The 57,671-nt window shown below is 48.0% G+C and carries 52 protein-coding genes, 1 pseudogene and 1 other annotated feature (1 of these 54 running past the window's edge); of the genes and pseudogenes, 6 read left to right on the top strand and 47 right to left on the bottom strand.

Going from position 1 to position 57,671, the window contains the following annotated elements:
• The 10 genes from BBG47_RS03070 to hrcA form a co-directional block, all read right to left on the bottom strand.
• A protein-coding gene (locus BBG47_RS03070; protein WP_065290518.1) for a 16S rRNA (uracil(1498)-N(3))-methyltransferase crosses the window boundary here: on the bottom strand, positions 1-391 show its 5' portion. 389 nt of this gene lie to the left of the window's left edge; only the first 391 of its 780 coding nucleotides appear in the window; the start codon lies at positions 389-391; its stop codon lies beyond the left edge, outside the window.
• Positions 392-510: 119 nt separating this feature from the next.
• Complete coding sequence (locus BBG47_RS03065; RefSeq protein ID WP_065290475.1) at positions 511-1,194, bottom strand: site-2 protease family protein; 684 nt, start codon at positions 1,192-1,194, stop codon at positions 511-513.
• A 17-nt stretch (positions 1,195-1,211) separates the two neighbouring features.
• On the bottom strand, positions 1,212-2,192 hold the full coding sequence (gene prmA, locus BBG47_RS03060) for a 50S ribosomal protein L11 methyltransferase (RefSeq protein ID WP_021256821.1): 981 nt from the start codon (positions 2,190-2,192) through the stop codon (positions 1,212-1,214).
• A 160-nt stretch (positions 2,193-2,352) separates the two neighbouring features.
• Positions 2,353-2,550 carry a hypothetical protein gene (locus BBG47_RS03055; protein ID WP_021256822.1) on the bottom strand — a complete coding sequence of 66 codons (198 nt, stop codon included), beginning with the start codon at positions 2,548-2,550 and terminating at the stop codon, positions 2,353-2,355.
• The gene (locus BBG47_RS03050; RefSeq protein ID WP_021256823.1) at positions 2,547-2,744 is read right to left on the bottom strand and encodes a YfhD family protein; all 198 of its coding nucleotides are present in this window, start codon (positions 2,742-2,744) and stop codon (positions 2,547-2,549) included. The genes BBG47_RS03055 and BBG47_RS03050 overlap by 4 nt, the downstream gene beginning before the upstream one ends.
• 256 nt (positions 2,745-3,000) lie before the next feature.
• Complete coding sequence (gene dnaJ / locus BBG47_RS03045; protein WP_036592446.1) at positions 3,001-4,122, bottom strand: molecular chaperone DnaJ; 1,122 nt, start codon at positions 4,120-4,122, stop codon at positions 3,001-3,003.
• Between the two features lie 110 nt (positions 4,123-4,232).
• Positions 4,233-6,071 carry a molecular chaperone DnaK gene (gene dnaK, locus BBG47_RS03040; RefSeq protein WP_021256825.1) on the bottom strand — a complete coding sequence of 613 codons (1,839 nt, stop codon included), beginning with the start codon at positions 6,069-6,071 and terminating at the stop codon, positions 4,233-4,235.
• A 101-nt stretch (positions 6,072-6,172) separates the two neighbouring features.
• Positions 6,173-6,814: a nucleotide exchange factor GrpE gene (gene grpE, locus BBG47_RS03035; RefSeq protein WP_065290474.1), complete on the bottom strand. Its 642-nt coding sequence runs from the start codon at positions 6,812-6,814 to the stop codon at positions 6,173-6,175.
• Between the two features lie 54 nt (positions 6,815-6,868).
• Positions 6,869-8,464: a TCP-1/cpn60 chaperonin family protein gene (locus tag BBG47_RS03030; RefSeq protein ID WP_065290473.1), complete on the bottom strand. Its 1,596-nt coding sequence runs from the start codon at positions 8,462-8,464 to the stop codon at positions 6,869-6,871.
• Between the two features lie 26 nt (positions 8,465-8,490).
• Entirely contained in the window at positions 8,491-9,519 is a 1,029-nt protein-coding gene (gene hrcA / locus BBG47_RS03025; RefSeq protein WP_021256828.1) for a heat-inducible transcriptional repressor HrcA, read from the bottom strand.
• A gap of 532 nt (positions 9,520-10,051) precedes the next feature.
• On the opposite strand from hrcA, the gene BBG47_RS29790 reads away from it, so the two are divergent.
• A complete protein-coding gene (locus BBG47_RS29790) occupies positions 10,052-10,195 on the top strand; it encodes a hypothetical protein (protein WP_161627343.1) in 144 nt (47 codons plus the stop codon).
• A gap of 36 nt (positions 10,196-10,231) precedes the next feature.
• Positions 10,232-10,378: a hypothetical protein gene (locus BBG47_RS29785; protein ID WP_175400471.1), complete on the top strand. Its 147-nt coding sequence runs from the start codon at positions 10,232-10,234 to the stop codon at positions 10,376-10,378.
• A gap of 236 nt (positions 10,379-10,614) precedes the next feature.
• Here the strand turns inward: BBG47_RS29785 and BBG47_RS03020 are convergent, their stop codons facing one another.
• From BBG47_RS03020 to BBG47_RS02990, 7 genes are all read right to left on the bottom strand, one after another.
• Positions 10,615-11,076, bottom strand: coding sequence for an N-acetyltransferase (locus BBG47_RS03020; protein ID WP_065290472.1), 462 nt, complete (start codon positions 11,074-11,076; stop codon positions 10,615-10,617).
• Positions 11,077-11,521: 445 nt separating this feature from the next.
• Positions 11,522-12,724: a radical SAM family heme chaperone HemW gene (gene hemW / locus BBG47_RS03015; protein ID WP_065290471.1), complete on the bottom strand. Its 1,203-nt coding sequence runs from the start codon at positions 12,722-12,724 to the stop codon at positions 11,522-11,524.
• Between the two features lie 93 nt (positions 12,725-12,817).
• On the bottom strand, positions 12,818-14,635 hold the full coding sequence (lepA, locus tag BBG47_RS03010) for a translation elongation factor 4 (RefSeq protein ID WP_021256832.1): 1,818 nt from the start codon (positions 14,633-14,635) through the stop codon (positions 12,818-12,820).
• 126 nt (positions 14,636-14,761) lie between these two features.
• On the bottom strand, positions 14,762-15,235 hold the full coding sequence (locus BBG47_RS03005) for a DUF3679 domain-containing protein (RefSeq protein ID WP_065290470.1): 474 nt from the start codon (positions 15,233-15,235) through the stop codon (positions 14,762-14,764).
• A gap of 19 nt (positions 15,236-15,254) precedes the next feature.
• The gene (locus BBG47_RS03000; RefSeq protein ID WP_065290469.1) at positions 15,255-16,604 is read right to left on the bottom strand and encodes a stage II sporulation protein P; all 1,350 of its coding nucleotides are present in this window, start codon (positions 16,602-16,604) and stop codon (positions 15,255-15,257) included.
• A 151-nt stretch (positions 16,605-16,755) separates the two neighbouring features.
• Positions 16,756-18,516, bottom strand: a complete 1,761-nt coding sequence (locus BBG47_RS02995; RefSeq protein ID WP_065290468.1) for a sensor histidine kinase — start codon at positions 18,514-18,516, stop codon at positions 16,756-16,758.
• Complete coding sequence (locus tag BBG47_RS02990) at positions 18,513-19,292, bottom strand: response regulator transcription factor (RefSeq protein WP_065290517.1); 780 nt, start codon at positions 19,290-19,292, stop codon at positions 18,513-18,515. The genes BBG47_RS02995 and BBG47_RS02990 overlap by 4 nt, the downstream gene beginning before the upstream one ends.
• A gap of 242 nt (positions 19,293-19,534) precedes the next feature.
• Between BBG47_RS02990 and BBG47_RS02985 the strand changes: the two genes are divergently transcribed.
• The gene (locus tag BBG47_RS02985; protein WP_065290467.1) at positions 19,535-20,566 is read left to right on the top strand and encodes a M23 family metallopeptidase; all 1,032 of its coding nucleotides are present in this window, start codon (positions 19,535-19,537) and stop codon (positions 20,564-20,566) included.
• A 210-nt stretch (positions 20,567-20,776) separates the two neighbouring features.
• On the opposite strand, the gene gpr is transcribed toward BBG47_RS02985, so the two are convergent.
• Entirely contained in the window at positions 20,777-21,778 is a 1,002-nt protein-coding gene (gpr, locus tag BBG47_RS02980) for a GPR endopeptidase (RefSeq protein WP_021256838.1), read from the bottom strand.
• A gap of 272 nt (positions 21,779-22,050) precedes the next feature.
• Here gpr and rpsT point away from each other — a divergent pair, with 272 nt between their 5' ends.
• Positions 22,051-22,323 (top strand): 30S ribosomal protein S20, encoded by a 273-nt coding sequence (gene rpsT / locus BBG47_RS02975; protein WP_021256839.1) that lies wholly within the window; start codon positions 22,051-22,053, stop codon positions 22,321-22,323.
• Positions 22,324-22,383: 60 nt separating this feature from the next.
• Here rpsT and holA read toward each other — a convergent pair whose 3' ends face one another.
• The 6 genes from holA to BBG47_RS02945 form a co-directional block, all read right to left on the bottom strand.
• The gene (gene holA / locus BBG47_RS02970; protein WP_021256840.1) at positions 22,384-23,436 is read right to left on the bottom strand and encodes a DNA polymerase III subunit delta; all 1,053 of its coding nucleotides are present in this window, start codon (positions 23,434-23,436) and stop codon (positions 22,384-22,386) included.
• A 256-nt stretch (positions 23,437-23,692) separates the two neighbouring features.
• Positions 23,693-25,015 (bottom strand): anti-sigma factor family protein, encoded by a 1,323-nt coding sequence (locus BBG47_RS02965; RefSeq protein WP_065290466.1) that lies wholly within the window; start codon positions 25,013-25,015, stop codon positions 23,693-23,695.
• Positions 25,012-25,560: an RNA polymerase sigma factor gene (locus BBG47_RS02960; RefSeq protein WP_065290465.1), complete on the bottom strand. Its 549-nt coding sequence runs from the start codon at positions 25,558-25,560 to the stop codon at positions 25,012-25,014. Before BBG47_RS02960 ends, BBG47_RS02965 begins: the two co-directional genes overlap by 4 nt.
• 229 nt (positions 25,561-25,789) lie before the next feature.
• On the bottom strand, positions 25,790-28,414 hold the full coding sequence (locus tag BBG47_RS02955) for a ComEC/Rec2 family competence protein (RefSeq protein WP_065290464.1): 2,625 nt from the start codon (positions 28,412-28,414) through the stop codon (positions 25,790-25,792).
• Between the two features lie 128 nt (positions 28,415-28,542).
• Positions 28,543-29,064 carry a deoxycytidylate deaminase gene (locus BBG47_RS02950; RefSeq protein ID WP_021256844.1) on the bottom strand — a complete coding sequence of 174 codons (522 nt, stop codon included), beginning with the start codon at positions 29,062-29,064 and terminating at the stop codon, positions 28,543-28,545.
• 115 nt (positions 29,065-29,179) lie between these two features.
• Positions 29,180-29,794 (bottom strand): ComEA family DNA-binding protein, encoded by a 615-nt coding sequence (locus BBG47_RS02945; protein ID WP_175400470.1) that lies wholly within the window; start codon positions 29,792-29,794, stop codon positions 29,180-29,182.
• Between the two features lie 165 nt (positions 29,795-29,959).
• Here BBG47_RS02945 and comER point away from each other — a divergent pair, with 165 nt between their 5' ends.
• The gene (comER, locus tag BBG47_RS02940) at positions 29,960-30,805 is read left to right on the top strand and encodes a late competence protein ComER (protein ID WP_021256846.1); all 846 of its coding nucleotides are present in this window, start codon (positions 29,960-29,962) and stop codon (positions 30,803-30,805) included.
• Here the strand turns inward: comER and leuS are convergent.
• From leuS to BBG47_RS02825, 22 genes are all read right to left on the bottom strand, one after another.
• Positions 30,786-33,236: a leucine--tRNA ligase gene (gene leuS, locus BBG47_RS02935; protein WP_065290462.1), complete on the bottom strand. Its 2,451-nt coding sequence runs from the start codon at positions 33,234-33,236 to the stop codon at positions 30,786-30,788. The genes comER and leuS overlap by 20 nt on opposite strands.
• Before the next feature lie 104 nt (positions 33,237-33,340).
• Positions 33,341-33,570 (bottom strand) — a binding site (T-box leader).
• Between the two features lie 218 nt (positions 33,571-33,788).
• A complete protein-coding gene (locus tag BBG47_RS02930; protein ID WP_065290461.1) occupies positions 33,789-34,550 on the bottom strand; it encodes a class I SAM-dependent DNA methyltransferase in 762 nt (253 codons plus the stop codon).
• 70 nt (positions 34,551-34,620) lie between these two features.
• Positions 34,621-35,604 (bottom strand): CvfB family protein, encoded by a 984-nt coding sequence (locus BBG47_RS02925; protein ID WP_065290460.1) that lies wholly within the window; start codon positions 35,602-35,604, stop codon positions 34,621-34,623.
• Positions 35,601-35,948, bottom strand: a complete 348-nt coding sequence (gene rsfS / locus BBG47_RS02920) for a ribosome silencing factor (RefSeq protein ID WP_021256850.1) — start codon at positions 35,946-35,948, stop codon at positions 35,601-35,603. The genes BBG47_RS02925 and rsfS overlap by 4 nt, the downstream gene beginning before the upstream one ends.
• 63 nt (positions 35,949-36,011) lie before the next feature.
• A complete protein-coding gene (gene yqeK / locus BBG47_RS02915; RefSeq protein ID WP_065290459.1) occupies positions 36,012-36,605 on the bottom strand; it encodes a bis(5'-nucleosyl)-tetraphosphatase (symmetrical) YqeK in 594 nt (197 codons plus the stop codon).
• On the bottom strand, positions 36,577-37,185 hold the full coding sequence (gene nadD, locus BBG47_RS02910) for a nicotinate-nucleotide adenylyltransferase (RefSeq protein ID WP_065290458.1): 609 nt from the start codon (positions 37,183-37,185) through the stop codon (positions 36,577-36,579). Before nadD ends, yqeK begins: the two co-directional genes overlap by 29 nt.
• Positions 37,186-37,206: 21 nt before the next feature.
• Complete coding sequence (gene yhbY / locus BBG47_RS02905) at positions 37,207-37,497, bottom strand: ribosome assembly RNA-binding protein YhbY (protein WP_021256853.1); 291 nt, start codon at positions 37,495-37,497, stop codon at positions 37,207-37,209.
• Positions 37,498-37,617: 120 nt separating this feature from the next.
• Positions 37,618-38,508 carry a shikimate dehydrogenase gene (aroE, locus tag BBG47_RS02900; RefSeq protein ID WP_065290457.1) on the bottom strand — a complete coding sequence of 297 codons (891 nt, stop codon included), beginning with the start codon at positions 38,506-38,508 and terminating at the stop codon, positions 37,618-37,620.
• Positions 38,509-38,554: 46 nt separating this feature from the next.
• Entirely contained in the window at positions 38,555-39,658 is a 1,104-nt protein-coding gene (gene yqeH / locus BBG47_RS02895) for a ribosome biogenesis GTPase YqeH (protein ID WP_094183120.1), read from the bottom strand.
• 11 nt (positions 39,659-39,669) lie between these two features.
• Positions 39,670-40,194, bottom strand: coding sequence for a YqeG family HAD IIIA-type phosphatase (locus tag BBG47_RS02890; protein WP_028531308.1), 525 nt, complete (start codon positions 40,192-40,194; stop codon positions 39,670-39,672).
• A gap of 175 nt (positions 40,195-40,369) precedes the next feature.
• A complete protein-coding gene (locus tag BBG47_RS02885; RefSeq protein ID WP_065290455.1) occupies positions 40,370-42,637 on the bottom strand; it encodes a transglutaminase TgpA family protein in 2,268 nt (755 codons plus the stop codon).
• Entirely contained in the window at positions 42,634-43,908 is a 1,275-nt protein-coding gene (locus BBG47_RS02880; RefSeq protein WP_065290454.1) for a DUF58 domain-containing protein, read from the bottom strand. Before BBG47_RS02880 ends, BBG47_RS02885 begins: the two co-directional genes overlap by 4 nt.
• A gap of 3 nt (positions 43,909-43,911) precedes the next feature.
• Entirely contained in the window at positions 43,912-44,868 is a 957-nt protein-coding gene (locus BBG47_RS02875) for an AAA family ATPase (RefSeq protein ID WP_065290453.1), read from the bottom strand.
• Between the two features lie 276 nt (positions 44,869-45,144).
• Positions 45,145-45,495, bottom strand: coding sequence for a stage V sporulation protein AE (spoVAE, locus tag BBG47_RS02870; protein ID WP_065290452.1), 351 nt, complete (start codon positions 45,493-45,495; stop codon positions 45,145-45,147).
• A 6-nt stretch (positions 45,496-45,501) separates the two neighbouring features.
• Complete coding sequence (spoVAD, locus tag BBG47_RS02865; RefSeq protein WP_065290451.1) at positions 45,502-46,524, bottom strand: stage V sporulation protein AD; 1,023 nt, start codon at positions 46,522-46,524, stop codon at positions 45,502-45,504.
• A gap of 45 nt (positions 46,525-46,569) precedes the next feature.
• On the bottom strand, positions 46,570-47,067 hold the full coding sequence (gene spoVAC, locus BBG47_RS02860) for a stage V sporulation protein AC (protein ID WP_021256862.1): 498 nt from the start codon (positions 47,065-47,067) through the stop codon (positions 46,570-46,572).
• A gap of 447 nt (positions 47,068-47,514) precedes the next feature.
• Entirely contained in the window at positions 47,515-48,174 is a 660-nt protein-coding gene (locus BBG47_RS02855) for a carbohydrate-binding family 9-like protein (RefSeq protein ID WP_065290450.1), read from the bottom strand.
• A 78-nt stretch (positions 48,175-48,252) separates the two neighbouring features.
• Positions 48,253-48,396 (bottom strand): hypothetical protein, encoded by a 144-nt coding sequence (locus tag BBG47_RS29780; RefSeq protein WP_175400469.1) that lies wholly within the window; start codon positions 48,394-48,396, stop codon positions 48,253-48,255.
• 26 nt (positions 48,397-48,422) lie between these two features.
• Positions 48,423-49,127 (bottom strand): RNA polymerase sporulation sigma factor SigK, encoded by a 705-nt coding sequence (sigK, locus tag BBG47_RS02850; RefSeq protein WP_065290449.1) that lies wholly within the window; start codon positions 49,125-49,127, stop codon positions 48,423-48,425.
• Positions 49,128-49,308: 181 nt separating this feature from the next.
• Positions 49,309-50,304: a discoidin domain-containing protein gene (locus tag BBG47_RS02845; protein ID WP_065290448.1), complete on the bottom strand. Its 996-nt coding sequence runs from the start codon at positions 50,302-50,304 to the stop codon at positions 49,309-49,311.
• A 66-nt stretch (positions 50,305-50,370) separates the two neighbouring features.
• Entirely contained in the window at positions 50,371-52,347 is a 1,977-nt protein-coding gene (locus BBG47_RS02840; protein ID WP_083189055.1) for a DUF4855 domain-containing protein, read from the bottom strand.
• Between the two features lie 622 nt (positions 52,348-52,969).
• The gene (locus BBG47_RS02825) at positions 52,970-56,020 is read right to left on the bottom strand and encodes an NPCBM/NEW2 domain-containing protein (RefSeq protein WP_065290445.1); all 3,051 of its coding nucleotides are present in this window, start codon (positions 56,018-56,020) and stop codon (positions 52,970-52,972) included.
• Positions 56,021-56,482: 462 nt separating this feature from the next.
• Here BBG47_RS02825 and BBG47_RS29775 point away from each other — a divergent pair, with 462 nt between their 5' ends.
• Positions 56,483-56,629, top strand: a complete 147-nt coding sequence (locus BBG47_RS29775; RefSeq protein ID WP_175400468.1) for a hypothetical protein — start codon at positions 56,483-56,485, stop codon at positions 56,627-56,629.
• 729 nt (positions 56,630-57,358) lie between these two features.
• Here the strand turns inward: BBG47_RS29775 and BBG47_RS28845 are convergent.
• Positions 57,359-57,671: pseudogene (locus tag BBG47_RS28845) on the bottom strand (transposase); the annotation flags it as partial.

Genomic DNA, 57,671 nt, shown 5'->3' with positions numbered 1-57,671 from the left:
TGCCCCAACGCTCCAAGCGCTTCGCTTCCTTCTTGCTGTCATATTGAACAACTGTCCGTTCTGAGATGAACGGCATGAAATGCACGGCACCAATCTCCGTGCATTTCTGAATGATAAGCTCCATTTTATCGCCTTTCGGCAAGCTTTGCGCAATGGTTACTTGTACGGTCGGCTCTCGGTCGAAGTCCCTCATCTCGACAATTCGAGCTTCTACCCCATCCGCACCGCACTGTTCAATCACGACGACCGCCTCACGCTTCTCCCCATCGCTGACCAATATCTCAGCTCCAGGCTTGAGGCGCATTACGTTCATAATATGGTGGGCATCATTGCCCGTAATTTGTATGCTTTGATCTCCGAACTGCGCGGAGGGCACAAAATATTTCTGCATCGTAATCAACATTCCTCATCATACACGTTTTAAGCGGCATTCGCCAGCATTGTCAACATTTTTCACTCGTATTCTGGATACTCCTTAGACAGCGTGGACAGCTTGCTGCGCGGGTATTCTTAACTGCCTACGATGAACATAGCTGCTCGGGACATCTCCCTCATGATCGGCTGGATCAAGCTGAACAAAGGCCCTAGCGTCTTATCCCGCAACACAGGGATGAACACGATAATCAAGAAGATAAAGATCGACCATTGTTCAATCTGCTGCAACCGGGAACGTACATGAGCCGGCGCCAAATCTTCCACTATGCGATAGCCGTCAAGCGGCGGCAGTGGAATTAAGTTGAACAAGAACAGCAGGACATTGTTCGAGATCAAGAAGGACAAGAAATAAAATAATGCCAAGTGGATCCGATTCCCAGATCCCACATCGACAAACCCCAATTTAAATCCAAGATGAAGCACCAATGTACCAATGAATGCTAATAGCAAGTTGCTGAGCGGTCCGACTGCGGATACAACAATCCCCATTGCACGCGGCTTTTTGAAGTTGTCCCGATTGACAGGAACAGGCCTTGCCCATCCGAAGCCAGCGATGACGAACAACAGCATACCACGGAAATCAATATGTTTCCTCGGGTTCAAACTGACGCGGCCGAGCATCTTCGCTGTCGGATCACCAAATTTCCATGCGGAGTAAGCATGTGCAAATTCGTGAACAGTGAACGAAATCAACAGTGACAGTACGAGAAAGGGCAGCAACTCCAGCTTGACTACCAGCAGGCTATTTAGAAAATCCATAAATTGTCCCCTCTCCTCTATTCAAACGGCTTGCGCGCAACGAATGCAATCCAGTCTTCTTCCCGGTGCTTCGCTTCAACAATGAAGCCTTTCGCGAGCAAATCCTGCTCCACGACGTCTTCTTTATTTTTGTAAATGCCTGATGCGATGTAAACTCCGCCTGGCTGCAATGCTTCGTAGACATCCGAGACGAACAGCAGAATGATCTCCGCCAAAATATTGGCTACTACGATCTGAACCGGAAGCTGCACGCCAAGCTCCTGCTCCTCATCGGTACCGCTCGTTTTGATAATACTAAGCAGGTCGCCTTCTCGCACTGTTATTTCATCGGCTAGACCGTTCAAGCTGGTATTTTCCTTCGCGCTTAATACCGCAACCGGATCCAGATCAATCGCAAGCACATGCTTGGCGCCAAGCTTGCAGGCTCCAATTGCCAATATGCCTGAGCCTGTCCCAACATCAATGACATCTTCTCCGCCTTGAACGACACTTTCTAAGGTACGCAAGCAGAGCGAGGTCGTCGGATGCGTTCCCGTTCCGAATGCCATCCCTGGATCCAGCTCAATAATCTGCTCACCTTCTTGCGCCGTATAGGACTCCCATGTCGGCTTAATGGTCAATCGCTCAGTAACACGTGCTGGCTTGAAATACTGCTTCCACGCATTTGCCCAGTCATCCTCATGAACCGTCTTCCACGAAATTAAAGCTTCACCGGGATCGATCTGATAGCTTCTGAGTTCTTCAATGCGCTCACGAATGACTGCTTCTACTTCCTTCAAATCCGTTCCATCTGCAAAATATCCTTGTACGACTGCTTGTCCCTCAGGGATATCGTTCAGTGGAGATTGATACAATTCCCCATACGTAGTATCGCGCTGCTTGTTAAGCGTCCCCGATTCTTCAATCGTCACGCCCCCAGCGCCAGCCTCATGCAAAAAGTTCGATATCATTTCAATTGCCTCTTCGGTTGTATGTATCGTTAATTCATGCCAATGCACGATCGTACATCCTCCTATACATCTTAAAATAGCTACACATTCTATTTATTGTACACAAAAACAAAACTCCATACAACGAGCGTTCACTAAGGAGCGCTATCGCTGTGGAGTTTTTCCTCTTTATGTTGATTCATTCAACGCATTATTCAGTTGTCGGCGCTCACTTGGAGGCTTCGCCTAAATGGTCGCGGATGAGCGCATAGGCCCGATCCAGCACGTCCTCTTCAACATCCGCGCTGACCATGTAATAGTCGTCGCCTGCCGTAATACGTATGTCTTGCCCTCTTAATGCCTCCAGCTTGCGCTCACATACATCTGCAGCCGAAGCATGCTCAAAAGTAGCTGTTATGCGTGTCACGACTGTTCCGCACGCTCATCGGCCTGATTCGCACGCTCCAATGCCTTCAAGTCATCGCGATCCGCCTCTTCATATGAAAATTCCACATCCTCAAACTTGCCGTCCGCTGGGACAACCTGTTGATTAACGTCCGCATCTGCCTGCTCGCTGTAAGCGCTTGAGGGGCGGTTATGCGTATCATGGAAATTGTTCATCGGTGCGCCTCCTTCGGGTTCGTCATCAATATATCTCCTCCATAACTTGAGTCAGTTTCCATCGGATTATGCATATGGCGTAAATAAGTCGTACATAGTTCTCTAAGAAACAATAAAAAGGATCACAACATACGCATTGAAAATCTCAATACGTTCGTTGTGATCCTTCTCTATGCTCCGACCGAAATTATGAACATATACATGAATGATAAATGGTATAGACAAATCGGCCAATCGCAGTTGTATGAAATTATTGTTAATCTCCGCGGAAAGCACGCTTCATCCGATCAAAGAACGATTCTTCATTCCCGCCGTAGTTCGGATGTTCGCCACTCTTCTCCGCGAATTGGCGAAGCAGCTCCTTCTGCTCGTCAGACAGCTTCGTCGGTGTCACGATAACAACCTTCACATGCTGATCGCCTTGACCGGAACCGCGCAGGCGTGGAACCCCTTTGTTACGCAGGCGGAAGAACGTGCCCGTCTGTGTACCAGCCGGTATTTTCAGCTTCACCTTCTCCGTCAGCGTCGGAATTTCAATTTCGTCGCCAAGCGCTGCTTGCGCGAACGTAAGCGGAATCTCGCAATAGATATCGTCCCCGTCACGCTCGAAGAACTCGTGGCGTTTCACACGGATTACGATATACAGATCCCCACTCGGCCCGCCGCGAAGTCCACTTTCCCCTTCGCCGCTCATGCGCAGCTGTGCGCCATCATCGACACCCGCAGGAATGCGGACATGAATTTTGCGCTGCTTCTTCACAGTACCTGCACCGTGACAAGTTCCACACTTCTCACGAATAATTTTGCCTCGGCCTTGACATGTCGAACATGCACGACGGTTGACCATGCGGCCAAACGGCGTATTCTGCACGACTTCTTGCTGTCCTGTTCCGTGGCAAGTCGTACATGCATCTGGCTTCGTTCCCGGCTTCGCTCCAGAACCATAGCATGTGTCGCATTGCTCGGTACGCGGGATGGTAATGTCCATCTCTTTGCCAAATACAGCTTCCTTGAATTCGATCGTCATCGTGTACTGCAAATCTCCGCCACGCTGAGGCGCGTTCGGATCCTTGCTGCGGCCACCGCCGCCGAAGAACATATCGAAGATATCGCCAAATCCGCCGAAGTCGCCTCCGCCGCCACCCATACCTTGGTTCGGATCGACATGACCGTATTGGTCATACATCGCCCGTTTTTGATTGTCACTTAGCACATCGTACGCTTCTTTGACTTCCTTGAACTTGTCTTCTGCGTCCGCGGCCTTGTTGACATCCGGGTGATATTGGCGTGCGAGCTTGCGATACGCCTTCTTAATCTCGTCGTCGCCAGAACCTTTGGCAACGCCAAGCACTTCATAATAATCTCGTTTCGCCACTATTCCACCCCCATACGCTTTCGTAGCATACCTCTATAGAAGACTATACGAATTCACTGCAAAAGGAAAGTCAAAGCCGAGTGCTCCCGGCTTTGACCTCACCATCGAAAAGCTTATTTCTTGTCTTCGTCTACGACTTCATAATCAGCATCAACGACGTTGTCTTTCTTCGCTGCGCCTTGCTCTGGCTCTTGGCCTTGTGCTGCTTGCTGAGCTTGAGCAGCTTGCTCATACAGCTTCACAGACAACTGCTGTACGATTTGCGTCAACTCTTCTGTTGCTGCTTTGATCTCGTCAACGTTGTTGCTTTCGAGTGCTTTTTTCACTTTTTCTTTTGCTTCGTTTGCTTTATCTACTTCAGCCTGGTCAACCTTGTCGCCCAAGTCCTTAATTGTCTTCTCCGTTGTGTATACCAATTGGTCAGCGCTGTTCTTCACTTCGACCATTTCTTTGCGCTTGTTGTCTTCTTCCGCATGCATTTCTGCTTCCTTCATCATGCGGTCGATTTCCTCATCGTTCAAGCCGCTGGAGGAAGTAATTGTGATGTTTTGAGTCTTACCAGTACCTTTGTCTTGTGCAGATACTTTTACGATACCATTCGCATCGATATCGAAGCTAACTTCGATTTGTGGCACTCCGCGTGGAGCTGGTGGGATATCCGCCAGCATAAAGCGGCCAAGTGTCTTGTTGTCAGCAGCCATGGAGCGCTCACCTTGAAGCACATGGATTTCTACGCTCGTTTGGTTGTCTGCATAAGTCGAGAACACTTGCGACTTGCTTGTAGGAATCGTAGTGTTGCGCTCGATCATCTTCGTGAATACGCCGCCTGCTGTTTCGATACCGAGGGACAACGGTGTTACGTCGAGCAATACAACGTCCTTCACGTCGCCAGTCAATACGCCAGCTTGAACCGCTGCACCAAGTGCAACCACTTCATCCGGGTTAACGCCTTTGTGAGGCTCTTTGCCTGTAAGCTTCTTGATTGCTTCTTGTACTGCTGGGATACGAGTAGAACCGCCGACAAGAACGATCTTGTCGATGTCAGCAGGAGTCATGCCTGCATCTTGCATCGCTTGGCGAGTTGGGCCAAGTGTACGCTCAACCAAGTTCTCAGACAATTCTTCGAACTTCGCACGAGTCAAGTTTACTTCCAAGTGCTGAGGCACTCCATCAACAACCGTGATGAACGGCAAGCTGATTGTTGTTGTCATTACGCCGGACAATTCTTTTTTCGCTTTTTCAGCAGCATCTTTCAAGCGTTGCACAGCTGCTTTGTCTTTAGCCAAGTCAATGCCATGCTCTTTCTTGAATTCTGCAGCCAAGTAATCGATGATCACTTGGTCGAAGTCGTCGCCGCCCAATTGGTTGTCGCCGCTTGTCGCTTTAACTTCGAAGAAGCCGTCGCCGAGCTCAAGGATCGATACGTCGAATGTACCGCCGCCCAAGTCGTATACGAGGATCGTTTGATCGTTTTCTTTGTCTGCGCCGTAAGCAAGTGCTGCCGCTGTAGGCTCGTTGACGATACGGAGAACTTCAAGACCTGCGATTTTACCAGCGTCCTTCGTTGCTTGACGTTGGGAATCGTTGAAGTATGCAGGAACTGTGATTACGGCTTGAGTAACCGGTTGGCCCAAATAAGCTTCTGCATCGGATTTCAATTTTTGCAAAATGATTGCGGAAAGCTCTTGCGGTGTGAAGTCTTTGCCATCAATTGATGTTTTATGGTTTGTTCCCATATGACGCTTAATGGAGATAACGGTACGATCAGGATTTGTGATCGCTTGACGCTTCGCTGTTTCACCAACAACGCGCTCTCCATCCTTCTTGAAACCTAATACGGAAGGGGTTGTGCGCGCACCTTCTGGGTTCGGGATAACGACAGCTTCGCCGCCTTCCATAACCGCAACGCAAGAGTTTGTTGTACCTAAGTCAATACCAATTACTTTACTCATGAATATATCCTCCTCTAACTAACTTCGATTCTCATTTATCATGAATTTCTTAATGTGATGTGCTCATACATTGGCCGTGTAATCCGGCTTGTACGTTCACGTTATCCGCTAACTTTGACCATTGCCGGACGCAATACTTTGTCCTTCAGCAAGTAGCCCTTCTGCAGTTCTTCAACTACAGTGCCTTCTTCAAATTCATCAGTTTCGACTGTCATTACCGCTTGATGGAATTCTGGATTGAAAGGCTGGCCGACAGCTTCCATCGGCTTCACACCTTCCTGCTCCAGCACTTGGCCCAACTGGCGGAAGATCATGTCTACCCCTTTGATGAATGATTCAGCTTCGCTCGCCGCTTGCTCAGTTGCAAGTGCGCGCTCGAAGTTGTCGAGCACAGGAAGCAGCTCGGTAACGAGCTTCGCAGAAGCATACTTCGCGAGATCTTCCTTCTCCTTCAGTGTGCGGCGGCGGAAGTTATCGAAGTCTGCCTGCGCACGCAAGAAGCGCTGCTGGTATTCCTCTGCTTCTGCTTTTGCTTTGGCAAGCTCAGCATCCTCCACTGCACCTTCGCTCGAAGAAGTATTCCCTTCGCTGGACTCCGCTGTCGCGTTATCAGCAGCAGGAATGTCTTCTGTATGATTATGGGCAGCTTGTGCCGCCTCTTCATTCATCGTTTCAGTTGCGATGTTCTCTTCTTTTTCTGGGTTCAACCCCTTCACCTCCCCTTCGTAGTTCAATACTTTCATCTATAGTTGCATATACATTGTTACCTAGTTTTGGATCAGGCGAGCGTTCTCCAATCAGGATTGTGCTCTCATCTTAATTACCGTATGGATGCGAAGCACCGCTGCGGCTACTTCTCCTGCCGCGCGCAATGCATGCAGCTTCACGGCTGCCGGGTCATAAATGCCTGCCTGTGCATAATCGAGCAATGCTCCTGAATCGCAGTCAATGCCGATTGCATCATTGTTCGAGGCAAGCTGCGCAGCGCGCGCCTCCTCCAGCTTCTCAAGCGGATTGAATCCGGCATTGAGCACGATCTGTGCCATCGGCTTGCGCAGTGCCTGTGCGACGGCAGCGATGCCGAATGCCTCCATGCCGCGCACACTCTCGCGGTAGCGCTCCAGCCGATAGGCGAGCGCTACCTCTGTCGTGCCTCCGCCAGGAAGCACGCCGCCTTGAATGGCGGCCTGCAGCGCGGAGGCGGCATCTTGGGCGATGCGTACTCGCTCGCCCACCACCTCGCGCGTGCTTGCGCCGACGATGAGCGTCACCTGCGGGCGCTGCGGCGCCGAAGCTGGATCCGGGACGGAGCCGGCTTCGGCGTTCCGGGCTGTGTGGCCTGGCGGTGCCGGGGCATACAGCCGTACGCGCTCCAGGCGCTCATCGTAGCGAGCGCAGGCGGTGCGCCCGAGCAGCGGCTCCAGCTCGCTGCGCTGCTTCGCAAGCGCTGTGCGCTTCAGCGGCTTGGCACCGCTTAGCCGGCAGACGCGCATAATATCCTCGCGGCTTACGCGCTGCACGACCATCATATCGTGATCCAGACAATATTGTTCCGCATCGGGATGAATGCCGCGCTCCAGCACGATAAATCCTACACCAAGCTCGTGCAGTTGTTCGAGCATATGCATGAAACGAGCCTGTTCCGCCATATACTGCTGGAAGCCAGCTTCCGTCGTCAGCAGCTGCTCATCAAGCGCCACTGGCTCCAAGCTGTCCTGCAATACGAGTACCCGGCAGTTCAATCGCTCTGGCAGCCAATCCCGCTGCAGCGGCTTCTGCTTGAGCATTACACCGTGGAACCATTCATTCTCTGCCTTCTCATGCGCGACAATACTGTCTGCATACCGATAATTCGTTTGTCCTAGCTGTTCCCAGCCTACCGCCTGTCCGGCTTCAAGCACGAGCTGCACAATATCCTTTTGCTCTCGTCCTGCTATATGTACAGCGCGATGGAGCCGATCATCACTCCATCCGCTGAGCGGCACCGCGCGATGGCGAAGTTCCTCGCATGCGGCTGCAACCCCATGCATAAGTCCTGTAACCACCTTAGCGGCTGGAACACCGCGTGTGACTTGGGCTACTCCCTCTTGTACCAATGCTCCTGCAAGGACGGTAGCCGTAGTCGTGCCATCGCCTACTTCATGCTGCTGTGCACGCGCCACTTGAATGAGCAGCTTGGCAGCCGGGTGGGATACGTCCATCTTCTCTAGAATCGTAACCCCGTCATTCGTAATAATGACCTCGCCGTCACCCCCAACGAGCATGACATCAAGACCCTTGGGACCTAGCGTTCCTTCTACTGCTGCGCACAAGGCACGAACAGCCCCTGCATTATTGAGAAGCGTCGCATAACGCTCATCGGTTTCCTGCACATGTCCGCTTGCTTGAGTCATGACGACGCCTCCTTTACCTTGATTCGTTATTTATTCCAGCGCTGCGGCAGCAACGCAAATTGACTCGTTAAATGATTCATCAAATTGATGACCTTCGCATATTCCATGCGTGTTGGTCCCAATACGCCTATCGTACCCAACGTCTGGCCATCTATCGTATATGTCGCCGTAATCAAGCTGCAATTGGCAATCGCCTCATGTGGATTTTCCTGCCCGATACGGACTTGGATACCGGTGGGCGCACTGCCTACGACCTTGATAAGCGTCGGTGTTTCCTCAAGCAGCTCCCAGATCGTCTTAATCTTATCAACGTCCTTGAACTCAGGCTGCGCCAACATATTGGTTGTTCCGCTCAAGAATACTTCACGATGGTTGTCATCCCCGATGAGCACACTCTCAACCAGTGTCATCAGTTCTTGCACATGAGAGACGTATCTGCCCATCTCATTGCCGACCTCGGTATATAATTGAGAACGAAGCTTATATAATGGAACACCGACGAGCTTCGCGTTGAGCAAGTTCACAACCTGCTCAAGCTCCGACACCGAGATCCCCGGAGGGATCGGTACTGTCTTATTCTCAACATGCCCCGTATTGGTAACAACAATAGCTACTGCAGTATCCTCGTTCAGCGGAAGCAGCTGAAAATGGCGGAAGGAAGCTTCAAATACTTCTGGGCCGAGCGCAATCGACGTATAGTTCGTCATTTGCGACAATATCGAAGCCGTATGCTGCACGATTTCTTCCATTGCCGTTATTTTTTCCGCGAACGCGGATTTCAATCGGCCAACCTCTTCACTCGACAACTTATCCAACTGGACTAAGTTATCAACATAGTAGCGATATCCCTTTTGGGAAGGAATGCGACCTGCAGACGTATGCGGCTGCTCCAAAAAGCCGAGCTCTTCCAGATCGGCCATTTCATTGCGAATGGTCGCCGGACTAAATCCGACATCGCCGCGCTTGGAGATGCTGCGGGAACCCACTGGTTCCGCAAAACGGATATAATCATCAATGATGGCATTCAAAATCATACGTTGTCGTTCCGTCAACATGCGCATTCCCTCCTCGTGAATGTTCTAGCTGTAGTCGTTAGCACTCATCAACGTCGAGTGCTAACCGTTAATACAAAAATACCAAACGGACGAGACCATTGTCAAGTCAGTTCGGTACTTTGGGCGTGCCTATTTTATATGTAGAACCGTATTCAGCAGTATTATGGATTGAATCCATCATGATTGTTGCCAAACCACTATATCTTAAGGACTTTATCTTCAATTAAATGTTGGCTTGAATTCTCTGAATAGTAGTCTAAAAATTAGAGTTTCGTGTTCTTACAATGTTAATGAGGTAAATAAATCTACTAAAAAATCAAAAACAACTACAATAAATTAGAATTCATTATCGCTATTCAATTTGACAAGTTAAAATGATATATCTCATGTGGGGTTACGCTGGGAATGTTATAGCCAATGACTTTGATTACTACAATCACGGTAGAGGCGTGACCCTCAACATCCATTGGCTGCCGATTGTTTATTACGAGGTAACGATTAACTCGTAAGTACAGAGCGTAGGGAGGGAGTTATGGAACTCAGTCAATTTGAAGCGCTTTTAACCACTGTTTCTTTCCTCACTCTATACATTTTAATATTCGTTTTAGCTATACAAGAAAAAGATAAAGCAATGAACGGCGAACCTGATAATGCTCCTCTTACGGTAGACAGGTGACACAATAAAACCTGCTACTGTAAGGGGAACTTTTTCATGCTCAATAAAAATTATAGTGCTCCAGAAAACTCACTATCCTCGATGAAATCGAAAGTGGAGAATTCGGGCGTTATGGCTGCAGCTAAGAAATACGGTATCAACAACAAAAAAAGACTTTGTGAAAATGACGACGGCGTTACCTAATTCTCAATCTTCATTATAAATCAGTTGACTCCTATGTATTAGGGCTTTCTCAGGCGTACATCCATTTTTACATTACGAACGATTACAAGCAAAGTTAAACGGTCTCAGTCCGATGGAACTCAGGATCAAGACCGCTTAATTAGTTCTTATTTTTTTGTACTGTCTACTTGACGGGGTCAGTCCTTTTGTACCTGATTTAGGGTCTCTAATATAACCACTTCCGGATCTTCACCAATTCAATCCAGCACCTTCATCACTGCGATCTCATCACAGCAATGGAGCTTGCTGCAATGAATGCAATCCGTCCATACCTTCTCTGGGAAGATCTCTTTTTCTACAATATCAAAGCCATTTTTCTGAAAGAACTTCGATTCATAGGTTAAGGCCATAACTTTGGGGATAGCTCGCGCCTTTGCTTCTATTAGCAGTTCATCCACTAGCATTGTTCCGATGCCTCTCCCTTTAAAATCAGGCGATATGCCCAATGAGCGAATTTCAACCAAGTCTGCTCCAAGCTGGCAGAGCGAGCCGCAGCCAATTAGCTCCCCTCCCCATTCGGCAACGACAAAATGCTCAATCTGCTTCGCCAGTACCTCTCTGGAACGAGGAAGCATAATTCCTTGCTGTGCATAAAATTGAATAAGCTCTGCCAGTGATTCAATATCGTTCTCATCTGCCTTGCGAATCGTTGCTACCATAAGTATAGTCCCTCCAACCCAATCTCTATATATGGATGTACATCTCTGTTCGACTCCAAAATATGTACGTATTAATATACAACCAACTGCATATATTATCAAGACTATTTTTACCTGCTTCTTCCTTATGTGTAACCGCCATATTAGCGACTTCAAGCAACATAATGTCCATTACTCTTTATGTAAAATACGTAAACGAAGAGAGGCCTGAGCAGATTCTAGATGATACCTCTACAGACATAGCTACTATTACAGGCAGGCACCATATCGGAATTATTCCTTCTCTTTTTACAACAAATAAAAAAAACGAGCAAGAGAAACAAATCCATGTTCTCAAGCTCGTTTTATCTATCATTGTATCTATTACTGTACCTACTACAACAGTACATAACCAATTGTGATACCGTTGCCCGTTTAGAGACCAGCCATCCTTATCGTCGCACTGTTATTCTTTCGCAGTGAGTGTACCTACAAACTCTCCGAACACATTATTGCCAAACAGCAGTCCTTGCTCCGTCAAACGGTATCCGTCATCTGTAGCTTCGATTAACCCCTGTTTCAACAGTCGGCGAATCGGATCAGAGAATACTTTATCCAGCAGCGCCCCATTGAACTGCGTCGCGAAGCGTGTGCTGCTCACACCCTCCAGCAAGCGAAGACCAACCATCATGAAGTCCTCCATCGCTTCACTCTCTTCAATGGTGAACGAATCGAGTCTCGGCAAGCTCTGCTTGCAGGCCTCCACATAGGGATTAACGCCTTTAATGTTCAGATGGCGTCCCCGATTCACATAACCATGCGCACCTGCGCCAATGCCATAGTAATCCTCATTGCGCCAGTAGACGGTGTTATGACGGCTCTCATAGCCAGGCTTCGCAAAATTGCTGATCTCATATTGCTCATATCCAGCTGCCTTCATCCGATCCATAATGAGCATATACATATCCAGCTCATCCTCTTCGCTAGGCAGCGGAAGCTCATTGCGATGGTACATGGCATGGAACAAAGTGTTCTCTTCTACCTTCAGGCTGTATATCGACAAATGAGGCAAATTCAGCTCCAATGCCTTCGTCACACTATGATCGAGCATTTCGACCGTCTGATTCGGCAAGCCGAACATCAAGTCGATGGACATATTGCTGAAGCCCGCCTTATGCGCATTCTCAATACTGCGATACACATCATCCGTATTATGAATGCGGCCAATGCCATGAAGAAGGTCGTTATTAAACGACTGAACCCCGAAGCTGATCCGGTTCACTCCTCCGTCTCCCATCGCCCGTAGCTTGTCTAAATCCGTCGTACCCGGGTTCGATTCCATGCTGAACTCAATCGAGGGACTCCAGTTCGGAAATGCCTTACGAACGGATTCCAAGAAGTAAGACATTTGATCTGGCGTCAAGACCGTTGGGGTACCGCCGCCTACAAATATCGTATCAATGACGCCTGGAGGATACTGCTCCACTGTATATGCCATCTCCTGCTCCATCGCCCGCAAATAATCCATAACAGGCTGTCCTTTCAGTACGTAGGAGTTAAAGTCACAGTAATGGCATTTGTTCGTACAAAATGGAATATGAATATATACCGCGCGTGGAGCACGTGCCGGTATTGATGCTTGCTCTGGTGAAGGTTGATTCGCCGGCATGGCGAGACCCTCCTTTCATGGCTGTATGACACCAGCCTATCTATAATAATGATCTTTCTAAAAAAGAGGAGGCGTTCCGCCCCCTCCCCCGAATTAATTATCGTCGATTTTCAATACGGCCATGAACGCTTCCTGCGGCACCTCAACGCTGCCGACCTGCTTCATGCGCTTCTTCCCTTCCTTCTGCTTCTCAAGAAGCTTCCGCTTACGGGAAATATCGCCGCCGTAACATTTCGCGAGAACATTTTTACGCATTGCCTTAACCGTTTCACGCGCAATAATCTTCGTTCCGATAGACGCCTGCACTGGTACCTCGAACATTTGACGCGGAATCAGTCCACGCAGTTTCTCACAGATGAGTTTACCACGATGGTAGGCACGATCCTTGTGCACGATAACAGACAGCGCATCGACTTGCTCGTTGTTAAGCATGATGTCCATCTTCACAAGATTAGACCTGCGGTAACCGGACAATTCATAGTCGAAGGATGCATATCCTTTTGTGCTTGATTTCAATTGATCGAAGAAGTCATATACGATCTCCGACAATGGAATTTGATACGTAATCGTTACCCGAGTCGTATCCAGATACTGCATATCCACGAAATCACCGCGTTTGCCTTGGCACAGTTCCATAATCGCTCCGACGAAATCGTTAGGAACGATAATAGATGCTTTGACATAAGGCTCTTCTACAAAATCGATCTTGCCCTGCTCTGGATAATTCGACGGGTTATCGATGTCTAGAGAAGTGCCATTCGTCAACGTAACGCGATAGATAACGCTTGGTGCTGTCGTAATGAGCGGAATATTGAATTCACGCTCAATTCTCTCCTGGATGATCTCCATATGCAGAAGACCAAGGAAGCCACAGCGGAAACCAAAGCCAAGCGCTGAGGAAGTTTCCGGTTCGAATGTAAGAGACGCATCATTCAATTGCAGCTTCTCCAACGCATCCCGCAGATCGTTATAATCCGATGTTTCGATCGGATACAAGCCGCAGAATACCATTGGATTGATCCGACGGTAACCTGGAAGCGGCTCCAGAGTCGGCTTCTTCGCATCCGTGATCGTATCACCGACACGAGTATCCCCTACATTTTTAATACCGGCTACAACAAAGCCAACATCGCCAACATTAAGTTCATCGACAATTGACATGCGCGGCTTGAACGCACCAACCTCGATAACTTCAAATGTCTTATCCGTTGCCATCATTTTAATTTTGCTGCCCGCGCGAATTGCACCGTCGATAACGCGAACGTACACGATTACGCCTTTATACGGGTCATAATGGGAGTCGAAGATAAGCGCCTTAAGCGGCTCTTCTGGATCCCCTGTTGGAGCAGGCACCTTCTGCACCACTTGCTCCAAAATTTCCTTAATTCCGATACCTGCTTTGGCAGAAGCATGAACCGCCTCAGAGCAATCCAGACCGATAACTTCTTCGATCTCCTGCTTCACACGGTCAGGCTCTGCACTTGGAAGGTCAATCTTATTAATAACCGGGATGATCTCCAGGTCATTATCTAGCGCCAAATATACGTTCGCCAGCGTCTGAGCCTCAATCCCTTGCGCAGCGTCTACAACGAGCAAGGCGCCTTCACAAGCAGCCAAGCTGCGAGATACTTCGTACGTGAAGTCGACGTGTCCCGGTGTATCAATCAGGTTCAGGATATACTCTTCACCGTCATCTGCTGTGTAGTTCAAGCGCACAGCCTGCAATTTAATGGTAATCCCACGCTCACGCTCCAGATCCATTTGATCGAGTACTTGAGCTTGCATTTCACGGGACGTTAACGCCCCGGTATATTCTAATATCCGGTCGGCGAGTGTTGATTTACCATGGTCAATATGTGCTATGATGCAAAAATTCCGAATTTTCTTTTGTCGTGACAGCAATTCCGTCATTCGATTTCAATACCCCCACCACTATGCCAAGATTCAATTTATTTATTATACCGGAATGACCCTCTAACAGCAATGGGGGCATGCAATCCTCTCATCCTGGTAACCTTTGAGGCACACAAATGTCGCTTAGAATAGTCCATTGAACAAGCCAACAACCGCTTGAATACCAGCTTGCGATGCACGCTGCAGCATACCTGCCGTCTTGTCCGCCAATTGATTCACAGCAGCATCTTTTACTGGAGGAAGAGGCGCTACATTCGTATTGTTGATATCAATTTCATGATTATTCGCCGTATTACGCTCGGTATCTGCTGATGTATTACGATACTCTTCTATAGGAATGGATTCATTAACTGTCAAACGCGAGTTGTCTTTAGCGGCAGCGTCTTCGTTCATTCGGCGGTTATCCGTCGGCAGATTGTCTCGATTCGAATTAGCCCTGGAATATCGTTCAGTCGACTCTGGGGCGCTTGTTATGCGGGATGGATTGATCGGGCCATATATGCGCTCAATCCCCGAAGTAGTGATTTCCATGCCGATAAATACACCAAGCGTTAGCAATACCACGATGCCGATCAGTTGTTTCATAAACCGTGTCATGCAAGCGCCCCCCCTTGGGTTATCCCTTCGTCCCCACAGATTTCGACTGCGTTTTACCCATCACTGTTTTGCCGACATTTTTCCCGTTCGTTGGATTTGGAATTGGCTTATTGACTGGTTTGGCATCCTTTTTCTTCTGGACAATGTCTGCGATATAATCAGCTAATATGTCAGCAGTACGGTATAATTCCTCCATTGTGTTATCCACACCGCCAACTTCAATAACGACACTATTTGGTGAAAGCGATTGATTATACTCTCCATTGCCTTGTAATGCAGTCTTGCCGAATATTCCCCGGGAAATCCCTGGGTAGTTCTTCTCGAGACGTTCATGGATCTCATTCGCAAACTGCTCATTCTTCTTCCAATTTGGATTTAAGTGTCCGATTATAAAATAAACCCTTGCATAATCCTTCCCATTAATGGTTACAGTGGATTCCTTGCGTCTATTCGAATCCCGATGAATGTCGAAGAAAAATTGCAGTTCCTGATTCGCGCTCATTGCCTGCTTCACCGTCTGCTTCGAATACTTATAGGACATGTTCCAGTTGTAGCCCTCTACACTTGAAGAATAGTCTTTGTTAGAATGGGAAGCTCCAATTCCTCTCTTCTCCAGTTGCTCCTGCAGACGCTTGCCAACAAGCGTAATATTCTTCTTGGGATCATTCGGATTGCTGCTTTCTTTTTTTAACAAAGGATTGAAGGATTCACGGTTATGAGAATGATAGATGAACACAACCTTGCGTAAATTCGAGTTCCCTTCTGTTTGCGTGGGAGTTTTACCTTTATCAGTCCCTGGTTTTGCTGGTGGATCAGTGGACTTAGGCGGCTCTTCTGTTCCATTATCGTTCTCGTCTATAACTTCACCATGCGTCACATCTTGTGGAGGCTCTCCGCCATGCTCACCCTGTGCATTCCCACCTTTGTCTAAAGACGTTGGATAATCCTGCGGTTCGATGCCTGTCTGATTGCCAATACTTAGACGAAGTGGAATTGCGGCATCTCTATTAATCCCTGGCACTTCACCAGCTAGCAGCGTTTTTGGGTCAAGCGGATTCACGTTCGTTGCAAGTCTTACAAGGAACTGAGCCACTTGATTGCGTGTAAGTGTGGCCTCCCCCTCCCCTTGTGGAAGACTCGGCATCTCCAAGGCCATCATGTCTACGAAGAATCGTGTCGAGAGTTGTGCTGCAACACCCTTCATAGAAGACAATGGAGAGGAATTCAGCTTATTCTCCGCCATCCCTCCTAGACCCAATACGATAAAAAACATGGCCGTTCCGATAGACAACAATGCAAACGTCCGCCCCATGACAAGCGCCTGCAGCCATTTCCGCTTCCACTTTCCTACATTAAATGTCCGAAACATGTGCTGTCCTCCTTCATCCGTATTCCCTCTCAGCTCAGCTAAGGATGATTCATCTAAGAGAGTACGTTTACTAGAATCTATGAGGACAATCTATGAAATAGAACAATTAATAAATGTAAAATAAGCAACATAAGCACTATAACAATAGACTCTATGAGTCTACCGAAGCTGGGAAGGTGAAAATGATAGATGTTCCCTCGCCAAGTATGCTTCTGGCTATCACAGTACCCCCATGCAATTCTGCCAATTGTTTAGCAATCGCCATCCCCAATCCCGACCCGCGTACAGATTCATCCGTAGAAGTCCCTCGATAATAACGATTGAAAAGGTTTGATAAAGTCTGCTCGTCCATCCCATTCCCATCATCACTGAACATTACCTCTAGTTCTTGCTCCTTACGGGTTACCTGTACATGCAGCTTCGTCTCCGGCGGATTATGCAAGAAGACATTCGCACATACATTATCGATCATTCTCCGGAAATAACGCGGATCTAGCGAGAACAGAACCTCTTCTTCTGGCATCGAACAGACGATACGTTCGGTCGCATTTTCGGGCAGCGGCTGCAAATGTCTCAATTCTTCTCGGAGCCAATCCCGCAAATCCACGATTTCCAACTGCAAGGGGAGACTCCCGCTTTGAAGTCGATAGGTTAAATTCAGCTCTTGAATGAGCTCATCCATTACCTCTGCCTTCTGTTTCATCATATTTGCGAATTCGGCGATTTCTTGCTCTGACCATCTATATTGAGGAGCGTTTAAGAGATGCGCATATCCTATAATGGATGCAAGCGGTGTTTTCATATCATGCGAGATGCCCGCGAGCCATTCTTCCCTCAGTCTCTCATTCCCCTTCCGCGCTTCATCCGCTTCCTGCAAACGCTGAGCCATGCGTTCTAACGCATGAATCACATCCCCGTAAATCCGATAGTTCCGTTTCCATTTACCATTGGATTTCTGCGAACGAGGGATTCCACGCGCGTTTACTGGCTCCTTGTATTTCCCGATCTGAATCTGCCCCGTCCAATTCATAATATGCTGGAGCGGTCTAGCAAGCCGGGCGCTCTGCCACCATGCCATTCCAATAAAGACAAGCACCATTAGTACAATGACAGCCGATACGGCTATCCAAATTAATTGGGTGCTGCTGTTCACTGTGATCCCTGCGACACGGATCGATGACTCCGATGAAATATGAGGGCGGTACAGCAGCCATGTTTCCTTCGTCCCCGGTTCATAGCGGTAGGATAGATTCCAGCCATATCGTTCAGGATACGCATTACGAAGACTAATATCGTATGCGGCATACTGTGAGATCCCTTCTTTTGGCTTGCGCCATGATTGCAGTTCTCTACCATTCGCATTAATATGCTGAACCCAGGCTTTTTCTTCAAGCAGCATCTTGTCAGCCTCTGCAAAAGCCTGCTCCGTCCCCTTCGCTCTGGCAGCCAGCCATCGTTCGAGCAATATATCTTTGGAGGAATCGACACCAAATAATACGGTGATCGTATGGTTATTAATGCTTGTTACATAGACGCCTACATGATAAGGGAAAGGAACTTTTTTCTCCGAGTAGGCAGTAATCTCCCCAGTCGCATAACGATCCGGAACATCTGGTGGTACATGATATGACTTGATTACGTCTCCCTTCTCATTTACAATTTGAAGCCATCCTCCGCTAGTGTTGACGCGTTTGAGCAATTCATCATCCCATGCAACCCTACCTTCATCATCTATTGAGATAGAGTTCGAGATGAACCCCCACCCATTTCGCATAAAATTACGATTAAGTTCAAGCTCGTTCATCCGATCGACCATCCAGCCGAAGGTAATCAACACGAAGAATAGCAAAATTGCCCCAATCAATATCCATTGACCACCATAATGCCACGCCAACCGCTTCCCCGTCTTCATCTGTTGTCTCCCTGCGCGTATATTGGCTCAGATTGATCGGCCTCTTCCTTCTCAGGTGGGACAAGCTTGTATCCTAGTCCTCGAACCGTGACCAGCAGACGCGGATTGCTCGGTTGGTCCTCAATTCGCTCCCGTATTCGGTGAATGTGAACCATGACCGTGTTATCATCGCTGAGCGAATTATACCCCCATACTCGCTCATACAATTCAGATTTCGAGAAAATCCGATTCGGGTGTTCGCAAAAGAACAACAGCAATTGAAATACCATTGCCGGACACTCCGTAACTTTCCCCCGAACACGAAGCTCTCCTGCAGCCGCATCAAGCTGGAAGTCACCATAGCGGTATATCCGCTTCACCTCCGGGAAAGAAGTAGCAGTTGAAGGCTCTGGCTTCCCCTTATTCGTCATATAACGCTTCAACAATGCTTTGGCTCGCGCAGCCAATTCCAATGGATTAAACGGCTTCGTAACGTAATCATCTCCACCTAGTGCAAAGCCAGTTAGCTTATCTAAATCCGTCGTTCTCGCTGTCACAAAAATAATTGGGGCATCACATTTCTGGCGAATAAAAGGAGCGATATCAAAACCGCTCTTCCCCGGCAGCATCACATCCAATATAATTAAATCCATTTGTGAATTATCGATACAACGGATTGCCTCTTCCCCCGTCGAGACACAAGTTATGTATTCCATGCCTTCCTTTTGCAGCACTGCTTGAACCATCTTGCTCAGCGCGAGTTCATCCTCAACGATGAGAATTCGTGCCTCTTGCAAATTCATATCCCCATCTCCCATTCACTGTGAGATTTATATTTCTATCCTACTTTTGTGCCCATTGTATCACACCGATCTGTCCCCTTTATCACCGCTTTCTTAACGCAACCTTAACTCTATTGGCAGAATGGCTTCAAAATTAAGAAACATATGATCTTCCGTTTTCCTTCTGTTCAGCTTCGCATTTTACAATAGCAATAAAAGGCGAGCTTTATTTTATTAAAATAGGGAGGATGAAAACGATGAGAGCACCCCAACGAAAAGTTGCTTTACTGACCGCCTGCATCGCAACGAGCCTGATTGTAGCATTGCCTGCACAAGCTGAACAAAAAACAGGAGGCACAGCCGAGATTGAGAAGTCCGTAACTGGACAGATCGTATCCGTACAACCAGAAACAGCTAATAAACTAACAGCTGAACTGGTCTCAAAATGGATCCAAGAACGAAACGGCTCGCAATTGTACCGCTATTTGTCCAAGGAACTGAAAGAAGCAATACCGGAAGGCTATCTTCCGAAGCTGATTCAAGCACTATGGAAAGAGGGCGAGCGTCCTACCCTTGTCGCCCACAAGAGCTTCAGTGGTATTGAATCCTATGTATGGACAGATGCAACCGGGCTGCGAGGAGTTCAAACAGGGATAGCGGGCAATCAAATCGTAACATTACAAATGTACCCGCTTCACAAATGGGAATCTGATCTTCATCCAACCAAACAAGCCTATAAGCCACCATTTGTGGGACAATGGTTTGTGCTCTGGGGCGGCAATAATGAGTTCTTAAACTATCATTACGAATCATTGGGACAGCGGTATGCTTATGATCTGATTATGGAGCGTGATGGAGTCAGCTACAAAGGCGATCCGACGAAAAATGAAAGCTACTACGCATTTGGCCAACCAGTCGTAGCTCCGCGAGACGGAACAGTCGTTCGGGTTGAGAACAATGTTGCAGACAATAGTCCTGTTGGCGTCATGAATGAGAAAGAAATGGCGGGGAATTACGTGGTCATTGATCATGGCAACGGGGAATACAGCATGCTTGCTCATTTCAAAAAAGGCAGTGTTGTTGTCAAAAAGGGCGACGTTGTCAAGCAAGGCCAACTGCTAGGAGAGTGCGGCAATTCAGGCAATTCAAGCGAACCGCACATCCATTTCCAAGTATCAGATACACCACAGTTTGAAGAGGGCATGTCGATCCGCATTCGTTTTGAAGGCGGGATTGACCCTGTGTACGGCCAAACGATTACAGGCCAAAGCGGCGTCGCAACGAAGTAAGCACTTACGAATGATCACTTATTCCTTTATATTAGGTAACTTCTATGAAATGAGATATCGTTTCTTCATAGAAAGAGAGTAACTAATAGGATCGTCAGAGAACAAGCGAAAAGATCGAGTGCAGGCACACTGAGCAGGCCAGAACTCGATCTTTTTCGTTATTGTCGTGGCGTTATTCCATTGCATAACCGCGTCATATTTATGGATAACTTAATGCGTATACGCATTCACATTCTCCGTATCGACTGCATCATGCAGTGCAGCATTCAACCCACTCGCAATAATATTCGCCATATCCTCCATGAATTCGTCCACTTCCTTCGGCGTAACGACCAAATCATGGCCTAGCGGCTCCAGTACTTCCTTGACAAGCATTAACCGTTCCTGTTCGTTAATATCGTCCAGCATGCCAAGGATTTCTCTCGTCTGATTCGTTTCCTGCTTGAAATGCTCCTTCATATAATCAATTGCATTATTCACAATCGTGGATGCATAGCAGACAGTTGGCACCCCTATTGCTATACACGGTATGCCAAGAATGTCCTTCGTCAATCCACGTCGCTTATTACCTACACCGGAACCTGGGTGGATACCGATATCTGCAATTTGGATGGTCGTGTTCACTCGCTCGAGCGCCTTGGACGCCAATGCATCTATCGCAATGATGACATCAGGCTTCGTCCGTTCTACAATCCCCTGTACAATTTCGCTTGATTCAATCCCTGTTACTCCAAGTACTCCAGGTGCAACTGCACTTACCTCTCGGTACCCGGGACTTACTTGATCCGGCATAATTTCGAAGTAATGCCGAGTAACAAGTACGTTCTCAACGACAAGAGGGCCAAGCGCATCCGGCGTGACATTCCAGTTGCCTAGACCAACAATGAGCGCCTTGGAGTCTTGATTCACCCCGACCTCTGCCAAAAACCCTTCGAACAACTGTGCGAATTTGGTTGCCACTCGATCCTGCAGCTGACTATCCTTGCGCCGCAAACCCGGTACTTCAATCGTAATATATCGTCCTGGGAGACGGCCAATGGCTCGTGATCCTTCCTCGGTCTGAACATGAATCTTCGTTACTTTAATCCCGCGAACATCCTCCACTTCTTCGGATACCCCAGGTATTGGAATTGCACTGTCCGGCTGAGCAATTTCTCTCGATTCTAATGCTAAGTCGGTTCGAACTGAATAAGATTTCAAATCTGCTGTCATGGTAAACGCCTCCCGCTACGCACATCATTTTCTAACGTATATTTTGCGCACAGACGCATTTCTTATACGAATCATGATGTAAGCTAAAGCCAACCGTGACAGAGCTTTGAACGTTCCTTATCCATCGTTCGTGTATTCCGATACCAACATGGTAAATGTATTGCTTTTTAAGTTGTGGCGTGATAGAATACTTTAAGTTGTGAATCTATTTTTCTTATGAACGAGGGAATTGGATTCTGTTGTCGCACTACGATGCAACGGAGGTGAAATCAATGCCAAACATTAAATCCGCTGTTAAACGCGTTAAAACAAACGACAAGCGCCGTCTGTTGAACGCTTCCCAAAAATCAGCACTTCGCACAGCTGTTAAAGCTGCTGACACTGCTTTGGCGAACAACGAAGCAGAAACAGCTAAATCTGCTGTCGCTTTGGCTTCCAAGAAATTGGACAAAGCAGTGACAAAAGGCTTGGTACACAAAAACGCGGCTGCCCGCAAAAAGTCTCGCTTGGCGACGAAATTGAACGCTCTGCTTGCACAAGCGTAAGCTGGAGCCTTTTCATACTTAGCTAGAAGCGAAGAAACCAGAAGATGAACGCCTCGGCGTTCATCTTCTGGTTTCTTTTTGTATTCTTGCTATTCCTTTGGACATCCGCATAATGAAGAGCTCCAAGCCAAGTACCTTCTCTACTCGGCCTGACTTCATTTCATAGTCGAGTTCTGCCGCCTCCGCTATCCATTGCGTCAGCTTATTTCCATCATAGTCACGCGCTTGCTCGTAAGCCATTTTGACGGCGTATGGATGCAGCCCAAGTTGGGAAGCTGCCTGCTGCTGACTGAAGCTGCGGCTCGTCAGTTCCTTCACCTGTACCATAATCCGCAATTGCCGTACGATAAGCGCCATAATCTTAATAGGCTCTTCTTTTTGCTTCAACAATTCATGCAGAGTATCAAGCGCCTGATCCGCTCGCCGTTTGATAATATCCTCAACAAGCTGAAATACATTCTGTTCTGTGTTCTTGGCAATCAAGGAGTGGATGGTCTCTACCACAACCGTTCCGCCTCTCCCTGTGAACAGGCAGCACTTCTCAATTTCAGCCGACAATGTCTGCAAATTCGTCCCTGCACTGTTCAGAATTGCACGGATAGCCTCATCCTCGATCGAGCACTCATGCTTCTCCGCTTCCTTGCGAACCCACATCGTCAACTCGTCTGCGCTAAGCGGCAGGAAAGGAAGCACTGCTCCAGCTGTCTTGGCTTTCTTAACCGTCTTCTTCCGTTCATCCAGCTTGTCCGCCTGCACGAGAAATACAACAATGCTCGTGTCCATTGGATTATCCATATACTCAAGCAATCGCTCCGTCTGATGCTCAATCTTGCCATCCTTCCCAGATGCGAATACTGTCGAATCCTTCACCAGAATACATTTGCGCGGAACTAGAAACGGCATCGTCTCCGCCTCTGCAACGACTGCCTCAACCGGGTGTTCCGAAGTATCCATCTTCATAATGGCTAATTCACGATTATCTTCTCCGACTGCATGCTCTATTAAGAATTGTACGAACTCCTGAATCCGATATTTTTCAGTACCGTACAGAATATAGATAGGGCGCGGAAAGCCGCGCTTAATTTCCTTGACGGCTGCTTTAATATCTACCAAATTGCTAGCCTCCCCTTACGATATAACGAACCTCATCATAGCAGACTTTGACACAAAAACAAAGGGACTGGCACAACATCACTGTTGCGCGAGTCCCTTTGTCCCCTAACATCTATAATAAACATTTGCCACGAAGCTCTAGAAACTCCGCACAAATGGTCATTCGACGTACGGGAAAGCATTCTGTCTTCTTGATACCATACTATACGCAAGGACGTAACAATGTGTGCATGATAGCCCTGCATGTAAGCCCTTTTTATTTCGATTGTTGAATTGATCCTTGAATGACTTCTTTCTCCGCTGAATTGCCTGCGTCCACAATCGGCTCGAGCGCATCATTCTTCAGTTCATACTGGAGCTTACTCGACTTCCCATCCTCTCCGGATGCGACAACTGTCAGCTTCGAGCTGTCTGCCGACCAAATCAGCTCAGATGGCTTCTCTGCTACAGCAATCGTCTGCAGCTTCGTTCGCTCCTGACCATTTAGCTTATAGAGCAGCAGCTGTCCATTGTCCCATGTCGCCATAAGGCTGCCGTTCGGTGCCGTCGCTTCGGCTACAGATGTAATAGAAGGGCCGACAAAGGAATTAATTTCCTTCTGTTCTGGCATCTTATTGCTTCCATCCTTCTGAGGCTCTTTCGGCGGCTCTTCTGCTAGAACCTGTTCTGTATCCTTCTGCTGTGGATCCTTCTTCGCATCTTGTTTCTGCCCATCTTGATTTGGCGGCTGTTTGTCTGCATCCGGTCTTGTTCGCGTCTGTCCACCTGCCACAGAACGATCTGCTGAAACTGTCTCCTGATCCTTCTTAGGATGAGAAGTGCTTTCTTTCGGCTCCACATCCTTCGGTGTCGGAATGCCGATCTTCTGTTGGGATGAGTCTTTCATTTCCTTCTGTCTATCTTGAGTAGACTTCTCCTTATCCGCTTCTCCCGTTTCCTCTGTTGTCGCATATGAAGAAGGTTCGGTTGAATTGTTCTGTGGATCGTTATTCGACGGTTTTTCCTTCATCGGAGAGCTAGATTCGGATTTCGTAACTTGAGAACTATCGGATTTGTCTGCAGTCTCGGTCTTCATGAGCTGCTCGTTCCTAAGCTCACTAAACTCGCCAGCCTGTTCCTCTGTAGGCGGCTTGAAGTTGACAATAAATAGACCAAGCACAAGCCCTGCTGCGATGACAGCGCTGGTCGCACGCCAGCGGATTCGTTCGAACCAACGTTGCTGAGTTGATTGAGGCGTCGCAGTTCCCTTGACGATACGCGGCTTGATAGGCGATCCAGTTGCTGCATGGCCCGCTGACACAGCCTCTTGCGGATATGCTTCTGCATTTGGTTCGACCGCAGCTAGCTGCTCATCTCGATCAATGATATCCAGCGCTGGCATAATTGCATCAACTAGGCTGAATTTCGGCTCGACCTTAGGCAGCTGAACTAATTCCGTATGGAGCCGTTCCAATCGCCTAGCCATCTCACTGCAGGCGGGGCAATGGTTAATATGCTCAGTCAGAAGGTGCTGTTCCGAATCATTCAAGTCTCCATCCAATTTCCGCTGCATAAGTTCCATCACCTCTGAACAGTTCATCCTCGCACACCACCTTTCTCGTAATCTTGCAGCATAGTCTGCAGCTGTTGTCTGGCGCGGAATAGATATGATTTCACCGTATTGAGAGGCAAATTCAAGCTATCAGCAATTTCGTTATACGAGAAATCTTGCAAGTAGCGAAGAACAACGACAGCACGGTGATGTTCCGGCAGTTGGTCAATCGCTTCTCGTATATCATGCGCTGCATGGGAGGATAGGACATCCCTCTCTACGCTTTCATTGCCAAGGAATGTGAGATTATGCTCCTCTATCGATACAGTCGGCTTCGTGCGGCGGAATTTGTCGATGCAAATATTCGTCACGATGCGCTGTACCCAAGTCTTGAACTGTGCTTTCTCCTCATACGATTGAATTTTAGTATATATCCGGATTAAGGCCTCTTGGGACGCGTCCAGTGCATCCTGCTCATTATTCAGTATGTAATAAGCAGTTCGATACACATATTGTTCGATTTCCCGCAAAAGAGTGATAAGCGCGTCTCTATCGCCAGACTGAGCGGATCGAATGAGTCCTGGCTCTACCACCTTGATCCCCCTCTCTTGCATATCCATTGACGTGAGAACGTCTGAAATGGTTGCAGATGATCGTTACCAATTTGTAGAATAATTTTAATACATAAAATTCCCTTCAATAATTCAAGATTAGCATAGCAAAAAACACCCTGAAAAGCATATCAAAATGTAATGAAACTTAAAAAATAGAAGAAAGATACAGGAAAAAGAGCACGTCTCGTGACGTGCTGTCTGTTCCCTTCTATAAATGTATCCTATCACGCTTCGCCCTCACCTTCAAACCACTAGGCGTCAGCTTGAATTGGATCTCCCCTTCTATATCTGTTCGTTTCACAGGAACCTTCCCATCATGCAGCGTTTCCAGCACTTTCGGATGAGGGTGTCCATATCGATTATTGCGCCCTGCCGATATGACCCCTATCTGGGGCTTCCATTGCTCAAGCCATTCAGGTGTAGTAGAGGTTTTGCTTCCGTGGTGAGCCACCTTCAAGACGTCGATAGACTTCGATCGCTGGAATGAAACACGCTCGAGCATCTGCCTCTCCCCATCGGCTTCCAGATCTCCTGTAAGCATGAATACTGCCTGCTTCCTACTTGTTGGATGGGTAAGTGTCAATTGGACGACAAGGGAGGCCTCGTTCTGATTGTCTTGAAAGTCGAGGGTAGAACCATCCGTCGAAGGATAAGGATACATCACCTCTAAGGAGCTCCACGAATCTAGCTCCCATCGCTGGCCTGCTTCCCATTTGCGAATAGGGATCCCTTGATCAATCGCAGTGCGGTATAGACTGTTCATCGAGGCGGAATACTTCCATGTCCCGTTCATAATGAACTGCTTCACCGGGATATGCTTCAGTACAGCTTGCAATCCCCCAGCATGGTCTTGATCGGCATGCGTTAACAGAACAGCATCCAATTCTCTGATGCCTCTCTGCTTCAACAACGGAACAACTACCTTCTCCCCTACCTCAAAGGGCACTCTGCGTTCCCGCCAGCGATCTTCTGGCTTGCGAAAATTCACAGTACCCCCGCCATCAATAAGCATGTGTTTGCCCGAAGCCGTCGAGATTAAGATGCTGTCACCCTGACCGACGTCGATAAAACTAACAACTGCATCATTCGAACGCCCCATGGAATATCCTTGCAGCACGATGAACCCGAGCAAGCAAGCGGCTGCAAGCGCAATTGCTCCTCTATATCGATATCCGCCTACCGGGAGCTGGATAAAATCGAGCGGTTGTGTATCATCAGCATGGTTCAAATTATGCCCTCGATCTCTTTCTCTGCGGTTAATCTGCCTCGCATCCCACCAACGCCGAACAGAAGTCAGCGCCAAGGCGAATCCGAGATAGTAAAGAGCGATCCACCATAATGGAGGGGTCGGCCATATGATCGTAGCACCTTCCATTTGTGCCAGCCAATACACTAGTTGGAACGTAACCTCATTCAACCGTTCAACAAGCCAAACGATCGGTACTGCCGCAGGTTCATATAGTGAACCGACAATCAACGATACTGAGCCAATTGGAAGCACAACAACGCTGACGAGGGGGACAATAACAAAATTAGCCAAAAAGGACAACAGCGAAAATTGATTAAAGTAATAGACGGTAAGAGGCAGCGAAACAGCTTGTGCAACCAGTGTAACCGAGAGCGAACTGGCCAATGTCCGCGGCAAAGAAGCCATTAGCCTCATAGCGAGGGGGACAAATAAAATCAGCCCAGCCGTGACAATAAAAGACAATTGAAATCCGACCTGCAGTACATAACGAGGCTGCCATACCGCCATGAAAATGAAGGCAGCTGCCAGAAGATGCAGCCCATCCTTCAACCAGCCTCTCTTCGCCCCATAAAGGGCTAGGAAAGCCATCATACCTGCACGAATAACCGATGGCGACGCCCCCGTCAACAATACATACATCGGGATGAACCCCATCGTGATCAATATGCCCGTCTCCTTCGTCATGCGCAGCAATCGGAAGAGATACAATAGAGCTCCGATAAGTACACCTACGTGCAATCCAGATATGGCAAGTATATGGGTAAGTCCCAACTGCGAGAACTGTTGATAAATATCCGGATCCATATCTCCCCGTGTTCCCAGGATAAGCCCTTGCATATAGCCGCTATGAGGCTGCTTGTACATATGCTCCAATATCGCAGCCAGACGCTCCCTGCCTTGATCCACATATGCCAGCATTCGATTCCACATGATAGTAGGTGCATAGGAAGAGATCGTCTCAAGTGCTGTATGCGAGGTCATTTGCTGTAAACCCGACACCTTCAACAACCAATCGATTTGCAAAGTATGTAAATAGTCTCTGTAGCTGAATCCGCCAAAGTTCCCCGCATCGCCGGGAGCCTCAAGCTTACCTTGTATACGCACCAATTGCCCTCGGTTCCATTGATGCACCTGTTGCAGTTCCTGTTTACTAGATAACTTGATTTGAACTAGCAGCGTCTCCCTTACACTTTCCATGCGCTTCGTTTCTGGTGTTCTCCAGCCTGTAACTCCGAATTGGAACTGCATCCGATCTCCGTCCAGCTCTGGCGGGGTTAGGATCACCCCTTCCCATTCTCCATTCACTTCCTGTACCTGATCTACATAAGAACTAACTCCCTCATACGACCAGACACTATCTCCACTGTTCACCGTCAACTGATAATAGAGTACAGCCATAAGCAGCAGCAGCGCATACAAGACTGCTTGCATACGTCTGCACCAGCCTCCTATGACACAAAGCGGCAATACTAGCACAATTCCGAGAGCTGCAATCCAAGCCTCTCCATTCGAGAGAACTGCGCTTAGATGGAAGCCTCCGGCCATCATACAGGCAGCCACAACCAACGGTCGACGTGCCAGCATACCATCCCCCCTACCCATACACAAAAAACCTCCATACTCGCCAGCACTGCTCTTCGCATTTAATTGCGAAACGAACAGTGCTGCTTGAGCACAGAGGTTCTTCCTCATCCCTATTCAGAACGATACATTTATTCGCTAACTTCATCCATTACCGACTCTGCTGGCGGATGATAATGATCAAGTTGACGGAACACAATTCCTTTATGCTCCATCATCGCAGCCACTTTATCGCTATCCTTCAAATAAGGACGGTGATAAACAATCTCGACAACACCACTATTGGCGAGCATATTGGCACATGTCCAACAAGGCTGATCCGTCACGTATACCGTAGATCCCTCTCTATCATTCCGATCCGTGAATAGCAGCAAATTCTGTTCTGCATGGATCGTGCGAATGCAGCGCTGCTTCTTAACCATCTGCGCTTCGCCGTCTACGACAACTTTCTCATATTGTTCTGCGATCATGCAGCCAGCCTCACTGCAGTCAGGAATCCCCATCGGAGCGCCATTATAAGCGGTACCAAGCAGCTTCTTGCCCTGTACGAGCACAGCGCCCACATGCCGTCTTGGACAGCGCGAGCGAGTAGACACCATATAGGCAATATCCATAAAATACGTATCCCAGTCTTTGCGCATAGTCGTTGTCATAACTCCAATCCCCATTCTTCTGCCTTTGTCTATGTTGTGTATGTTACCCTTATTGTAAGCAGGCCTGCGCATTCATGCAACTAAAGACATCACAATGTTGCACATTTCACGCATTTTATTCCACACGTACCTGATCCCGGATCTTGGCCATCATCTTCTTGCCGATTCCCTTCACCTTCATCAGATCGTCAACGTGGCGGAAGGCTCCCTTCTTCTCACGGTATTCAATGATTGCTTTCGCTTTACTCGGTCCAATACCTGGAAGTGTCACCAGCGCAGATGCATCAGCTTCATTAATGTTGAGAAGTTGGGATACAGCTCCCTTAGCTCCCTTGTTCCCAGCCGCACTGGAATGCTCCTTCTCCGTCTTAAGGACATCCGTTGAAGGAAGTAAACTGGCGGCCTCCGATTGTCCTCCCTTTCCCGTGTCAGCACCATCATCCTTATGGGCTACTGTCGATACGGAAGACTGCTGCTTGTTCTGTGCATGTTGTTCCGCAGCGGGAATCGACTTCGAAGACATCTTCGATTCCGTGATCTGGGCTTCCTTCCCTTCAGCAGCCATCATCGATTCAATCTCATCATTCAAATCCGTCCAAGTCCCTGCTTGCAGTGACCCTTGCGGCTTCACCCATATCCACATACAGATTGCAACACCGATTACTGCTAGACTCATTGCAATTAGCCAGCGCATTGGCAATGCTCCGGTCTTCCTCATTCCTTCTCTCATGTCACCACACCCTTCGTCAGCGAATGACGGCATAATGGTCAACCATGTCATCATATGGATCAATAAGCTTGATAAACTTGTGTTCATCACAAATGAATACGAAGTGAACATAATCACGTCCTACGACAACAGCGGAATAGGCAGAAGCAAAGGGAGGGAACGTACTTGAAAGTCGGGTTTATAGGTACGGGAAGCATGGGGTCTACGATCATTGAAGCACTTATTCAATCAGGTGCATTGGAACCATCTCAACTTATCGCAAGCAATCGCACGAGGAATAAAGTTCAACAGCTAGCTGCGCAATATCCTGGGCTGCAATTGGCCAGCAGCAATGTAGAAACTGTACAAGAAAGCGATATCGTCTTTTTATGTGTGAAGCCTTCAGAATTCAAAGCCGTTCTGAACGAAATCGCACAATATGTAAAGCCTTCTCTCATCGTTGTATCGATAACGAGTCCAGTGCTCATTAGCCATTTGGAGCGGCAGCTGTCCTGCAAGATAGCAAAAATTATACCAAGTGTTACGAATTATGTATGGAGCGGAGCATCCTTATGTATGTATGGAAGCAGAATTCAAACAGAAGACAGGCTGCTATTGGAACAGTTGATGATGTCCATTAGCCGTCCAGTTCAGGTATCCGAGCAGTATACGCGCATCACTTCGGATATCTCAAGCTGTGGGCCGGCATTTATCGCCTTTTTCGTGCAGAAATGGATAGAGGCTGCAGTTGAAGTTACAGGAATCGAAAGGAATGAGGCAGAGCGCCTGGCCAGCGAGATGCTGCTTGGTACTGGCAAGCTGCTAACGGAGGGAGGATTCAGCCTTGAGCACTTGAGACAGCGGGTAGCAGTCCCCGGCGGCATTACCGCCGAGGCGCTCCGTCTGTTGGATGGTGAGCTGGATGGAGTATTCCAGCAGCTCATTCAAGTCACCCATGCCAAATATGAGGAGGATCTACACAAGGTCGAATCCCAACTATTTGGCGAAGAACTTAACCGACCACAATGTTAACAAGTCTGCCTTTTACTGCGATGACTTTGCGAACCGTCTTGCCGGCGATGGCATCCTGAACGTTCGCGAGGGACATCGCTTTTTGCTGCATTGCTTCTTCGTCAGCATCTGCTGCTACATTTGCACGGCATACAATCTTGCCATTCACTTGAATAACAATTTCTGCTTCCGCATCAACTGTAAGCGACTCATCATAAGTCGGCCACGCAGCGTACGTAATCGACTCTTGGTAGCCAAGACGCTGCCACAATTCTTCCGCGATATGTGGCGCGAGCGGTGCCAGCAATTGAACGAAGTTCTCCATCGCTTGGCGTGGAAGAACCTCCGTCTTATACGCCTCATTGATGAAGATCATCAATTGGCTGATTGCCGTATTGAAACGGAATCCTTCGATGTCTTCCGTCACCTTCTTGATGGTCTTGTGCCATGTACGAACGAAGGCCGGATCTGTTCCATCCGTTCCGTTAGCAATCTTGCTGTTCAGGGCTCCTGTCTCCTCGTTAATGAACAAGCGCCAGATGCGGCTCAAGAATCGGTAGCTTCCTTCTACACCATTCGTGTTCCATGGCTTCGTCGCTTCCAGTGGACCCATGAACATTTCATAAATGCGCAGCGTATCGCCGCCGAACTCGTTCACAATATCATCTGGATTGATGACATTGCCGCGGGACTTAGACATTTTCTCGCCATTTGTACCAAGGATCATCCCTTGGTTAACAAGCTTCTGGAATGGCTCCTTCGTATCTACGACACCAAGGTCGAACAATACCTTGTGCCAGAAGCGCGCATACAGCAAGTGAAGAACCGCATGCTCAACGCCTCCAATGTACAAATCAACTGGAAGCCATTTCTTTTGCTTCTCTTTGGAGCAGATTTCATCGTTATTGTGCGGATCGATGTAGCGCAGGTAGTACCAGCTGCTTCCCGCCCATTGCGGCATTGTATTCGTTTCACGGCGAGCCTTCATACCCGTCTCTGGATCAACTGTGTTCACCCATTCGTCTACATTCGCTAGCGGAGATTCTCCAGTTCCTGATGGACGAATCTGATCGACATCCGGCAGTGTAAGCGGAAGTTCGGATTCCGGTACAGGCTTCATTGTTCCGTCTTCCAGATGAAGAATTGGAATCGGCTCTCCCCAGTAGCGTTGACGGCTGAACAACCAGTCGCGCAGGCGATACGTTACCTTGCCTTCGCCCTTGCCTTCTGCTTCAAGCCATTCAATCATGCGCGCCATTGCAGCCGCATTGTCCATTCCGTTCAGGAATTCTGAATTCACATGAGCTCCATCGCCGGAATATGCTTCTTCCTGTACATTGCCGCCTTCAATCACTTCGATGATCGGCAGGTCAAATTGCTTCGCGAATTCCCAGTCGCGCTGATCATGTCCAGGAACAGCCATAATTGCACCTGTACCGTATCCAGCAAGCACATAATCCGAGATCCAGATTGGAAGCTTCGCTCCATTCGCCGGGTTCACCGCATAGCTGCCTGTGAATACACCCGTCTTATCCTTCGCCAAATCCGTACGCTCCAGATCGCTCTTGCGTGCCGCCTGCTCTTGATATGCCTTCACAGCAGCTTGCTGTTCAGCTGTCGTGATGCGTTCGACAAGCTCATGCTCAGGAGCCATGACACAGTAAGTTGCACCGAACAGCGTATCTGGACGAGTTGTAAATACAACCAGTTCCTCTTCGTGACCGTCGATAACAAAGCGAACTTCAGCTCCCTTGGACTTCCCAATCCAATTGCGCTGCATGTCTTTCAAGCTCTCCGGCCAGTCAAGCTCATCCAGATCTTGCAACAAACGCTCTGCATACTCCGTAATCTTCAATACCCACTGGCGCATTGGCTTACGAATAACTGGGTGGTTACCACGCTCCGAACGGCCATCAATGACTTCCTCATTCGCAAGTACTGTACCGAGAGCTGGACACCAGTTAACAGGAACTTCTGCAACGTAAGCGAGTCCTCTCTTGTACAACTGAATAAAGATCCACTGCGTCCACTTGTAATATTCCGGATCAGTCGTGCTGAACTCGCGATCCCAATCATAAGAGAAGCCCAATGACTTGATCTGACGACGGAAGTTGTCGATATTCTTCACCGTGAATTCACGCGGATGCTGTCCCGTATCGATCGCATATTGCTCAGCTGGAAGGCCGAATGCGTCCCATGCCATCGGATGAAGGACATTGTATCCTTGCATGCGCTTGTAACGAGACATGATATCTGTAGCCGTATATCCTTCCGGGTGTCCTACATGAAGTCCGGCGCCAGATGGATATGGGAACATATCCAGTGCATAGAAATTCGGCTTGTTCTCATCTTCTGTCGTTGCAAATGTCTTATGTTCATCCCAATAGGATTGCCATTTCGGCTCGATCTGCTGCGGCACGTAACCGTGCGGCTGCTTCGCTTCTTGACTCATGCTTACTCCTCCTACGATGCCCAGACGGCTGCTCGCGCATGTCCGTCATACTTGTGGCAATGAATAAATGTGATTAAAAAAGCCTCCCATCCTTAGCGATAATCGCTAGGGACGAGAGGCATTATTCCCGTGGTACCACCCTAGTTAGCGGACAGCATGCTTTGCTATCCACTCCCTTTACACCATTAACGCTGGCAATACGTCGCAGCTTACCGCTCCTGATTCTGCTGCGCGACTCTGAGGTGAGTTCGCTTCTGCACCATCACCGGCTTGCACCAACCGCCGGCTCTCTGAAGATGGGACCTAAGGTACTATTCCTCTTCGAAGTCTTTCCATTCTACCTATTCAGCTTGAATATGATTATGATGCATCCAAATAGATGCAAGTAGCTATATCATAATGAAAAATTTTCTTATTGTCAATGATCGCCATGCAACTCCAAATCTTTCTTGTTCATTCGCCTTGAATTGAGAAAGTAACACCAAATTCTACATCTCACGACGGATAAATGTGCATCTCACGTGCATCTTCAGAAACTATGCACATCTATCTTTATGGCTTCACTGCAACAAAAAAGATTCGCCGCGACTCTTCGTCCGGCGACTGCCATTCAAAGTCCGCAAATTGCTCGACATGACCGAAACCAGCTTCTTTCAGCATACGTTCTAACCAATCTGGATCATAGGCGCGTTCAACATGTTCCTCGTCAATACGCTCGTACAAGCCTCCAGACTGCTGACGAACGAACAAGGTCAGTTGGTGCTCAATCTCCTGGCGTTCTTCATCATAGTCCGAAAACCAAATGTAAGAGATATCTTCATCATCATAGGCAAAAGGCTGGGTCTCCGCATAATGTTCGAATTGACGGACATGAAGCACATCGAACAAGAAAACGCCGCCAGATCTCAAGTTGTTATAGGTAGCTTGAAAAGCACGCTTCACGTCGTCCTCTTCCGTCACATAGTTCAAGCTGTCACAGAACGAAACGACGGCATCCGCTTCTCCAGGCATGGCCCAATCGCACATATCCTGATTCACCCAACGCACGTCGCCCTTCAGCGGGCCAGCCTCTATTCCCTTGCTGCTCGCAATTGACAGCATCGATTCTGAGATATCGATGCCGATTACATCATAACCGAGCTTGGCCAGTGGCAATGCCGTACTCCCGGTTCCACAGCCAAGGTCAACGATGGAACGAACCTCGCCGCTTCCAAACCGTTCCCAAGCCTGCCGAGCAAATGACACCCACTGGTCGTATGGCATGTCCTCCATTAAGCGGTCATAAACCTCCGCTACACGCCCATATGAAATCATCCATCTTCACTTCCCCTGCTGGAGGTTGTTCCCTCATTCCATCATTCGTAATGCATGTTGAATGAACGACTTAGCGTGCATTGTCGTTGCCGTGCGAGCGAGCCTTATGTGCTTCACGCGCTTCGGCTTGTGCCGCCGACAGTGCCTTGTGAAGCTGTGCCGTATCCATTGCAGCAGCCGCTTCCGTCAATTCGGTCCAATTCCCATTTTGACGAATGAGACCCGCCTTCAGCAAGCGGCCGATGGCACGCTTGAATGCTGACTTGCTAATGCCAAAGCGCTGCTTCACAATATCGGCAGGCGTCTCATCGGAATATGGCATTGTGCCGTTCGGACGCTCCTTCAAGAAGGTGAACAAGCGTTCAGCATCTTGATCCATGCCGACTTCTTTACGCTCTGCCATCGTTACATTCACGCGCCCATCCTCACGGACATGCGTAATGCGAACACGGACAGACTCACCAAGACGAAGCAGGCGCGGACGGAGTGATTCATGAATGAATCCAATAACACCTTCTCCAACAGGCGCGCCATCTACGACAACGAACGTTCCCATCTTGAGAGCACGGTACACGACCGCATCGCGCCATGTGTTGTTCCAAGACTCAGGAGCTGCGAACATATAAGGTACCAAATCATCTTCACGAGCTGGCAGTGCAATAAGTCGTCCGTAGCGATCCTGTTCCATCCGGACGTATACCTCATCGCCAACCTTCGGGTGAAGCGGTTCGAACTCGGGAAGCTCTCCCTTCGGAAGCAACAGCTGACGCCCAATCCCCATCTCCAGGAAGCAGCCGTACTTCGGATGAATATCCGCTACCGTAAGCTTAGCAATCTCTCCGAGTGTCAACAAAGGACGCTTCATTGTCGCAGCAATGCGATCTTCCGTGTCATAGTATAAAAACACTTCCACGTAATCGCCAGGCTCTACTTTGCCCGTAAGCTCTGTATAATGCAGCAACACGTCCTGCTCTCCGTTCGTCAAGAAATATCCGTACGGAGATACTTCACGGTCGATTATTAATCGTTGAATCGTTCCTGCTTCCCAAATCATGCAAACTCCACAACTTTCGCATCGGACCACAGCTTCTCAATGTTGTAGTACTCGCGTTCTTCGCGGTGGAACACGTGCACGATTACGTCGCCCAAATCAATGAGAACCCAGCGTGCGGAGTCAAATCCTTCTGTACCGCGCACGTGTCCGCCTACTTCATGCACACGCTTGCGAATTTCATTCGTAATTGCTTGAACTTGTGTATCCGAGTTCCCGTGGCAGATTACGAAATAATCTGCAATGAGGGAAATGCCTTGCAGGTCAAGCGCAATAAGATCCATCGCTTTCTTATCTTCAGCCGCACTTACGGCGATTTCGAGCAATTGTTTAATGTTGTCTGCCATTCAATTACCTCCACATTGTGTTTGAGCCATTCTTATTCTTGTATTTCTAAGCCCATTTCGTGATTAAGTTGCTGACTGTTCAAGTTCTGTCTCCAGTTCGAGGATCAGCCCATTACGAGCATGGATCGTCATCGGGAATACCTGGCGTCGGCGCTCAATCAAGAATCGAATGGTCGAGTCAAATCCGGCAATTAACGCCGCATTTAGATTCTGCTCCGCCAGTTCACGTATATGATCAACTCCAGGGAAATCCCGCCCCGGCTCGATGTAATCTGCCAGACACACGACCTTATCCAACAGGGTCATCTTCTCTCTGCCGGAAGTATGGTACTTGATTGCATCCAGTATTTCTACATCTTCAATTCCATATTCATGCTGCGCCACATGTGCGCCCACAGGCGCATGCCATAATTGCTTGTCATACTCCAGCAATTCGGATGGCATGTTATGTTCCCGAATCATCTGTTCCATTCGATCTGTCTGCCAGTACTTTGCTACATCGTGCAGTATGGCCGCGATATCCGCCTTATTCGGGTCTGCTCCATACTTCTTGGCCAGTTGAACGGCTGTTGTCATAACCCCTTGCGTATGCTGCCATCTTACAGCTGGCATCTGGGATTGTACAGCCTCAATCAGTTGTTCGCGCGTCCGATTCATATAGACCCCACCTTGCTATATACTGTTGAACCTCGTCCGGCACAATATACTTGATCGATCGCCCTTCGGCCAATCGCTGCCGAATATCGGTAGATGAGATATCGATCTGCGGCATCTCGCTCTCGATGAGCCGAGAAGACCACGCAGCAGGCAGCTTGGCAGCATCCCAGCTTGATCCAGGACGATGCAATCCAACAAATTGAATCTGCTCCATCAGCTCATCGATGTGATGCCACTGGGGCAAGTAAGCGACCATATCGCCGCCGATAATCCACGCCCACTTGACGTCGGGATACTCCTGGCGCAGCCCATGGACAGTGTCTAGCGTGTAGGATACACCGCCATGCTTAATCTCCCAGTCGCACACTCGAAAATGCGGATTACTTTGCACCGCCAGCCTCGCCATTTCCAAGCGCTGCTCCGCAGAAGCAGCTGGTCGATGCGCTTTATGCGGCGGCACATGCGCTGGCATGAACCATACCTCATCTAAGGAAGCTGTCTCCCTAGCGCATTCCGCTGCCACTAGATGCCCGAGATGAATAGGGTCAAAAGTCCCGCCCATGATCCCTACGAACTTCATTCGGTAGCCCTCCAGTGATCGTTATGGCAGTTCAATCTGCTTGTTATCTGTCGATTCCTTGTACAGCACGATCGTTTTGCCAATGACTTGAACAAGTTCGGATCCGGAGCGTGAAGCAAGCTCCTCTGCGATTTCGCGCGGATCTTCCAAACAATTGTTCAATACCGATACTTTCATCAATTCGCGTTTCTCGATTGCATCCTCAACGTGACGTACGAGTTGATCATTCATACCGCCCTTGCCTACTTGGAAAATAGGCTGCAGATGATGTGCAAGAGAGCGAAGATAGCGTTTTTGTTTACCCGTTAGCATATAAGTTTAACCTGCCTTATCTATTCATGAGTGATAGTATTGAGCCTTCTTTCCATGTCTGGAACGTGCGACTCCTTCGTGCCTAAATGTCTTCTGTATTAGAGTATCCACATCTTGAAATTAGGATTGCAGCGTCTCAAGTACGCGCTGCCGCATAAGCGCTGTCGGCGCCTTCAAGCCTGTCCACAATTCAAATGCGATTGCCCCTTGATGGACGAACATGCCGAGTCCATTATGAATCCGGCATCCCTTCGTCTTTGCTGCCTGCAGCAGGGCTGTCTCTAGTGGATTATAGATGATGTCACTTACAAGCATATGTGCTTGCAGCCATTCCGCGGACACGGGTGACGCCTCTATATGGGGGTGCATACCGACGGAAGTCGTCTGAATGACGATGTCAACATCGTTCGGCACAATTGCAGGCGCATCGCCCAACATAACTGCTCTTACATTGCCGAATCCTGACAAGTCGTCCGCAAGTGACTGCGCTCGCTCCACCGTACGATTTGCAATGATGAGCTCCTTGCAGCCCTCTGTAAGAAGAGCGTGCGCAATCCCCCGAGCCGCACCGCCAGCCCCTATAATTACAATGCGGGAGGATGGAATATCTGCTTGCATCTCTTCCTTCAAGGAACGAACATATCCAAGACCATCCGTGTTGTAACCATGCAGCTTGCCGTCACGTTGAACAATCGTATTGACCGCACCAATCACCAAAGCGCTGCCATCAACCTCATCCAAATAAGCCATCACCCGCTCCTTGTGCGGAATGGTGACGTTCACCCCTCCGAGACCAAGTGCGCGAATGCCTGCTACGGCATATTCAAGCTGTTCTGGCCTTACATGAAATGCAGTATATATCCCGTTCACTTCCATCGCCTGCAAGGCTGCATTGTGCATGAGCGGCGACTTGGAATGTGCAATCGGATCCCCGATTACCGCATACACCTTGGAACTGCTATTCATGGTCATTACAAGATTGTTCGAATATGATGCATCCTTATCCGGCATGAACCCCATCCCCCTGCTTATTGACTGACTCTTCTCTTTCGAAAACTTAAATTAAGGAGTGGCGTGCCAGCACCTTAACTCCCTTAGGCGCATGGATCTCAACCAGCGCGCCAGTTGTACCGTTGCACTTGATCCAGCCCAAGCCGGAAATGAACACGTCTGTCTCTCCTCCACGCCCAATGCGAAGCTGGTGCTTCGTCCATGCTGGAAGCTCGTCAATTCGTTCGCGAGTCGGTGGAGCAAGCAATTCGCCGCGGTGATCACGATAGAGCTCGTCCGCACGTTCCAGCTTCGTCCGATGGATCGGAAGATCGTTCGACAAGTAGCAAGTGAAGGATTGACGCTCGCCTTCCACGAAATCAAATCGAGCGAACGCGCCAAAGAACAACGTTTGCCCTTCATTTAATTGGTATACCAGTGGCTTCAATGATTTGTCCGGCAGCAGGGAAGATAAGTCCTCACGGCTCGCAAGCTCCGTCAAGCGGCTCTTGTACACAATCCCCGGTGTATCAATGATATGCTTCCCGTCGTCAAGCGGGATATGGATCATATCAAGCGTCGTTCCCGGGTAGCGAGAAGTGGTAAGCTCGCCGTCCAAATCGCTATAGTCCCGAATCAAGCGGTTAATTAATGTTGACTTGCCTACATTCGTTGCACCAACGACATAGACATCGCGATTGCCGCGCCACTCGGAAACCTGATCGATCAACCGGTCGAAGCCAAGATTGCGCTTCGCGCTCACGAGCGCAATGTCTACAATACGAATGCCGTGTTCCTTCGCTTGGCGCTGTACCCAATTGATGATGCGGTTCCAATTCGTTACCTTCGGCAGCAAATCGATTTTGTTCACGACGAGCAGTACTGGGTTACTCCCCACAAATCGCTGCAAGCCGGAAATAATACTGCCGTCAAAGTCGAATAGGTCGACGATGTGTATGACGAGCGCGTCTTCCTCGCCGATACGTCCCAATAGGCGAAGAAACTCGTCCTGATCGAATGCGACGGATATTGCTTCATTATAATTTTTTATTCGAAAGCAGCGCTGGCAAATTACAGGCGTCCGTTCCAACGCTTTTGCCGGCACGTACCCGGATGCTTCCGAATCCTCCGTTTGCAGAGCTGTACCGCAGCCGCTGCATTTCCGTGCCATTTGTTCTTCTGTCAATGTCGTTCCTCCTCGTGCCACATTCCTTTTTTACGAAAACGTTTCGTTACGATGCGTTCGACTCGCCGATTAATGCGTGTCATCCAACCCTCATCTTGGATTGCGATTGGATCAACTAATATCGTATACATCCCGATGCGGTTGCCTCCGAGCACATCGGTCAACATTTGATCTCCAACTACCACCGCTTGCTCAGGTGTCAGCCCCATCAGCTTCAATGCTTGATGAAAGGCCCGTTGCGAAGGCTTCCGTGCTGAATTCACAAACGGAATATTGAGCGGTGTCGCAAACCGGGATACTCGTGGATGATCGTTATTCGACACAATCACCACTTGAAACCCCATTTGCTGGGCTTGTTCAAGCCAAGCCGTTAATTCGGGCGTTGCCAAAGGTTCCTTCGCGCCTACAAGCGTATTATCCAAATCCGTAATAATTCCCTTGTATCCTTTGTCCATCAGCTCCGCAAGGTTAATATCGTACACCGTACGAACCCGAAGACGGGGAATAAGCCTTTCCAACAAAGCGGTCACCTCGTTTTCATACGAAAAACTATACCATATTCTTTGTTTTTCGTGCAAAAAAAAGCCGTTCCTATGCGGAACGACTTTCATTTGCCACATTTACGGATATATCTCCCTCGCATTGGGTTCGCAAAAACAACTACTTATTGGAAAACGTCACATGCTATACAACCTGTTATCCGATGTGTTTGTACGCCCGAATTGCTTCTTTCAGTTGCTTCACATCTGATTCCATTACAGGATGCCCGCCATACTTCGCCTGCTCGAACTTATTGACGATCACTGCCGCTGGAGCGCTTCTGCCCTCTCGCTGATCCGACCATCTCTTGGCAGCTTCGCGCACAGTCTCATGCGCTCCCTTGCGCATGCCTTTCCATCTGCAATAGCTTAGCCACAAGTCTGTATGCAGGATGATCTGTTCCTTGTAGGTTAAATCACGCTTCATCAGCCAGAAGAACCGCAGGGAGAAGCCGATCGTTCTCCACTTCCACAATAATAGTAGGAAACATAAGGACGCCATCATGATAACAATCCACTTTGCCCCCTGAACGAGCCAAGCTGGAAGTGACGCATCTTGCCGCTCCTGCTTCGGTTCTGCCTTCTTCTCCTCTTGCTTCTCTTCCGGCTTCTGTTCTTCCTTCTTCTCTGGCTCCGGCTTCTTCTCTTCCTGTTGCAGACGCGGATAGGTGAAGCCAGGCGTCGGCTCAAATGCAACCCAGCCATAGTCACCCATGTATACTTCGACCCAGGAATGAGCCTCTGCATTCGTTACCTGATAAGTGCCAGCTCCACTATCCTGCGATTGCTCGGCCAGCTCATGAGTGGGAACGTCCCCGCCCTGACGCGTTCCTGGTGCGTATCCCTTCACCCATCGTGTTGGTATGCCAGCAGAACGAAGAAGAATGGCCATCGATGTTGAGAAGTGATCGCAATACCCTTCCTTGATTTCGAACAAAAAGGCATCGACGAAATCCTCACTCTTACGCAAGGATAAATTCGGCGCATTCGTATATCGATACTGCGTACGCAAATAATTTTCTACCTTTTTTACCTTGTCGTAATAGTTAGTTTCGTCATGTGTTAATTCCTGCGCCAAATCCTTGACTCGCTGTGGAAGCGTGTTTGGGATCTGCAAATATCTCTGGAATCGATCCGCATCTGTAGATATTGTCTGTGATGATTTGCGCAAATCTTCCTCGGTAAAAATCGGGACTCGCGAAGTTAGAGTGTAGCTAGTCGGATATTTATCTGTCTTCGGATCTTCATACCTGACTTCCCCTTCCTGGTCGTTCCAACGCAGAACCGCCTCAAGAGAATTACTAATTGACTCTACCGACTCGATCATTCCTAAACCGAATAACACGGGATACAAGTCCTTATTTTGCATCGTAATTGTTTGTTGAATCATTCTTGTAGGAATGTTTCGAGCAGGCTGATCCGCTGCTGTGAGCTGTTGTCGAAGACTAAAAATGGGATTGCGTCTTGGTGTTTTATCCCATCCCTGTCCAGTGTACCAGTCCTTCGATTCCCCTCTCCAGTAGCCGCGCATTTCCGTTGTTACGGACATAACAGGCATATAGTCCATGTTAAAGCCATTGCCCAGCTCTGCATCCGAATGGCTGTAACCGGACGTGCTCGTACGAGATCCGCTCCCGCTACCCGTCACTTTTGATACGAGATCCGACATCGGGTTATTCCCATCGCCATAGCGATTGCTCCAAGCGGTATACGGGTCAGTCAAGATTGGCTTGACTTCTGGTACACTAACCCCTACAGAAATAATGAGAGAAATCACGAACACAGCGAGCAGCCCCATTTGCAGCGGGTAACGTACGGATCCGCGCCATATGTTCGGATAGTCCGTGTTCATTTGTTTATAGTGAATACAAATGAGCCAAATCAATGACGCGCCAATAATCCACGCCACCTGCATCCACAATATTTCGTCGGTAAATGAATCCAGTATGCCGAAGATCATAATTTGGACAAGCAGCCATAGGAGAACACGCGCCTTGCCTTGCACGAGCACTACAAGAGATTCGCAGCATAACCACAGTCCTAGCAGAAACCAGATGTAAGGGTGAAATTGAAGGATCTTGTCCCACCGTTCACCACCATCTGTCCATATATCAAATTGTACGAGATTCCGATACACGATATAGCATAAAGCTGGGAGGGCAATGATCAGTCTGCCTATGAATTGGCATGGGAAGAGCATAACTGCACCCCATAATCCAATCATGAACATGCGCGACATGGCTAACGTCTCGTCGTACCAATACGGTTCCAGCATGACAAGCCATTGCCAGACCATCACAATCATACAGGTCCAGATCATCCGCTCTGTCCAATAGGAGGATAACCACACTTGTATTCGATCATCTGCAGCCTTCTGTACGGTTGAGGTACGTGAAGGAGCGGAGTACGGCTGTTCCGTCTTCATGCGGCCCCACCTCCTAGAAGCTTCGGCAGATCCTGTACTTGAGACAAGGAAATGTAGTGCAAGCGCTGAGAGGCCAGCAAGCGTACAAGAGATTGACTCCTCTCGTTATGCGGGGCTGACACCTCTTCCTTCACATGAATAAAGCTCCCGGAACACCCCAGCTTCGATAATGTCCGTGTGTAAATCAACACATCTGAGGAGGCATGTCCGCTAATGAAGGCAAGTGAGGCTCCATGAAGCATCGATGCATGCTCAGTAAGTGCTGCAAGCTGTTGTTCTTGCTCTTCTGATGATTCCAGCTGCACAGTAGACATCCATTGTCGGAATACAGCAACTTCTGGTTTGGCCTGATCAGCCAACCACCAATTCAATCGCTCCCCGATAGCCGCCACATAGGTTGGGCGTTGACACTGAGCACCATATTGTACAAGGGATGCCATAGTAGATACAGCAGCTTCAAATTTTTCATCCGCCACTGCTTTATTTCCCTCATAGGAAAGTGAACGGCAATCCAACACAACAATGATAGGCGTTTGGGACTCTGGATCGAACTGTCTTGTCTTCAATATCCCCGTCTTCGCAGTTGCATTCCAGTGAATGCGAGATAATTTATCTCCGTACACATACTCACGCACACCGTTCTGTTGTGAAGATTCTCTGTGATGACGGACAGAAGATGCTGCATGCACACCGTGACCTACCTGTCGCTCCGCATGTGTCCACCTCGGAATAGGTATGACAGTTGGCATCACATAGAAGGCGGATGGCGCATTCAAGCTTCCACTCTGCTCGAACAACCCGAACAGATCCTTGGAGCTGCATAACGCTGGAGCAAATTCATAATATCCTCTTGCCAAAGACGGAATCCGGTAAGTAACTGCAGCCGAACGGCCAGCGCCTAAGGCAACTGCAGACTCCATCGTATTACAGCGGTTGCCGAAACGGCAGAGCTCATCACGGACAACGAGGTAAGGAATGGGCAGCCAACCTGGAACAGTGACTCGGATGTTAACGTATAATTGCGAATTGGCGGGAAAGAAGACCCCTGATCCGTCGCCAAGCATTCTTGTTCCCCGTACGTTGCGAATGCCGCCAACTAACACTACACCCCAATACACTAGCAGCACAGTCGCCATAGCTAGCAGCATGACTGACGTCTTGCCGCCTTGAAATAAGAAATAGAACAAACACGAGACGTACATGCTGGCAACCGATATAATCGTTCGCTTGCGAGCCCCTTTGCGCTGCCACATACGTTGCGAATGGCTCATATGCTACGTCCCCAATCGGATTGGTACACGAACACGTTCCGTAATACCGCTTACAATATGCTGGGCTGAAATGCCCTCCATTTTCGCCTCCATGCGCAATACAATCCGGTGCGTCAATACAAAAGGAAGCAGTTCCTTCACATCATCAGGCGTAACGAAATTCCGCTCATGCATCCATGCTCTCGCCTTCGCAGCCTGCATCAAGGCAACGGAAGCGCGCGGGCTCGCTCCGAGCAGGACATGTGCTTGTTCACGTGTGGCCCGCACGATGTCAATCATATAGGCCGCGACTGCATCATCCACATATACATTGCGAACTTCCTCCTGCATCAGCTTGATGGAGGCAATATCCGTGACAGTCTCCGCTCTCTCCGATGGCAGACCTTCCGCATGGCGAATTAGCATCGTACGCTCTGTCTGCTCATCCGGATACCCCAGCTTAAGCTTGAACATGAAACGATCCAGCTGTGCTTCCGGAAGTACATAAGTACCCTCGAATTCAATCGGATTTTGTGTAGCAAACATAACGAAAGGTGAAGGAAGAGAGAAAGTCTCCCCATCTACCGTAATATGATGTTCCTCCATTGCTTCCAGCAATGCAGATTGTGTCTTTGTAGTAGCACGGTTAATTTCGTCTACCAGCAGGACATTCGCCATGATTGGGCCCGGACGATAGACAAATTGCTGATCCTTAGGATGGAATATGAATACACCTGTAATATCAGTTGGAAGCAAATCCGGGTTGCACTGCACTCGCCGAAATAAACCATTCATCGTACGAGCTAACGATTTGACAAGTTGCGTCTTGCCTGTCCCGGGAACATCTTCAATAAGAACGTGCCCTCCGGCCAGCATCGCTGTCAGCAGAAGTTCAATTTCTTGGGATTTACCTAAAATACATCGTTCCAATGTCGATTGCATCTTTCGCATTAGAGCATGCAATGATTGGTAGGATGACATGGCAACGACCTCCTATTGGGTTCATTCATTATTTTGTAGAAGAATTAGTAACTTTCCACGTGATAACGTTTTAAAAATACATGCATTTTTTCATTTTACACCATTCAAGGAATAACGTACATGTCCATTCATGGTGAATCTTGTCAAATATCTTCGTTTTATCCGCTAAACAATGGATTGTGATCACCAACAAAAAAAGTTCTGACACCATCGAAATAGCGTCAGAACTTTGCATGTATCCTTATTCGATTGACGAGATCTGAATAGAACTTCCACTCATCCCTTAGGCCGAATGACAAGAGCAGCTAAAAAGGAAAACACAATCGCAGCAGAAATGCCCGCACTTGTTGTCTTGAACATGCCGCTGACAGGTGCTACCCACCCGGAATCCTTAATCTCGGTTAGGGCTCCGTGTACAAGGGAGTTGCCGAAGCTCGTAATCGGAACGGTAACCCCTGCTCCTGCAAATTTAATAAGCGGCTCATACCAGCCAAGTCCGTCGATAATCGCTCCTGCGACAACAAGGATCGTCATCGTATGCGCCGGAGTCAGCTTGGCAACATCGAACATGAGCTGACCGATTACACAGATTAACCCGCCTATGACAAATGCCCACACATATATCATCCTGCTTCATCCCTTCATTTCAATCGTTACTGCGTGTGCAATGCAAGGTATCGTCTCCCCTTGCTGGAAGGATAGCGGCGAGAGCAGCGCTCCCGTAGCAGCTACAAGCACACGTCTCAGCTTCCGCTCGCGCAAACGCTTCAGAATGTGGCCGTATGTAACGACTGCCGAGCATCCGCAGCCACTGCCCCCTGCTTGTACGGCCTGCTTGTTCAAGTCATAGACCATAAGGCCGCAATCATTGAAAGTTGTCCGCTCCATATGCAGTCCGTTCTGTTGGAACAGATCATTGGCGATCGACAGACCGATGGATGCCAAGTCGCCCGTGACAATCAAGTCATAATCCTGAGGCTTGCGATCCAGATCGCTTAAGTGGGTCTGGATCGTATCGACTGCGGCTGGGGCCATTGCCGCCCCCATATTGAATGGATCCTTAATTCCGAGATCAACAATCTTGCCAATCGTAGCTGCAATAACACGAGGCATGGATGAGTATTGCTTCTCTGCCTTGGCAACTACAGCTGCTCCAGCACCTGTTACTGTATATTGCGCCGTAGGCGGCTTCTGGGAACCATATTCGGTCGGATAGCGGAATTGCTTCTCCGCTGTGCAGTTATGGCTGCAAGTAGCTGCAATCACCTTGTTCGCATTGCCCGAATCTACAAGCAGAGAGGCAATCGCAAGCGATTCCATCGATGTCGAACAAGCACCAAACACGCCAATATAAGGTAATCCCAGGGTACGCGCTGCGAAGGAATTGCTAATAATCTGATTAAGCAAATCCCCGCCGACAAAAAAGTTCAGCTCGTCCTGCGTAATATGGGAATTTACAATTGCAAGCTGCGTCGCCTGCTCCAATAGTTTACGTTCGGCTTTCTCCCAGCTTTTCTCCTGCATATCAAGCGTATCATGTATATAATCAAAGTCAGCAGCCAGCGGCCCTTCTCCTTCATCAGGACCCACAACTGTTGCCGTACCAATGATCGCTGGCTCACTCTGGAATCGCCATGTATGACGTCCGATTTGCATCCAAATCCCCCTTCCTCATGCATGCGTTCATAATGCAGCAGCAGGTCAATGCTGGAGTCCAAAGATCAAATAAATCAACGCAACGAAGAACGCCGCTACGGTTCCGAACACGACGACTGACCCAGCCAATTTGAATATGTTCGCTCCTACCCCCAGCACTAAGCCCTCACTGCGATGCTCCAATGCCGCCGAACACATGGAATTGGCGAAGCCAGTAACCGGGACGGCCGTACCCGCACCTGCCCACTGTGCGATTTTGTCGTATACGCCGAAGCATGTAAGAATGACGGACAGTAAAATTAAGGTGACGACTGTCGGGTTGCCTGCCTCCTTCTCGCTCATTCCTAAATACGTCATATATAGCTGCTGGATAACTTGTCCAATCAAACAAATCGTACCACCAACGAGGAACGCACGAATGCAATTTTTGCCTACCGTCCGTGCGGGCTCCCGTCGACTGGCGATTTGCTTGTACTCTTGCTCAGAAAGCGTCCAATTTCCTGATTTCCATTTCGGTGTTCCGGATTTCGTTGATGACGCCATATCTCCACCTCCTGCAACATACTTGTGTAGCATTCATCATTTCACATGCATCATCATTCCTACACAGTATTTGTCTTTTGGAGATGGAATATGTCATGTATCTCAGACTGCCTTCATGCACAGCCTACAACAGTCGCTGCAGGTGCAGCAGAAGCAAGCAAATAGCGAGCAGGACGAACAGAACAAGCACAATACAGCTGAACAACGGTACCATGACCCTGTTATCCAAATTCACTCTTCCTCTCTGCATTACTGGATACGGCCCTATGCGATACATTAGTGTATGCAGTTCCTGATATTCCGCTACAAGCTAAGGAAGAATAGCCTTCAGGATGTCCATATTCGGGGGATTCGTTTATTCGCTATACAAATAAGCGCCCCAGTCCCCCTCAGCACAGAGGCTGAGTTTATGGGCCTGAAAGGCGCTTACTCGTATCAACCATTAGTCTATTTCGTAAATCGAATTGTTCCGAAGCATTCTGGCATGTGGAAATTAACTGCACCTGTCGGAGCCCAAGCATCATAAGTGCGAGCACCTAGTTTGTCCTGATCAATTCGGAACCAGTTCAGACGGAAATGAGAGCCCGCTTCTGGTGTGGTACATTCCAAGTCCTCAAAGCGAATCGCCAATTCATATATCACTCTGCGTGCTGGAACATTGACATACGACACAGAGGATAGCAGCTGCTCAGCATTCCATTCCGGATGGAAGCCCTTCGGTTCCCCAGGATTGTTCGTAATGTAAGCATCGAATATCACATTATGCGGACTTACATTAAATTCATAATAAGCACGGCCATCCCCGTCAGGATCAATGAAGCACTCTACTACATCCGCCTCGTACAAAGGGTCATCCCGGTCAGTATATGGGCTGACGATGTAATCATCCTCGCATTCAAATTGCATATGGATGGTTGTATCTGTCCAGCAAGCCCTCACCTTCGTCTGTTGGCGTGGAGCTGCCCCCGTTACCACATCTACAAGCGCTACCGAATCCGTCAAGCTCCAATCTGGCGTACCGCTTGGCATATAGGTACATGGATAGTCCAGCGGTCTACGCAAATCATTCTCTGTATGTTGCATTCCTTGATGCTTAGCCGATGTCATTCGCTCTCTCTCCTTATGCTCTATCATTGTTGTCCTAGCACAAGTGTAATCGATTTCGAGTTAAATAGGTATCACGTGTTAGCCAACGAGCAATAGAAAATGTCGCACATATAGAATAGGTTGTGAATAATAAGAGATTGCGACGTTGTGCTCCATCCGCTCACGCCAAAAAGAGCCGCAAGGCAATCCTCGCAGCTCTAGACGGTTTCTCGATTTCTTCATGACCAGGCTCACCTTATTTGTACTGATCAATCTCGCTTCACTTTATAAAACTCATGATACAGCTTCATAAGCGCCCGCTTCTCTATCCGTGACACATACGAACGTGAGATTCCTAAATCCTTCGCAATCTCCCGCTGTGTGCGCTCATCGCCGCCTCCATCTAATCCGAACCGCCCCCGGATAACTTCCTGCTCCCGTTCATCCAAAATATCCAGATTGCGATAAATTTTGCTCTTCTCGATCTTAAGCTGCACCTTCTCGACGACCTCATCGCTTTCCGTGCCAAGGATATCTATAAGAGTGATTTCATTACCTTCCTTGTCAGTCCCAATTGGATCATGCAGCGATACATCCTTGCGTGTCTTCTTCAGCGAACGGAGGTGCATCAAAATTTCATTTTCTATACAGCGAGCTGCGAAAGTAGCCAGCTTCGTCCCCTTATTCGGCTGAAAGCTCTCGATCGCTTTAATCAATCCAATCGTGCCGATCGAGATCAGATCCTCAAGATCCTCGCCGGTATTATCGAACTTCTTCACGATGTGGGCAACAAGCCTTAAGTTATGTTCAACCAACATATTTCTCGAATGTGCATTCCCTTCTGCCATCAAGCGCAAATGCTTCATTTCTTCTTCTTCCGCTAATGGCTGGGGGAACGCGTTATTTTTAACATAGGATACCAGTAAGGAAATCTGCTTAATGAACATGGCGATCGTCGACAAAAACCCAAGCATTACTCCACCTCCTAAGACGTAAACACCCTTATGATTTATCCGATTGAGAACGTTACATTCTATGTGGGCAGCCGCCTATGCGTGCCTGTACGGGGGAAAAGAATATGGTGCAATTCAAAAGCAAAAGCCACGGATCACAGCGTAGAAATAACGCTGCGTCCATGGCTTTGTTTTCGAAATATCAGTTCTTTTTGCTATAGTCGAATGTAAACCTCACGGGTGTGGACATTCCCTCTATCCAGAGATAGGCGTCGTTCGTTCCCTTTAGATTCCCGACAAGCTTGATCGTGAATTGGAATCTTCCCGTTTCCGAGCTTGTCGTCTGGCCTTCGTACCGGACTTTCCCTTTCGAATCGAGCACTTTCAAATTCACTTTGGACTGGCTTCCATTCATCACCAGACCATCGATCGTTAATTTCCCCGCATCGACATCTATCATAGCTCTTGCACCATCGATCGGAGTTACCGCATTGCCTCCCGCAAGATTATATACACCAAATTCATAGAAGGAATATCCGTATTCCGTATTCTTTTGAACGCCCTGGAATTTGACGTACCTAGCTGTGACTGGATCAAAATGAACGGTTTCTTTTCCGGCATGCGCAGTAATGATTCCGTCATTGTCTTTGATCACACTGGTCCAATTCTGATTATCATCGGAGACAAGGAGTTTGTAGGTTTTAGCCCGGGCATTCTCCCAGTCGATGCTAACCGTATCGAACTCCTTGGATTCACCAAGATCGACTTGGAACCAGGTATCATCAACATAGGCGCTCGACCATCTTGTCGAAGAGAATCCGTCTACCGCATTTTCCGGTGCCAATCTCGCAAGGGAGCCTTCTACGGAAGAAGCAGTCGCTGGTTTATTTTCGGCCAGATTGCCAACGAGACTATAAACCTCTTCTTTCAACGCGGCGTAAGCCGTATCCGAAATGATATGGTCTGCCGACAATTGATCTAGTTTCACATTGAAGCCTTTCAAGTACTTGTCAAACTGGCCCGCATCTGTTCCTTCAAAACGTCTCATCAGTTCCAGATAATTGTTCAGCGAACGAGGGGCTTCGGCTGTCGTAAACTGATTCTGTTCTGCGAATCGGTCCACATGTGTTTTCATCGTATCGGCGGTCGCTACCGCTCTGATGATGTAAGTCGTCGTCTTGGATTTCGCAGCGGCCACAGTGACGACCAGTTGATGTTTATCCGGTTTTCCCGCCAGATCAAATGGTGTTCCCGGGGTGTAAGGTTAGCCATCAATCAAGACCGTTACCTTCGCCAATCCGCTTCCATCGTCGTCTTTGATTTTCCACGTAATTTGAAGAGTTTCCGAGTCCGGTATGTTCATATCAGCATTTATAATTTGTCCGTTAATGAATATGTCCGCCTCCGGCGCCGGGATATTGTGGACGACGTACGTTCCGTTCAAATATTGATACAGCCAGTCATACATTAAACGCAAGCTTGGATCCTTGCTTACTCCTAAGTTGTAAACTGCATTATTTCCTTGGTAATAAGCTCTAAAGCCATTTTGCATCAATCCCGTTTCAACGCCGCTGTTCAAATATTCGATAAAACGCTCGCGGAGTACGGCGTCCGTCAGCATCCCGTCATCAAACTCGACTTCATTCCCCATCCCGTACCGCTTTGCATTATTCGCAGCATCTTCCAGACGGTCAACATCCATTCCACCGAAGAAGTAATTCGGCTGATAAGCAGCAGCATCTATTCCAACGTCTTTCCACATATACATTTTGTATGCCAAAGAGTGAGGAATCCAGAACACCTTCAAATTCATGGCATGCACTTTTTCACTCATCATTCGAGCCACGTCTGGTCCCGTTTCACCTATATCGATTTGTTCTGGCAACCAGTACATACCGACAAGCTCAAGATTTGAATAGTTTGCCGCCTGCCATCTTAGCTGAACCTGATCCAGCCACCACTGTATCGCTTTCCCCCTGTTTTCAAGCGCTTTATCTCTGCCGACAACGGATTCGTTAAAATTCAAGGAACCAGTACCGTCAACGTCGCCAAAATCTGTTAAAGATCCCCCTGGATCCGGAATCATTAACACAACCTTCTCTTTATGATCAGGCTGGTTCAGCTTGGCTCCGACTTCCTTGGTAGCCTCATTCAAGTTCTGCATATCCCCCGTGGCCGCAAAAGTTTTTTCTAAATACCATTTCCAGTCTTCTAAGTTCGTTTGCCCTAGGCCGTAATCACGGCCAGCAGGTGAAGCAAGCCCGAGATATAAAATGCCATCAAAAAGCCAATCAGTAGGCTCGCCATCCTTATTCACATAACTGATGTTAGGAATAATCCGCTCCTTACTCCAATCACCCAAACCATTTGCATACTGTCCGTTATACAGTAAATTCAGATTTCGGATCCCAGCTGTCGCTTCACCCGGTACTAAAAAATGAGGCTGCTCAGTAGGAACGGTTACTGCCCCGTCTACCTTTCCGTCCGTACCCATTATTTCAACTTCGTCAATGTATTCCCATTGTGAATGATGCATCGTAAAGATGACTTTCACGTACCGGGCATAAGCCAGCTTGCCTTCCGTTTTCCCTCCATTGATTCCGTCTGTGCTTCCGTCCCATGTAAAGGTCTCCTGTCTAGGCGGCCCTGACCCCCAGAGCAGCTGAGTGGCGTTATGAGAGAGCAATCCCCAATTCTCCTTATCGTCGGAGACATACATCGATACCTCTAGCGGCACGAGGATCGAGTTTGTGGGGAAATCCTGAAAAAAGCGGGCTGATATCTTGCCGATCGACTTTGCCTCGCCCAAATCGAACACGACTTCACGTGCTTTTCCGCGCACATGTCTTACCCACGCCGGGTCATTCCTATCCAACTTGCCATATATTCCATCCGTAAGCTTATAGCCGTCGTCCGGATGCGATGCGTCCGGCTGTTCAGACCATTCATAGGGAAGACCTAGCGCAAGATTGCGGAATTTCGTCTGATCCTCTGATGATGCTGCTTGTTGATGTACATCCTGTGTTTGATTTGCCTGATCCATAGCTGTCCCTCCGTCATCCGTTGGTTGTTCCGGTAAGGTTAGTGGTTTTCCCCTGTCATTCCCTTCTGTCTGGATCGCATCTTCCGTCTCTGTGATGGTTACAGTCGGAACAGTTGACTTCGCCTGCACCGCAGAAAACGAGGTCAGCAGCAAAACAGCTGCAATCAGGATCGATCCCCATTTTTTATTCGAATTCATTAATCCAGCTCCTTATAAGTTTTTTTGGATCCCTACAAAGTATTTGGAATACGCATCGAAGCATAGGCTCCACTCCGTACTTTTGCTCCGCAAAAGCGCCCTCTTCGAGAGGCATCGGACTTCTTTCCGATACTCTGTGTCGGGCATTTTAGAGATACAAGAAACCTTTACACCCCTTTCTCTGTTCTGGATGAACTCTCTCGATTTTTGATCCCTCCTTTCGCAGCATCCTGCATAAACCATTTGGGAGCACCTCCAGAAAAAGGAACCTAAAATCCCGAAAACGAGTGAGCGGTAGCTGAGTAAAGATGTGCCTGCGTAGCAGTCTCCAAAAATAGTATTTAGTTAGCGCTTTCAAAATAGAAGGAGTGTTTCGCCTGTTGATCATTTTGAACGCGATCACGGCCCTATACATTGGAATATGGCTGAAATTGCTTCTGCATGGGTTCATGATAGAGTGGGACTTGCAGGAGAACAAGCAACATAATTTGATACGCTACGCAATTTTTTTCATACGCCATACAAGAACTACTGTCTGTGAAAATACGAAAACTGACATTTAAAAAAAGGCCAAGTCCGAACTGGACACGGCCTATAAGAACCTATATCATTCCACGTGAACTCATTGATTTGAATCAGGCACAGTCACTTCAGTTTGAAGATCCTCATCGTTCAACTTTGTATGGATTTCAGGAGCGGTGTTGCCAGCAATAAATTGGGCGTCCGCCCAGTCGGCATGATCATTGCCATTTCCATCGCCGGCATCGGTAACAATTAACTTTAATTGTTTCTTCCCACTAATATCAACATCAACAAATTTGGCCGGAGTGTCTCGTTTCATCGTTCCGCAGTCAAACAATTTTTCACCATCGGCCCATACTTGAAATACTACCGATCCGACATCGTTGTTGTTTTTTTCCTGATCAAGACCTACGTAGCTTTGAAAGCGACCATACCCTTTCCCAGAAATGTCGTATATGATTTCTGAATTCGCATGCGTTCCAATTCCTTTATCATAGGTGACAATGCCCGAATCACTAAACAATCGAATCGGGTTCCCTTCGACGCTAGCATCCCGATGAATCGTTCCCCAGCCTGTCGTTGCATAAATCCACGGAATGTCGCTTAGATACAATTGAGGAGTGATTTTAAAATGAATCTTGTACGTTTTCGTCACTGATCCATCTGCCGAGGTTACCGTAATCACGGTGGTACCCGGAAGTTGATCAGCTGGTGAAATATTTACCTTGACATCGTTATTGGCCGGAATGACTTCCACCGTAGGTACATCTGATATCGTGCCTTCCAAAAATGTCATGTAGTAATCTTTGGTTACATGATCAAAACTGGAGAGAGATTCGCCGTTGATCTTGATGTCATCTACTAACACCTCTTTCATCAGCTTAGCTCCAGCCCAATCAGCATGATCCGCACCATTGCCGACGCCACCGTCCATTACTTCCAACATAAGAACATCAACATCAGAGACATCAACATTGACATGCTGGGATTCTGCGTTATCTTTTATTACACCGCTATCATAGAGCTTTTGCCCGTCTCCCCACACTCGAAAAATGACAGAGCCCCCTTGAGTTTCACTGTCTAGGCCAATATCAGAGATAAACCTTGAAAAGTGTTTGCCAATATAATAGGAAACTTTAGAGTAAGCATGGACTCCTAATCCTTTTTCATACCCTTTACCGTTCAGTGTGATCATATTGCCGTCTCCTTGACCACTCCCGCCAACACTTGTATCCTTTTCAACCGGACCCCAACCGTTTGTAACATTGCCGAAAAACTGCATGTCGCTAATAAACGCATCGTCCGTCGGAGGAGAGGATGGAACTTGCACGGAAAATCCTGAGCGTACATGCCCCTGATTTCCGCCACTAGAATTGAACAAGGCATCCGCTGAAAGATGGTTCCAGCCAACCACAGCGTCTTGAGGAGCCGTCACCGTCCAACTCACCGCAACTGAACTGTTATTGCCTTGCGGTGGCATGTTATTAAGTGTGGTGGCCGAACCGGGGATTGCTTCCCAACCTGCCGGCACATGTAAATTGAGATTCAGATTATGGACAGCCACTCTTCCATAATTGGTTATCGTTGTTATGATCGTTTTGGTTTCACCTGGGGCAATAATAGAAGGTCCGTCAAACGATATACCAACAGCGGAAGGCGCCTGGTTCGGTGTTCCCGTTGCAACACGGTAGGTGACCGCTGAAAATGGTGCAACGTCGGAGACGATTTTGCTGGCATAACTCATTTTTTGGCCGGTCCAATAGTCTTCAGCCAAATAAACCGGAGCATGTTTGAAACCTAATTGTTCCGGTTCAGCAGTAATTGTTGTCGCTGCCGTAGTCCGGTTGACCAATGTAATCATTTTGCTTCCATTCGATAATGATTTCACCCAAACTTCCTTGCCGTCATTATTGATAACACGCTCAAATCCGTCAGTTGAAACCACATTGCTCGTTCCCGGACTGATACGATACATCATAATCCCGTGGGCCGGGACAGAAGCACTGATTTTGTCAGTGGTCGTTGTTGTTTCATGTGCCCAGAGATCTCGAACCGTATAGGTTTTATTGTCTACAGAGGGTGTTATGCCCAATTGGCCCAGACTTATCTCCATATTTGTCGGAGCACCGGTTGAGTTGAAGAACAACACGGCTTTGTCCCCATTGGCCATCGGTTTCAACAATACATAAGTACCGTCGTTTTGCTGCTTAATGGGACGTCCCTGTAATCCGATTGGATCCTGATTCACCGCAGTCACTTCACCATTGGCGTAAATATCTAATATTTCTTGGGAGGCATTCAGTAAATCGGTGCCCGAGAGCAATGGCGCAGCCATTATGGACCAAAGACCAAATTCGGTACGATATTCTTCTAGACTCATGCCCCCGTTACCGATTTCCAACATATCAGGATCATTCCAATAGCCTGGACCGGCATACGGATACAGTTCAATATTTCGAAGGACATGGACTAACATTCTTTCATACGAATCGCTGATATCACCAGTAATCCGCCACAGATTGCCTACCTGCTTGCCCCATTCCCACGGATTTTCGTTTCCTCCAACGCTCATACTGAAAACAATGTCTCGTCCTGTAGCTGCAAGCGCATCGCGCATCTTCGCATAGCGTTCCTGCAGCGGTTGACCCAGAGGGTCGCCACAATTATCATACTTTACATAGTCGATTCCCCATTCGGCAAAACGTTGGGCATCTTTCACTTCATAATTGAGACTCCCCGGATACCACGCACAAGTCCTGTTACCTGCGCTAGCGTAAATGCCCATTTTCAGTCCGAGAGAGTGAACATAATCGGCGACTTCCTTGATCCCGTCTGGAAACTTTGCCGGGTTGGGAACCAAATTGCCGTTTTCATCGCGCTCACTAAGCATCCAACAATCATCGAGGTTAACGTATTGATAGCCCGCTTCTTTCATCCCGGATTCAACCATCTTTTTAGCCGTTTCCTTCACGAGAACGGCATTCACGTCACAATGAAAGGCGTTCCAACCGTTCCAGCCCATCGGAGGCGTTTGCGCAAGCCCGTTGTCAAGCGCATAGGCTTGCGAATAATTGAACCCTAACAAACCAATGCACAGCACAAACAAAAACAAAAGCTTTGCCAACGATTTTTGAAACCAAGGGTTGTTCATGGAACCTATCATCCTTTCTTTTATTTATTCTCGTCCAGATTGCCAAATGCAACAGTCGGTATAAGTACAGTGCTAGCCTCCTTTGTTCTTTACAACGATTTTCCCTGTCCCGGGTGAATACCCGATTTTGATCCCCCCTTTCGCGAAATCCGGCATAAGCCATTTTGTAAGCGATTTCAATACTTTCACAAAGACGATAGTTAGAGATCAAGTGAGGCAAGTCGCTGCTGCAGAACAACCTAGTTTTCGCTTCCAAAAGAAAACAAAGATTTTCCCGAACAGTAATTTTGAATCATGAATTCACCATAGTGGGGAATAAGCAATAGCAAAGTGCGACCTTAAAACCAAGAGCAATACCTGCTATGAAAAAGATAGTAAAATAGTGAGTTCGTATGTAAACGAAAAATAGGGAAGAAGAAGCATGAATGAATATTCTGAAACTACACAGGGAGGAAAGAAACGATGAGACAAGTATCGTCATCGGAGTTAGCGCTCTTCGCTGTACAGACGGGTAAAAGTATAGTTGCTAGTTTCATAGGCCTTCCGCCGTTAAGAGAATTTCAGCCATCATCGCATCGCCCACGCTTCAAAAAGCAGGGTGAAATGTGACAACGATCGAACCCATTTCACTGGAAGTTGAGTGAATTTGGTACATGATTGGCATTTCACTCGTGGTAATCTGGTAACTACTGTATATCCTATACGATTGTATAATTAATAATCTGGTAATATCGTTCGTTTTATTCAGCTTATTTTCCGTTATTCTTAGAACACAATATGCGCCCATTATTCGACATCGTTATTTGTTAATCGGTAATGTCCTCACCTTTTTGTCAAAAACGAAAATGTCCCAAGTTCTTGTCAAATCAAAATAACAAGAACTTGGGAACATAAAATAAAAACCAGCTAATGTTTGTCAAGCTACCCCTTGGTGATTTACTGAATTGTTGATTTACTTGTTTTTTGGTAAGGTTGGCCTCTATTCGCGTAAATGTGATGAAGTAGCGACTCCTGCGCAAAGTAAGCACTGTTTCATTTATGGATTATCGTTAACAGTTGGTTATCCCACAAATGCCAGTTAAGATATTTTTGAGTATCAGATATCCCGCAACACAAATTAACACAACTATCATTAAGATAACACCAATTAAAACTATTGATTTTCTTTTTCCTACTTCTCTTTGTCTTTTTTCGTCAGACGACTGTTTTTCATTAATGTTCAGCATATCACCAAATTCTTTATTTATGTTTAGAGAGCCATTTATTATAATTATCTTTTTCCCATTTTACTTTGAAACTATCAAATGGGTCATCCCCATAAGTAGGAGGCCCGTTCCAAGTGCTGAACATAGCTTGGAGTTCAGCACTTGCTCGGTCAAAGCCAATTATGGCATCGAGTAGCAAACCGTTGGTTGTAGCTTTCTAACTGCGATACCAGAAACCTCTCTAGTGCTTCTTCATATGGAAACTGGTCTTTTCGGCTTTGTAACCTCTTGATCTGTTTGTTAAATGACGCAATGAGATTGGTTGAATTGATGCTTTTCCAAATTAGCTTTGGAAAGCTGTAGTACGTAAAGATTTATGGGTTCTCCCACAAAGATTTAATTACCTTGGGAAAACGGCTTTCCACTTATCACAAAAAGTCTCTAGA

This window comes from Paenibacillus sp. KS1 (genome assembly GCF_001680695.1).
Classification (GTDB): Bacteria; Bacillota; Bacilli; order Paenibacillales; family Paenibacillaceae; genus Paenibacillus_B; species Paenibacillus_B suaedae.
Note: the sequence above shows the minus strand (reverse complement) of the source record. Positions and strands in the feature narration are given on the sequence as shown.

What these genes read in the sequence shown, in the direction of transcription:
- spoVAD (WP_065290451.1), bottom strand. Translation starts at nt 46,524, where the DNA reads ATGCAAATCGGACGTCATACATGGCGATTCCAGAGTGAGCCAGCGATC.
- rpsT (WP_021256839.1), top strand. Translation starts at nt 22,051, where the DNA reads ATGCCAAACATTAAATCCGCTGTTAAACGCGTTAAAACAAACGACAAG.
- BBG47_RS02925 (WP_065290460.1), bottom strand. Translation starts at nt 35,604, where the DNA reads ATGATTTGGGAAGCAGGAACGATTCAACGATTAATAATCGACCGTGAA.
- leuS (WP_065290462.1), bottom strand. Translation starts at nt 33,236, where the DNA reads ATGAGTCAAGAAGCGAAGCAGCCGCACGGTTACGTGCCGCAGCAGATC.
- BBG47_RS02840 (WP_083189055.1), bottom strand. Translation starts at nt 52,347, where the DNA reads ATGAATTCGAATAAAAAATGGGGATCGATCCTGATTGCAGCTGTTTTG.
- BBG47_RS29785 (WP_175400471.1), top strand. Translation starts at nt 10,232, where the DNA reads ATGCTCAATAAAAATTATAGTGCTCCAGAAAACTCACTATCCTCGATG.
- BBG47_RS29775 (WP_175400468.1), top strand. Translation starts at nt 56,483, where the DNA reads ATGAGACAAGTATCGTCATCGGAGTTAGCGCTCTTCGCTGTACAGACG.
- BBG47_RS02930 (WP_065290461.1), bottom strand. Translation starts at nt 34,550, where the DNA reads ATGATTTCATATGGGCGTGTAGCGGAGGTTTATGACCGCTTAATGGAG.
- BBG47_RS02985 (WP_065290467.1), top strand. Translation starts at nt 19,535, where the DNA reads ATGAGAGCACCCCAACGAAAAGTTGCTTTACTGACCGCCTGCATCGCA.
- BBG47_RS02880 (WP_065290454.1), bottom strand. Translation starts at nt 43,908, where the DNA reads ATGAGCCATTCGCAACGTATGTGGCAGCGCAAAGGGGCTCGCAAGCGA.
- BBG47_RS02965 (WP_065290466.1), bottom strand. Translation starts at nt 25,015, where the DNA reads ATGAACTGTTCAGAGGTGATGGAACTTATGCAGCGGAAATTGGATGGA.
- BBG47_RS02950 (WP_021256844.1), bottom strand. Translation starts at nt 29,064, where the DNA reads ATGACAACGACTATGCGCAAAGACTGGGATACGTATTTTATGGATATT.
- BBG47_RS02995 (WP_065290468.1), bottom strand. Translation starts at nt 18,516, where the DNA reads ATGAAGACGGGGAAGCGGTTGGCGTGGCATTATGGTGGTCAATGGATA.
- yqeK (WP_065290459.1), bottom strand. Translation starts at nt 36,605, where the DNA reads ATGAATCGGACGCGCGAACAACTGATTGAGGCTGTACAATCCCAGATG.
- gpr (WP_021256838.1), bottom strand. Translation starts at nt 21,778, where the DNA reads ATGACAGCAGATTTGAAATCTTATTCAGTTCGAACCGACTTAGCATTA.
- grpE (WP_065290474.1), bottom strand. Translation starts at nt 6,814, where the DNA reads ATGAAAGTATTGAACTACGAAGGGGAGGTGAAGGGGTTGAACCCAGAA.
- BBG47_RS29780 (WP_175400469.1), bottom strand. Translation starts at nt 48,396, where the DNA reads ATGAAGAAATCGAGAAACCGTCTAGAGCTGCGAGGATTGCCTTGCGGC.
- BBG47_RS02825 (WP_065290445.1), bottom strand. Translation starts at nt 56,020, where the DNA reads ATGAACAACCCTTGGTTTCAAAAATCGTTGGCAAAGCTTTTGTTTTTG.
- spoVAE (WP_065290452.1), bottom strand. Translation starts at nt 45,495, where the DNA reads ATGATATATGTGTGGGCATTTGTCATAGGCGGGTTAATCTGTGTAATC.
- dnaK (WP_021256825.1), bottom strand. Translation starts at nt 6,071, where the DNA reads ATGAGTAAAGTAATTGGTATTGACTTAGGTACAACAAACTCTTGCGTT.
- BBG47_RS03065 (WP_065290475.1), bottom strand. Translation starts at nt 1,194, where the DNA reads ATGGATTTTCTAAATAGCCTGCTGGTAGTCAAGCTGGAGTTGCTGCCC.
- BBG47_RS02945 (WP_175400470.1), bottom strand. Translation starts at nt 29,794, where the DNA reads ATGAGAGAAGGAATGAGGAAGACCGGAGCATTGCCAATGCGCTGGCTA.
- BBG47_RS02875 (WP_065290453.1), bottom strand. Translation starts at nt 44,868, where the DNA reads ATGTCATCCTACCAATCATTGCATGCTCTAATGCGAAAGATGCAATCG.
- hrcA (WP_021256828.1), bottom strand. Translation starts at nt 9,519, where the DNA reads ATGTTGACGGAACGACAACGTATGATTTTGAATGCCATCATTGATGAT.
- hemW (WP_065290471.1), bottom strand. Translation starts at nt 12,724, where the DNA reads ATGCCGGCGAATCAACCTTCACCAGAGCAAGCATCAATACCGGCACGT.
- rsfS (WP_021256850.1), bottom strand. Translation starts at nt 35,948, where the DNA reads ATGGCAGACAACATTAAACAATTGCTCGAAATCGCCGTAAGTGCGGCT.
- BBG47_RS29790 (WP_161627343.1), top strand. Translation starts at nt 10,052, where the DNA reads ATGGAACTCAGTCAATTTGAAGCGCTTTTAACCACTGTTTCTTTCCTC.
- BBG47_RS03050 (WP_021256823.1), bottom strand. Translation starts at nt 2,744, where the DNA reads ATGAACAATTTCCATGATACGCATAACCGCCCCTCAAGCGCTTACAGC.
- BBG47_RS03005 (WP_065290470.1), bottom strand. Translation starts at nt 15,235, where the DNA reads ATGACACGGTTTATGAAACAACTGATCGGCATCGTGGTATTGCTAACG.
- BBG47_RS03030 (WP_065290473.1), bottom strand. Translation starts at nt 8,464, where the DNA reads ATGACTCAAGCAAGCGGACATGTGCAGGAAACCGATGAGCGTTATGCG.
- nadD (WP_065290458.1), bottom strand. Translation starts at nt 37,185, where the DNA reads ATGAAGTTCGTAGGGATCATGGGCGGGACTTTTGACCCTATTCATCTC.
- spoVAC (WP_021256862.1), bottom strand. Translation starts at nt 47,067, where the DNA reads ATGGCGTCATCAACGAAATCCGGAACACCGAAATGGAAATCAGGAAAT.
- BBG47_RS02885 (WP_065290455.1), bottom strand. Translation starts at nt 42,637, where the DNA reads ATGAAGACGGAACAGCCGTACTCCGCTCCTTCACGTACCTCAACCGTA.
- lepA (WP_021256832.1), bottom strand. Translation starts at nt 14,635, where the DNA reads ATGACGGAATTGCTGTCACGACAAAAGAAAATTCGGAATTTTTGCATC.
- BBG47_RS03020 (WP_065290472.1), bottom strand. Translation starts at nt 11,076, where the DNA reads ATGGTAGCAACGATTCGCAAGGCAGATGAGAACGATATTGAATCACTG.
- BBG47_RS02855 (WP_065290450.1), bottom strand. Translation starts at nt 48,174, where the DNA reads ATGACATCGGCTAAGCATCAAGGAATGCAACATACAGAGAATGATTTG.
- aroE (WP_065290457.1), bottom strand. Translation starts at nt 38,508, where the DNA reads ATGCCGGATAAGGATGCATCATATTCGAACAATCTTGTAATGACCATG.
- yqeH (WP_094183120.1), bottom strand. Translation starts at nt 39,658, where the DNA reads ATGGCACGGAAATGCAGCGGCTGCGGTACAGCTCTGCAAACGGAGGAT.
- sigK (WP_065290449.1), bottom strand. Translation starts at nt 49,127, where the DNA reads ATGCTTGGGTTTTTGTCGACGATCGCCATGTTCATTAAGCAGATTTCC.
- yhbY (WP_021256853.1), bottom strand. Translation starts at nt 37,497, where the DNA reads ATGCTAACGGGTAAACAAAAACGCTATCTTCGCTCTCTTGCACATCAT.
- BBG47_RS03000 (WP_065290469.1), bottom strand. Translation starts at nt 16,604, where the DNA reads ATGTTTCGGACATTTAATGTAGGAAAGTGGAAGCGGAAATGGCTGCAG.
- BBG47_RS02955 (WP_065290464.1), bottom strand. Translation starts at nt 28,414, where the DNA reads ATGCTGGCACGTCGACCGTTGGTTGTGGCTGCCTGTATGATGGCCGGA.